The organism is Roseateles sp. GW823-FHT07B05 (genome assembly GCF_058794515.1).
In genome coordinates this window covers 280995-334733 of sequence record NZ_JBXAGX010000004.1, presented here as the reverse complement: position 1 = coordinate 334733, position 53739 = coordinate 280995, and the positions used below count along the sequence as shown (strand labels likewise).

The following is a 53739-nucleotide window of genomic DNA, read 5'->3' as shown; positions in this document are numbered from 1 at the left end:
AGGCGCAGCACGTCGCGGCTCTTGTCGCCCTTCACGCGCAGCAGCGGGGCCTGGCGCGCGGCGCCCTGCGTCTTGGCGACCAGCTTCTCGGCCTCGCGCACGCTGAGCTTCTTCGCGGCGATCTCGCTGGCGGTGGTGATCTGCGAGGCGCCGTCCAGCGGCAGCAGCGCGCGGGCGTGGCCCATGTCCAGATCGCCGGCCATCAGCATGTTCTGCACAGGGGCGGCCAAGTTCAGCAGGCGCAGCAGGTTGCTGGCGGCGCTGCGCGAGCGGCCCACGGCCTGCGCGGCCTGCTCGTGCGTCAGGCCGAACTCGTCGGTCAGGCGCTTCAGGCCTTGCGCCTCTTCCAGCGGGTTCAGGTCTTCACGCTGGATGTTCTCGATCAGCGCCATCGCGGCGGCCGATTCGTCGGGCACCGCCTTCACCAGCACCGGCACCTCGCGCAGGCCGGCCAGCCTGGCGGCACGGAAGCGCCGTTCGCCGGCAATGATTTCGTAGCTGACGCCGCCGCTCGGCGTGATCGGGCGCACGAGGATGGGCTGCATGATGCCCTGGCCCTTGATGCTCTCGGCCAGCTCGTACAGCGAGCCCTCGTCCATGCGCGTGCGCGGCTGGTACTTGCCGGCCTGCAGCTGCTCCAGCTTCAGCGTGCTGGGCGTGCCGTCGCGTTCCGCGGGCGCGGGGGTGTCGCTGACCTTGGGGCCCAGCAGGGCTTCCAGGCCGAGGCCGAGGCCTTTGGGTTTCTTCGTTGCCATGGGCGCGGATTGTCCTTCAGGGCTTCGCGAGGCTTTGCAGCAGTTCCCGACCCTCGGGCCAGTCGCCCAGGCCCGAGTCGGCATTCAGGTGGCCGCGCGGCCCGGCCATGACGACGCTGCTGCCCCAGTCCGCCGCCATCTGCGCGCTGCGCTCGGCGGCGCCGAAGGGGTCGTCGCTGCTGATGACGGCGATGCTCGCGAAGGGCAGGCGCCGGCGGCGGATGGGGCGCCAGTTGTGCAGCTGCGGCGGCGTGTCCTCGCGCTCGGTGTCGGGCGGGGCGACGAGCAGCGCGCCCGCCACGCGTGCCGTGTGCTGCGAGTGCTCGGCCCAGCTTGCCACCAGCTGGCAGCCCAGCGAATGCGCCACCAGCACGGCGGGGGCGTCGTCCTGCAGCAGCACCTCGTCCAGCCGCGCCATCCAGTCGCCGCGACGCGGCCAGTCCCAGTCGTGCTGTTCCACGCGCTGGTCGCCGTGCAGGCGCTCCCAGCGGCTTTGCCAATGCTCGGGGCCGGAGTTCTGCCAGCCCGGCAGAAGCAGTACACGCGATGGATTCATGGTTTGCCCTTATCCTTTGCGGCTCGATTTTCAGCGGTTGGAGCAGCGGCGATGACGTTCAAGGTGTTTGTGGATGGCCAGGAAGGCACGACCGGCTTGCGGATTCACGAGTACCTGGCGGCCCGCACCGACATCGAGGTGCTCAAGATCGACGCCGACAAGCGCAAGGACCCCGCCGAGCGCTCGCGCCTGCTGAACGCCGCCGACGTGGCCTTCCTGTGCCTGCCGGACGCCGCGTCGCGCGAGGCGGCCTTCATGGTCAACAACGACCGCACCTGCCTCATCGACGCCAGCACGGCCCACCGCACGGCGCCGGGCTGGGCCTTCGGCCTGCCGGAGCTTGCCCGCGGCCAGCGCGGCGCCATCCAGGCCAGCAAGCGCATCGCCAACCCGGGCTGCCACGCCAGCGCCTTCATCCTCGCCGTGCGCCCGCTGGTGGACGCGGGCCTGCTGCCGCGCGAGGCGGCCGTCAGCGCCACGTCCATCACCGGCTACTCGGGCGGCGGCAAGAGCATGATCGCCGAGTACGAGCAGCAGCCGCTGCCCGCGCACCTGCAGGCGCCGCGTCCCTACGGCCTGGGCCTGAAGCACAAGCACCTGCCGGAAATGATGGCGCACACCGGGCTGGCCGCGCCGCCGGTGTTCATGCCCATCGTCAGCAGCTTCTACAAGGGACTTGCCGTCAGCGTGCCGCTGCAGCTGAGCCAGCTGAAGGCCGGCGCCACGCCCGAGCAGATCCACGCCGCGCTGGCCGCGCACTACGACGGCGAGCGCTTCATCCGCGTGATGCCGCTGCGCGACGCGGCGACGCTGGAGACCGGCTTCTTCGACGTGCAGGCCTGCAACGACACCAACCGCGTGGACATCTTCGTGTTCGCATCCGACACGCAGGCGCTGGTCATTGCGCGGCTGGACAACCTCGGCAAGGGCGCCAGCGGCGCGGCCGTGCAGAGCATGAACGTGCACCTGGGCGTTGAGGAAACAATGGGGTTGGTCTGACGATTGCAGAGAGGGTCAGTCGGTACTACGGTCCTCTTTGGTACGCCCGTCAAGCGCACGACGGGCCCGAGAGACTTGCTTAAGCAAAGACGGCTCAGTGTGTGAGCCGAATCGTTGGATGGCATCGTAGTAAGCCTGGATTTCTTCATCTCTGCGATTGAGCATTCCCAGGGCAACACCCTTGTTGACTAAGGCCTTGGCGACCGGTTCCAGTAGATACAACTCAGTGCGTGAGCCGAACCGCTTGATGACGTCGTCATAAGCCTGGACTTCCTCCTCGATGCGATCGAGTGTTTCAAGGGCGAAGCCCTTGTTAACCAATGCCTTGGCGACCTGCTCCAACAGAGGCGATTCGGTGCGTGAGCCGAAGCGCTGGATGACGTCGTCATAGACCTGGGTTGCCTCCTCGCTGCGGTTGCCCTTTCTAAGGGCGACACCCTTGTTGATTAAGGCCTTGGCGACCTGCTCCAGTATGGGCAACTCAATGTGTGAACCGAAGCGCTGGACGACGTCGTCATAGACCTGGGTTGCCTCCTCGCTGCGATTGAGTGTTTGAAGGGCGAAGCCCTTGTTAACCAATGCCTTAGCGACCTGCTCCAACAGAGACGATTCGTAGCGTGAGCCGAAGCGCTGGATGACGTCGTCATAGACCTGGGTTGCCTCCTCGCTGCGGTTGCCCTTTCTGAGGGCGACACCCTTGTTGATTAAGGCCTTGGCGACCTGCTCCAGTATGGGCAACTCAGTGTGTGAGCCGAAACGCTTGATGATGTCGTCATAAGCCTGGATTTCCTCCTCATTGCGATTGAGCGTTCCAAGAGCGAAGCCCTTGTTGAACAGAGCCTTTGCGACTAGCTCGAGCAGAGGCAGCTCGGTGCGTGAGCCGAAGCGCTGGATGACGTCGTTATAGACCTGGGTTGCCTCCTCGCTGCGGTTGCCCTTTCTAAGGGCGACGCCCTTGTTGATCAAGGCTTTGGCGACCTGCTCCAGTATGGGCAACTCAGTGCGTGAACCGAAGCGCTGAATGATGTCGTTGTAAGCCTGGATCCCCTCCTCACTGCGGTTCAGGCGCACCAACAGCCAAGCTCTCAAGACCTGCCAACGCGTAAGAGCCACCTCGTCAGTTTCCAGCTGGACTGCTTCATTGAAGAAGTACAGCGCCGCTTCGTAGTTCTGCTCGTTGATCGCCGCATTGCCACGGCTGGCCCAGTCCTTTCCGCTGTACTCGGCCTCGGGCTTTTGGCGCAGGTCGGCAACAGCTATTTGCATGGCGTTCGCCTGTGCTTGCGGTAACGTGACAGTGGAGGAATCGTTGTCGAGCAGGCGCTGCGAGTTGGCGTCGATGGCCTCCTCAAACGCCTTGGCCCGCGCATGGACTTCCGCGTGACGGGCAGCCATACCTTGGCTGGCTTGGTGGGCCTGTGCGTCTAGATCAGCCTGGAGCGCGCGAGCCTGAGAAGTGAGCCGGTCGAGTTCAGCCTGCAACTCGGCCTTATGGCTTTCAAGCCAATCCCGAGCTGTGTCTTCGGCGCGTCGCGTGCCCGTGACGAACGAGAGGAAACCTACGCCAACCGCAATCAGCGTGATCAGGATGCCCAGGCCCGCCATGATGAGACCGGCCTGGGTCAGCCAGGTGTTCACCGTCTCGATGCGCCTGTCGATGCCATCGACCTTCGCCGCGGCGGCCTGAATCTGCCCCTGCATTTCCTGCCGGAGGATCTCCTGCTTGAGCGGCGTGGTTTCTTTGAGCGTGGCGAGGTCTTGCTCGACGGTGTCCAGCCGCTTTGTGTCCTGCGTCGCCGATGCGGGCGGGCAGACGGTCAGCCACAGGGCCAGTGCCAGCATGCCAAGCGGCTTGCTGGTCAACGATGAGCGGGGCGCCGCTGACGAGGATGTAGCGCCTTCGCGCATGGCTCTTCTCCCTTTTCTGTGAGCCGACCCGTTCGGGTGTCCGCACTCTAATGGCTTCACTGCTTCCTCTTGTCAAACCGACCCTCAACCGTTTGATGCTGACAATCGTGGCGTTGCGCGGGAGCGCGGCGTCGCGATACTGCGGGCCGTCTTGATGAAGAGGCCCGACCGTGAGCACCTCCGGCAGAGCGAAGAAGAGCAGCCCACCATCGCCCGCGCATGAGCGGCTGCTCGAAGCCGTGCACATCGCCAGCCCCGGCGACGCGCTGGGCCTGACGCTGGCCAGCGTGGACGCGCGCTCGCGCCAGGGCATGGCCCAGCAGGCGCTGCGCTGGACCTACGTGCTGCGCTCCCGCCAGCGCTGGGTGCGCGAAGCCAAGGTGCGCGAGCAGCACCAGGCCGACGCCGCCGCGACGCTGGCGCAGCTGGGCCTGGGCGCGGATGGGCTGGAGGCGCTGGGCGACGCGGGCATGCTGGTCGTGCGCGTGCCCTACCAGCACGAGGCGCTGTGCTGGGAGGGGCGCGTGTTTCCGTGGGAGTACGTGCTGGCCGCCGCCACGCGCGAGCAGCGTCGCGCCGCCGCCGGGGGGCCGCGGCCGCTGACCGTCATCCGCGAGCTGCAGGTGCAGCACGAGGTGGAGGGCCGCTGGCAGCCGGTGCCGCGCGAGGCGGTCGTGTTCCCCGCCTGGCCAGACTTCCGCGTGCTGTTTGTCAACACGCTGCCCAGTGAGCTGGGCGAGCGCTGGACGGTGGAGGCCGAGCTGGCCAACCTGGCGCGGGCGCTGCCGGCCGGCGTGCCCGCGCCACGCGTGCTCAGCCACCCCAGCCTGGACGAGCTGGTGGCCGAGCTGACGGCGCGGCCGCCGCAGCTGCTGCACTTCGCCGGCATGGACAGCCACCAGGGCCTGCGCGAGCTGGTGGCCGCCCAGGGCGACGCGGCGGTGGTGGAGGTGGCCGGCGTGGTGTGCCGCGCGGCCGACGTGATGGCCGACCGGCAGCGCCTCGTCGACGGGCTGCTGCTGCGCGGCAGCCACGGCGTGCCGCAGCTGGTGCCGGCGCAGCAGCTGGCCCACCGCCTGGCCGCTGCGGGCGTGCCGGTCTACCTGGCCACGTTCAACGTCTGGAACAGCGCGGCGCGGCTGGCGCCCATGCTGGTGGCCGAGGGCGCGGCGCGGGCCGCGCTGGGCTTCCAGGACGCCTTCGACGACTCGCTGGCCGAGTACGTGCTGACGCAGCTGCTGCGCCAGCTGTTCGACGGCGGCTTCGACCTGCCCGACGCCTTCGCCCGCGTGTGGGGCGAGGTGCGGGCGCTGCCCGAGTCGGTGGACGCGACCGGCGTGACGCTGTGGCTGGACGGCCCCGTGTTCGTCGACCCGGCGACGCGCGCGGCCCACGAGGCACAGGGCCGGCGGCTGGCGGCTCAGGCGGCCGAGATCGCGCGGCCGGCGCCGGCCTCGGCCGCGGTGCGCTGCGAGATCGAGCCCTTCGCCGAGCTGAACTATGCGGTGCTGCACAACGCGCAGCCGCTGTTCAGGCGCTTCGTGCTGAGCTGCGAGCGCTTCCAGGAGGCGGCGCCGCTGGACGTCAGCGTGGCCGTGCACATGGGCGCGGAGGTGGCGCGCTTCCAGCGCCGCGTGACGCTGCGCCAGGTGCGCGAGAAGCTGACCGACAAGATCCACGTGCCGCTGACCGCCGAGGTGGCGCGCAGCGTGCACGAGGCCATCAACACCAGCCTGCATGTCTGCGTGCGCCAGGGCGGCGACGTGCTCTACGACGACAGCCACCGGCTGCGCCTGCTGCCGGTGGACCAGTGGCGCGACAACCGCCGCGATGGCCGCTGGCTGCCATCGTTCGTGCTGCCGCGGGACCCGGCCGTCGTGGGCGCCGTGGCCCGGGCGCAGCGCTACAACCGCGTGCTGCGCGACGACCCGTCGGCCGGCTTCGAGGGCTACCAGTGCGTGCCCGAGAACGCCGTCGACGAGGACGCGCTGCGTGGCGTGGACCGGCAGGTCGAGGCGATCTGGGCCACGCTGCTGCACGACTGGCAGCTGGGCTACGTGAACCCGCCGCCCAGCTACAGCGGCGAGCTGGACTCGCAGCGCCTGCGCGTGCCGTCCACCGTGCTGGCCGAGCGCGCCGGCACCTGCATCGACCTGGCGCTGCTGTTCGCGGCCTGCCTGGAGCTGGTGGACATCTACCCCGTCGTCTTCCTGCTCGACGGCCATGCGCTGCCCGGCTGGTGGCGGCACCGCAGCTTCCAGCAGGAGTACCAGCAGATGGGCGCGGCCAGCTATGGCGAGGCGGTGCAGGGCGATGCCGGCGGCAGCGCGGCGGCCAATGCGCAGGCCGTCAGCTGGCATGCCGGCAAGGCCAGTTGGGCCGAGGTGCGGCGGTGGATACGCGAGCGCAAGCTGGTGCCCATCGAGACGGTGCGGCTCACCGAGCATTGCGGCTTCATCGAGGCCATCGAGGCCGGCGTGCAGGCGCTGTCCGAGCGGGCCGACTACGACTCGATGCTGGACATCGTGACGGCGCGCCAGGCGCAGGTCACGCCGCTGCCGTTGCTCCGGGAGGCGCCATGAGTTCGCACACCTTGTGGGCCGAGGCGCGTGAGCTGTTCACCGCGCCGGCCGCGGCGCCTGCCGAGACGGCCAGTGCCTCGCTGCAGCAGCGCCGCCGCCGCGGCTTCGAGTCCGGGGACGGGCGTGCCGCCGTGCGCCTGCTGCGCGACGACGACGGCCTGCTGCACTGGGTCTATGAGCCGCCCGCGGCGCCACGGGGCGGCGGCGCGACGCGGCGCAGCTGGCGCGCCGTCGGCGTGGATGCGAACGACACGGTTGAGCGCATTGCGTTCCCCGAGCTGGGCCGCAACGCCGTCACCGACGCGCTGCAGAAGCTGGACGTGCGGCTGAACCCGACGCTGGCCGGCCTGCGCCCCACCGACGGCCTGCGCCGCTGGGATGGCGCGCAATGGGCGCCGCTTGCTGCCGGGGAACTGGCCGCGCTGCAGGGCCGCGTGCTGGTGCTGGTGCATGGCACCTTCAGCCAGAGCGCGATGTACGCGAAGGAGTTCGCCGCCACGGCCGACGGCCAGGCGCTGTTCGAGCGGCTGACGCGTGCCGGCGGCGCCTATGCCGCGGTGCTGGCGTTCGACCACCCGACGCTGTCCGTCGCACCGTGGCTGAACGCGCTGGCCCTCAGCGACGCGCTGGCCGGCTGCGCGGCCGAGCTGGACTTCGTGGGCCACAGCCGCGGCGGTCTCGTCATCTCGTGGCTGCTGCGGCTGGCGCCCGCGCTGCCGGTGCGCCAGGCGCTGTTCGTCGGCTCGCCGCTGGCCGGCACATCGCTGGCCGCGCCGGACAAGCTGCGCCAGGCGTTGGACCTGCTGGCCAGCTTCGCCGATGCCGTGGCCGAGACCGCATTCCAGGCCGGCAAGGCCGCGCCGCCGGGCCTGCAGCCGCTGGCGCTGGGCGTGAGCGGCCTGGCCTGCGTGCTGGGCAAGGTGCTGGCGCTGGGCGCGCGCACGCCGCTGGCCGATGCCGCCGTGGGCCTGGTGCCCGGGCTGCTGGCACAGGGCCGCGTGGCCAACAACCTGGAGCTGGCCCAGCTGTACCCGCTGCCCTGCGGCGCGGACGTGCGCGCCATCGGCGGCAGCTTCATGCCGGCGGAGGTCAACCAGCCGCTGTGGAAGCTGTGGCAGCGGGTGACGAACCTGAAGGGCCAGGCGATGTACTACGGCGCGGACCTGATCTTCGACCAGCCCAACGACCTCGTCGTCGACAGCGCGTCGATGAACCGGCTGGGTGACGCGACGCTGGCCGCGCCGCAGTGGGAAGACCTGGGCGTCAGCGCCGAGACCCACCACACCAACTACTTCCAGGACCTGCGGGTGTTGACCTGGCTGGACCGGCGGCTGCGGTGAATGGTGACGTCAGGGCGGCGCGGCCGGGCGGGTAAGCTGGCTGGGCGCGGCCGTGTTGCCGCCGATCAAACCTGTATATCCATGCACATCGTCAAGCATCTCGTCGCATCCATCGCCATCGTCGTGCTGTCTGGCGCCACGCTCGCGCAGCCGGCGCCGTCCAGCGAGGTGTTGTTCACCCAGCTGAAGGCGCTGGCGCCCGCCGGCAATGCTGAGGTGCAGTACCACCTGGGCATGTTCCTGAACAACGGCATCGGTACCGCGAAGGACAACGCCGCAGCGTTCCAGCAGTTCTCCGCCGCCGCGGCGGCCGGCCACCCGCTGGCGGCCTACAAGGTGGGCTGCTACCTGGCCGGCCAGTTCCCGGGCGTGGTGCCGCTGGACCCGGACGAGGCGCTGAAGTTCAAGCTGCGCGCCGCCGAGGCCGGCTACGAGCTGGCCCAGCAGGACGTTGGCATCGCGTACGCCAAGCGGGGCGATGCCGCGAATGCCCGGCTGTGGCTGGAGCGCGCGTCCCGGCAGGGCAGCCTGCCGGCCACGGCCTACCTGGCGCGCGATCTGTCTGCCGACCTGTCGGCCGACAAGACCAAGGGCTATGCGCTGCTGCAGCTTTTGAAGGCGCGCATGCCCGCGCCCTCGCCGGAGGTAACCGAGCGCATCGCGAAGCTGGACGCGCAACTCTCCGACGGCGAGAAGGCCGTGGCCGCCACACTGCGCGCCAGCTGGGTGACGGGCGAGACGCCGCTGACGCAGCAGGCCCGCAGCGGGACCCGCGCGCTGCCGGCGCTGATCGCGTCGCTGGAGCGGTGACGCGGGCGGCTACTGCGCCACCAGCTCCACCCTTCGGTTCTTCGCCCGCCCGGCCTCGTCGCCATTGCCCGCCACCGGCGCCAGCGAGGCCAGGCCGCGGGCCGTCAGCCGCCTGGCGTCGACCTTGTACGGCGCCGCGGTCAGCGCCGCGACGACGGCCTGGGCGCGGGCCAGGCTGAGCTTCTCGTTGGCCTCGAAGCCGCCGACGTTGTCGGTGTGGCCGACGATCCAGGCCTTCAGCGCGGGCTGGCTCTTCAGCAGCTCGGCCATCGCGTCGAGCTGGGCCTGGGACTCGGGCTTGAGCTCAGTCCTGCCGGTGTCGAAGAACAGCCCCGTCAGCGTGACGCGGCCCTCCGCCGCCAGGCCGGCCTGCAGTGCGGCGGGGTCGACCGTCACCTGGCCGGTGGCCATGGCCTTGGGCTCGATGACCTGCACGTAGGTGGCGACCAGGCCGGTCGTCGCGTTGGCAGCCAGCGACGTGTAGAGCAGCACGGTGGCTTGCTGGCCCGGCTTGCCCAGCGTGCCGACGAGCATGCGGCCGTCGTCGTGGGCCAGCGCCGAGGTCAGGCTGTAGCGGCTGCCGGTCGGCGTGTCGACGTCGCCCTTGGCCCAGACGAAGCCCTTGGTGGGCTGCAGCTGGCGGGTCCAGGCGAAGTAGAGGTCGCTGCAGTCGCGCTCGCAGACGAAGCGCGGCTTGAAGCCGGCGGCGTTGAGCGCCTGCTGGTAGTTGCGCCAGACCTCCAGCGCCGCCTTGCCGCGCGGCGCGATGTAGACGGTCTGCGTGACCTTGCCTTCGAGCTCGACCAGCTCCTTGAACTTGTACTTGTCGGCCTTCTGGTATTCGGGCGCGGCGGGCACGGCGGCGGCGTCCCAGTCGGCCACGCGCTGGCCGGCCAGCCAGGAGCCGGCGAAGCGCTTGATGAGCGGATGGTCGGCGGCGCCGGGCAGGTCCGTGCCCGGCGCGGCGTGGGCGGTGAAGGCGGCCAGCAGCAGGGCGGCCAGCAGAGAGCGGTGAAGCATGGGCATCCTCGGGGCGACGGGGTTACTGCAGGACCATCTCGACACGGCGGTTCTTCGCACGCCCGTCTTCGGCGGCGTTGGACGCCACCGGCGCGAAGTTGGCGACGCCGCGCGCCTGCAGCCGGGCGGCCGCGATGCCGCGCTGTGTGAGCGCCGCCACCACGGCCTTGGCGCGGCCTTCGCTGAGGGCGAGGTTGGCGTCGATGGCGCCGACGTTGTCGGTGTGGCCGACGATGAGCACCTTGAGCGCCGGCTGGGCCTTCAGCAGCGCGGCCATCTGGTCCAGCTGTGTGGCGCTGTCGGGCTTGACGTCGGTCTTGCCGGTGTCGAAGAACAGGCCGTACAGGGCCACCTTGCCCTCGGCCTGCAGGCCTTGGCCGATGGCCTTGGCGTCCACCGTGACCTGGCCCGTGGGCATGGCCTTGGGCTCGACGATCTCGACGTAGGTGACGGCGCGGTTGGTGTGCTCGTTGGACGCCATGGACGTGAACAGCAGCAGGTGCAGCGTGCGGCCGCCGCTGCTCAGCGTGCCCACCGTCATGCGCGCCTGGTCGTAGGTGATGGACATGGCCAGCGGCCAGGCGCTGCCGCGGTGCTGGCCACCGGCGGCGGGCAGGTCGCCCTCGGCCCACTGCATGCCCTTGGCGCGCTCGTAGCCGTCCAGCGCGAAGTAGGCCTTGGTGCAGCCCTGGGCTTCGTTCTCGCAGCCCCAGGCGGGCTTGAAGCCGGCGGCGGCCAGCGCCTGCTGGTGGTTGCGGTAGACCTCCAGCGGGCTCTTGCCCAGCGGCGACAGGTAGAACAGCCGCGTTACCTTGCCTTCCAGCACGACGGGTCGGTTGAACTTGTCGTTCTCGGTCTTGGACACGCCGCTGGCGTCGGGGAAGCTGCGCTGGTCCCAGTCCTGCTGCGCGTAGCCGACGAGCACGCTGCCGGTGAAGCGCTTGAGGACGGGGTGGTCGGCGCTGCCGGCCACGTCGGCCTTGGGGGCGTCGGCGAAGGCCGGGGTGGCGAGCGTGGCGGCGGCCAGCGTGAGGGCGGCGAGGGCGGTGCGCAGGGGCGTCATGAGCAGCCTTGTGTTCCGAGGAGGGCGATGGTGCCGCCGTCAACGCAGCGCGCTGGCTCGCCGATGGCCTTCAAACAAGGGACGGTGGGCCGCCGGCGGCGCCGTTTTTGTAGCCAGACGTAAGCCGCCGCTGCACGGCCTGACGGCAGGGCAGCGCGTCAACCCGGCCGGGACGCCAGCAGGTAGCGCAGCTCGGTGCAGGGTTCGCCGCGGAACTCGGTGGCCACCGTGGCGATGCGAGTGGCGCCCAGCCGCTCCAGCAGCCGGATACAGGCCGCGTTGCGCGCATCGGTCTGCGCGTGGATGTGCCGGACGGCCGTCTGCTCGAACACCTGCGCGATGGCCGCGCGCACCGCGGCGCTGGCCAGCCCCCGGCCCTGCGCGGCGCGGGCGAGGCTGAAGCCGAACTCGGCCTCGCGGCCGTCGGCGCTGACGTGGATGCCCAGGTCACCGATCAGTTGGCCCGTCAGGTCATCGGTGATGCCCAGCTGCGTCCACGTGCCGGGCTGGAACAGCGGGCCAGCGGCCATCTCTTCGAGGAAGGCCAGCGCCTGCGCGTCGGTCTGCGGCTGCCAGCCCTGCCAGCGGCCCACCTCGGGGTCGTGGCGGTAAGCCTGGAAGTCGGCCAGGTCGGCGGGGCGCAGGCGCCGCAGCATCAGCGGTGCCCGGCCGCCCGTAACCGCTGATCGCCCCCTCGGGGGGCAGCGAGCATCGCGAGCGTGGGGGGCCATGAGCTCATGTCAGCACCGCCTCCGGGCTGCGGTAGTGGTAGCGGTAGACGAACACGAAGCCCAGCCGCGCGTAGAGCCGCTGGGCGACGGCGTTGTCGCTGCCCACCTGCAGGTAGGCCTGGCGGGCGCCTTGCCGGTGGGCGAGGGCCAGCAGCGCGCGGCACAGGCGCTCGCCGTGGCCTTGCCGAGGTGCGGCGGAGGCGATGTCGTACAGGCCGACGAGATCGCCGTCGACGACCATCTGCCCGCAGGCCAGCAGCGCGCCGGCGGCGTCGTTCAGCGCAAAGCCCTGGTACGTCACCGGCGCGGTCGCGATGCGTTCGGCATGCGCGGCGATCGCGGTGTCGGACGACCCGCGCAGCCCGCCGACCAGGGCGGCGTAGGCGGCGGCATCCAGCGGCTGCAGCGCGGCGGGCGTGGAGTCCGGTGTGAGGGTGGCCAGCACCATCACGTCGGCAGCGTCGAACGCGCCCCAGCCCTTGGCAGCCAGGCGGGCATCGAGGTCGTCCGGCTGGCTCCATGGCGTCACGCGCACGGCCAGCGGCAGGCCGGCGGCGTCGTAGGCGCGCTGGCAGCGTGCCAGCAGCTCGTCCAGCGGCAGCGTGCCCTGGCGCAGCGCATTGATGCAGCGCGAGCGCTTGGCCTTGCCGGGTGACAGGCGGATCAGCCAGCCGTCGACGTCGGCTTGCTGCGGCGGGGCGGAGGCGTCCAGGCCGGCGAGTTCGGCGCGCAGGGCGAGGGTGCTGAGCGTTGCGTTCATTGGAACAGCCCGCGGGCCTTGAGGACGCCGCGCTTCTTGGCTTCGAAAAGCTCGGCCAGTGGCGTGCCTTGGCGGCACACGGCGAGGCCTTTGCCGTGAAGCCAGTCCGACGGCGGAAACCATTCGTTGAGCTCGTCTGCCGGCAGATTGGGCAGCGGCTCGATGACGGGCTTCTTGAACGCGATGGGCCGTGCCGTACTCGGGCCGCGGCGCGTCGGATGCTCGAACCGGTCCGCCGAACCGCAGGCCGCCCAGTCGCCGTCCACGGTTTCATAGACCGGGTAGTACTGGTACTTCTCATGCACCCACGTGCCGTCATCCCGGCGCGACGCGAAAAGCAGCACGTGCTCGTAGTTGGCAAAGGCCGGCCAGCCGTAGTGGTCGAAAGCGTCGAAGCGGAGGGTGGCGTTGTCGTACTGGCCGTAGACCATCTTCAGCACCCGATATTCGGCATGGAAGGCCGCGTTCGGGATTTCGAAGCAGACGAGAGCCGTGCCGTCTGTCCGGGTTTCGACCGGCTGCTTGCATTTCGACGGCGGCTTGAATTCCTCCACGCTGATCTTCTGGCCGACGAAGGCGATGAAGCGGTCGGCCGCGGGTTCGCCGGCGTGGGCCATCGAGGCGATGAACGCCAGCGCTGCGCAGAGGCGCCTGCTCCAGGGGTGCATGGTGGTCATGGTTGAAGCAGCAGTGCCGGTTGCCGCCACAGGCAGCGCCATTCCGGCAGCGACACGCCGCCGAACGGGCCGGTCATGCCGGGGTCGATGAACTCTGCGCCCAGCCGGGCGTAGAAGCGCTTGGCGGCTTCGTTCTGGTCCAGCACCCACAGGTGCAGCGGCTGCGTGTGGGCCGGCCCCAGCTCGCGGACGACGGCCTGCAGCAGCCGGCGGCCGAGGCCGCCGCCCTTGAGGTCCGGGTGCACGTGCAGGTTGTCGACCAGCGTGCCGCAGACCGGGTCGTGGCCGGGCAGCACGTAGGCGAAGCCGATCATGTGGCTGGCAGCGTCCTCGGCCACGATGCCGAAGGCGGGTGCCGTTACCGGGCCTTGCAGCCGCTCGCGCCAGACGGCCTGGCGCTCGGCGAAGACGTCGTGGTCCAGGAAGCTGTCCGGCACGATGCCGCGGTAGGCGCTGCGCCAGCTGGTGGCGTGGAGGAGGGCGACCGCGTCGGCGTCGGCCGGGGTCATGGGGCGCAAGGACGAGGCGCTCATGGCGTGGCGTAGGTGCGGTAGGTGATGTCGATGCCCTCGCTGCGGCCAGCGGACCGGATCAGGCGGGAACCCGCAGGGTAGGCGATGTCGAGTTGCTTCTCCGACAGCCATTGAAGGCGGATGAGGCTGTCCCGCATGGACAAGCGGGAATCCACACCCGAGCCCAACGAGACGGCGAAGAATCCGCGCGGAAGATCGTCGCTGTCGACTCGCCGCTCGGGCGTCGGGATGATCGCCACCTGGCGAGAAAAACCGGTCGTTGCGCCGCAGTCGATTTCGTAGACGACGGCCGTGCGCCATCCACGAGGCGATTGCACCTCGGCGAAGACAGCCGTCGTGCAGAGGTCGCCCGGAAGCAGTCGATCCAGCAGCACGGTACAGCCGCCGATCAACACGACGATGGTCAGTGCGGTCCAGCCAAGTACAGGCTTCCAGCGCATCAGGCCGCCGTGTTCACCGCATCGTCTCGATCCGCTTCACCATCTCCTTGGCGAAGTCGACAAACGCCTGGGCGCCCTTGGAGCTGGGGTCGAACACCACGCCGGGCAGGCCGTAGCTGGGCGCCTCGGCCAGCCGCACGTTACGCGGGATGACGGTGTCGAACACCTTGTTGGCGAAGTGGGCCTTGAGCTGGTCGCTGACCTGCTGCTGCAGCGTGATGCGCGGGTCGAACATGACGCGCAGCAGGCCGATGATCTCCAGGTCCGGGTTCAGGTTGGCGTGGATCTGCTTGATGGTGTTGACCAGGTCGGTCAGCCCCTCCAGCGCGAAGTACTCGCACTGCATCGGCACGATGACGCCGTGCGCGCTGCACAGGCCGTTCAGCGTCAGCATGGACAGCGACGGCGGGCAGTCGATGAGGACGAAGTCGTAGTCCTGGCCCACTTCGGCCAGCGCGGCCTTCAGACGCGCCTCGCGGCGCTCCAGCGCCACCAGGTCCACCTCGGCGCCTGCCAGCTCGCGGTTGGCGCCCAGCACGTCGTAGCCGGCCTTCTCGGCATGGGCCTTGGCCTCGGCGATGGAGGCGGACTCCAGCAGCACGTCGTAGACCGTCATCTCCAGCTTGCGCTTATCGATGCCGGAACCCATGGTGGCGTTGCCCTGCGGGTCCAGGTCGACAACCAGCACGCGCTGGCCGATCTGGGCCAGGCCGGCGGCGAGGTTGACGGTGGTGGTGGTCTTGCCGACGCCACCCTTCTGGTTGGCGATGCAGAAAATCTTGGCCATGGCTGGGGTTCCGGGAGCAGCCGGCATCGTACCGGGCGGAGGGTAGGCCCCGCCTCGGGCGCGACCCGTGAAATCAGTTCAGCGGGGGCGCATCCAGACGATGCAGCGCTGCGCGTCCAGGCCCGGGACGGCCAGTTGTTCCACGTGAAACACATCCACGTCCGCGGGCAGGGCGGCGATCTCGTCGGCGGGGTGCTGGCCCTTCATGGCCATCCACACCGCGCCTTCGGCCAGCAGCTGGCGGGTGAGGCTCGTGAAGTCCACCAGCGATGCGAACGCGCGGGACGTGATGACGCCGAACGGCTCGGTCGTCAGTTGCTCGACGCGACTGTGCACGCCGTGCAGGTTGGGCAGCTTCAGCTCGGCGGCGACCTGCTGGATGAAGGTCGCCTTCTTGGCGACGGCGTCTACACAGGTCACGTCGGTACCCGGGCAGCAGATGGCGATGACCACGCCGGGCAACCCGCCGCCGGCGCCCACGTCCATCAGACGGGCCGGCGCGCCGTGGCGCAGCAGCGGCGGCAGGGCCGACAGGCTGTCGATCAGGTGGTGGCTCAGCATCTGCGCCGGGTCGCGCACGGCGGTCAGGTTGTAGACCTTGTTCCACTTCTGCAGCAGGGCCAGGTAGGCCAGCAGCTGGTCGAGTTGGGTGTCGCTGAGTTCGAGACCGAGTTGGGTGGCTGCCGCCTGGAGCGTGTCCCTCATGCCGCTTCCGCCTCGGTGAAGCCCTTGAACTTGCCCTTCTTCAGGTGCACCAGCAGCAGCGAGATCGCGGCCGGCGTGATGCCGGAGATGCGCGAGGCTTGGCCCAGTGTCTCGGGGCGGTGCTTGTTCAGCTTCTGCCGCGCCTCGAAGGAGAGGGCGTGCACGAGGCCGTAGTCAAGCTCCTCGGGCAGTTTCAGGTGCTCGAAGTGCGCGGCGCGGGCGACGTCGTCGACCTGCTTGTTGATGTAGCCGGCGTACTTGGTGCTGATCTCAACCTGCTCGGTGACGAGCGCCGCCAGCTCTTCGCCCAGCTCAGCATTCAACGTTTCACGTGAAACACCGGCCTCGGGGCGGGCGATGGCCGCCACTTCGGCCACCGTGTCGAACACCACGCCGGGCCGGCGCAGCAGGTCGACCAACGTGTACTCGCGCTCAAGCGCCTTGCCGACGAGACGTTCCGCGTCCGCCGCCGGCAGGATGCCCGCGTGGACCCAGGTGCTCTTCAGCTTCTCGGTTTCACGTGAAACAGCATCGCGCTTGCGGTTGAAGGCAGCCCAGCGCTCGTCGTCCACCAGGCCCAGATGGCGGCCCACTTCGGTCAGGCGCGCATCGGCGTTGTCCTCGCGCAGCTGCAGCCGGAACTCGGCGCGGCTGGTGAACATGCGGTAGGGCTCGGTGACGCCCTTGGTGATGAGGTCGTCCACCAGCACGCCCAGGTAGGCCTGGTCGCGCGCCGGCGTCCAGGGGCCGTCGCCGCGGACTTGCAGCGCGGCGTTCAGGCCGGCGAACAGGCCTTGCGCCGCGGCTTCCTCGTAGCCGGTCGTGCCGTTGATCTGGCCGGCGAAGAACAGGCCCTGGATGACCTTGGTCTCGAACGAGGCCTTGAGCCCGCGCGGGTCGAAGTAGTCGTACTCGATGGCGTAGCCCGGGCGCAGGATGTCGGCGTTCTCCAGGCCGGGGATGCTGCGCACCGCGGCCAGCTGGATGTCGAAGGGCAGGGAGGTGGAGATGCCGTTCGGGTAGAACTCATGCGTCGTCAGGCCCTCGGGCTCCAGGAAGATCTGGTGCGAGTCCTTGTCGGCGAAGCGGTTGACCTTGTCTTCGATGCTGGGGCAGTAGCGCGGGCCTACGCCCTCGATGACGCCGGTGAACATCGGGCTGCGGTCGAAGCCGCTGCGGATGATCTCGTGCGTGCGGGCGTTGGTGTGCGTGATCCAGCACGGCACCTGCTGCGGGTGCATCTCGCGGTTGCCGATGAAGCTGAACACCGGCACGGGCGTCAGGTCACCCGGCTGCGCTTCGCACTTGCTGAAGTCGATGGTGCGGCCGTCGATGCGCGGCGGCGTGCCGGTCTTGAGCCGGCCTTGCGGCAGCTTCAGCTCTTTCAGGCGGGCCGACAGCGACACGGCCGGCGGGTCGCCGGCGCGGCCGGCGGCGTAGTTCTGCAGGCCCACGTGAACGCGGCCGTCCAGGAAGGTGCCGGCCGTCAGCACGACGGCGCGGGCGCGGAACTGGATGCCGGCCTGCGTGACGGCGCCCACCACGCGGTCGCCTTCCACCATCAGGTCGTCCACGGCCTGCTGGAACAGCTGCAGGTTGGGCTGGTTCTCCAGCCGGCGGCGGATGGCGGCCTTGTAGAGGATGCGGTCGGCCTGGGCGCGGGTGGCGCGCACGGCCGGGCCCTTGCTGCCGTTCAGGATGCGGAACTGGATGCCGCCCTCGTCGGTGGCCAGCGCCATCGCGCCGCCCAGCGCGTCCACCTCCTTCACGAGGTGGCCCTTGCCGATGCCGCCGATGCTGGGGTTGCAGCTCATCGCGCCCAGGGTCTCGATGTTGTGGGTCAGCAGCAGCGTCTGCGCGCCCATGCGCGCCGCGGCGAGCGCCGCTTCAGTGCCGGCATGGCCGCCGCCGACGACGATGACGTCGAATTCCTTGGGGTAAAGCATCTCTGTTCCATTTCCGCATGTCGGGCCGGGCGCCGGGCCGCTCCCAAGCCGGCCCGCTCAGGCGATGTGCCTGCCGGTCGATCCGGCGGGCATCGCCGTCCCCTCGGGGGACCGGCCAAGGTACTCCTTGGACGAGGAGCGCCACCTTGCCTGGGCGAACCGCGAATTTTACGAAGGGCCTGTGGACAAGTCACCCGGCATCGTGGGTGACCGTGGTGGAATGCCGGGCATGCCGCTGCCCGCCGACCCCGCCCTTGCCGCGCTGGCCGACCTGGCGCGGCGGGCGCCCGCGATGCAGGTGCCTGCCGGCACCCGGCTGTTCGACGCCGGCCAACCCTGCCCTGGCTTCCCGCTGGTGGATGCGGGCAGCGTCAGCGTGTCGCTGCTGGCGCCGGACGGCCGGCGGCTGGAGCTGTACCGCGTGGAGCCGGGCGAGGTCTGCGTCGTGTCCGCCACCTGCCTGTTCGCCCACCGCGCGGCCACGGCCAGCGGCGAGGCCCGCACCGAGACGGCGCTGCGCCTCATCAGCCCGGCGGACTTCGAGGCCTTCTGCGAGCGCGACCCCGTGCTGCGCCGCTATGTGATGGGCCTGATGGCCGAGCGTTTGGCCGACCTGATGGCGCTGGTGGAGGCCGTGGCCTTCCAGCGGCTGGACCAGCGCCTGGCCGCGCTGCTGTGCGCCCGCGGCCCGCGCCTGCTGGCCACGCACCAGCAGCTGGCCGACGACCTGGGCACCGTGCGCGAGATCGTCAGCCGGCTGCTGCGGCGCTTCGAGCGCGATGGCTGGGTGAGCCTGGGGCGTGAGCGCGTCGACGTGACCGACGCGGCGGCGCTGCAGCGGCTTTGCGCGGCGTCAAGCGCTGTGTGACCGTGGTCACCGACAGGCGGGGTGCGCCGGCCGACGATGACGGCATCACCACCCGAAGGAGTGCCTCATGTTCAAGACCAACGTCGGCGGCCTGGACCGCGCCGCCCGCCTCAGTGCCGGCCTCGTGCTGCTGGGCCTCGCGGCCACCGGCGTCATCGGCGCCTGGGGCTGGCTGGGCCTCGTGCCGCTGGCCACCGGTCTGATGAGCAGCTGCCCGCTGTACTCGGTGCTGGGCGTCAGCACCTGTCCGGCCAAGGGCTGACGCATCCGCGGCGGACAATGCCGCCATGGACTGCCGCCCCCACTGCGCCGCCTGCTGCATCGCGCCGTCGATCAGCTCGCCCATCCCCGGCCATCCGCAGGGCAAGCCCGCCGGCGTGCGCTGCGCGCAGCTGGACGACGAGCTGCGCTGCAAGATCTTCGGCCGCCCCGAGCGGCCGGCGGTGTGCGGCTCGCTGCAGCCGCACGAGGACATGTGCGGCGCCAGCCGCGAGCAGGCGATGCGCTGGCTGGGCTGGATGGAGGAGCAGACGGCGCCGGCCGCCAGCCCGCCGGCACACGGCTTGTCACCTTGACTCCCTAGGTCGTTGGGCGCCGCCACCTGGCCGGCCTCCTAGACTGCCGCGCCGCGCCCATGGGCCGGCTTGTCAGACTCAGGGAGCCCCATGAAATTCCATCAAGGCCTGGCCGCCGTCGCCATGCTGCTGGGCGCGGCCGTCGCGCACGCCCAGTCCGTCGAGCTGCGGCCCTATCCGCGCGCCCAGGAGCTGGGCCGCTACGACAACCCGCTGGAGGCCGGCGCGCTGCCGATCTCGCCGCCCGAGCGCGCCAAGGGCGGGAACGAGAGTCGCTGGCGGCTGCCCTACGAGGGCAAGGTTGCCATGCAGCAGTACAAGCATCCGGCCGACGACAGCCCACTGCTCATCGCACGCCATTACGCCGGCCAGCTGCGCGAGCAGGGGTTCGAGCTCGTCACCATCTGCGATATCCCCTGCACCTCGCCTTCCGGCAGCGCGGACGTGTCCATCTATTGGTCCCACGAGCTGGACCCGGCCAAGCGGCTTCAGTACAGCGCCTTTGGCGCCCGCGGCATGTACCTGATGGCCCACCGTGCCGATGCCGTGGTGGCCATCCGCGTGGGTGCCTATGCGGATGGCTATGCGTCCGTCGTCAAGACCGTGACCACCCCGCAGCTGGACCGCGCGCCGCTGTTGGCCTACGTCGAGCAGCAGAAGGCCCCGGCGGTGGCCGATGCCCCGCTGCCGCCCCCGCCCGGTCGCGCGGCCGCCAATGCGCCCGGCGTTCAGAGTGTGGCGCCCGCCGACGTCAGCGCGTGGGTGCGGCAGAGCAAGGGCTGGGTCGTCGTGCAGCTCAGTTCGTACGACCCGGGCTGCGGCTACTGCGTGCGCTCGAATCCTGCCTTCAACGCGTTGGCCGCGGCCGAGGCGCCGCAGGGCACGAGCTTCGCGCGCGTCGCCTTCCAGCCATGGAAGACGGTGGGGCAGAACGACTTCGTCCGGCAGTTCGGCGTCACCGGCATCCCGGCCTACTTCACGTTCAAGGACGGCCAGCTGATGCGCCGCCAGGACGGCATCGCCGACGAGGCCACGCTGCGCCGCACGCTGCTGGACGGGCTGCGCTGACTCAGCTGCCCGCCAGCCGTGGCCGGTTGCCGCCCCAGCGCGCACGGAAGGCCTGCGCGCGCGGGTGGTCCCAGTACTTGTCGAAGAAGTAGTGCAGCACCGTGTTGGCCAGCGGCTCGATGAACGTGACCGCGCCGGCCACGGTGAGGCTGCCGGTCAGCGCGTAGGTCACCGTGAACGAGGTGCCCAGGTGCAGGATGCCGAAGCTGACGGTCTTGGCCATGGTGTCTATCGCCTGATTGAATCGAATAGTCAAATGCTAATGATTCTCATCGGCGCGGGCCAATTGCTTGCGGCTATGCCATCGATCGGCGTCTACGCTGTGCCGTCATGACACCTGCCGACGCCCCCGTGCCCGCCGACAGCCTGCTGGGCCGCCTGGCCACGCAGCGCGGCGCTTTTGCCGACGCCTATGCGCTGCACCTGCCGCGGCCCGTCACGCTGGCCGAGTTTGTCGAAGCGTTCTACACGACGCGGCTGTTCAAGCTGGAGCGGGCGCTGATCGCGCTGCTGGGCAAGCCGTCCAGCGACGCGATGGCCCGCGCCGTGGCGCGGGGGGAGGGCGAGCGCATCGCCGTCTGGACCGTGGAGGCCAGCACGGGCGACGAGCTGCTGATGCACGAGGACAGCGGCGCCACGCGCTCCTGGTTCCAGGTGCAGGCGGGCGAGGGCGGAGGCACGACGCTGTGGTTCGGCTCCGCCGTCGTGCCGCGCCGGCGCGGCCCGGGCGGCGAGCCGCGTTTCAGCTGGGTGTTCCACGCGCTGCTGGGCTTTCACCGCGGGTACTCGCGCGCGTTGCTGGCCGCCGCGGCGCGGCGGCTGGCCTAGCGCTGGGTGCCCGGGCCGGTAACCTTGTCCGTGACCGGCTGGCCGGTGGCGAGGTCTTCGATCCAGACCTCGCAGGCCTGGGCCTCGATGCGGCCCCTGACGGCGTAGCGCACGCCCTCCCTGGGCGTGAAGACCACCTCGCCCACCGTGCGGCAGGTCGGGTTGGACAACGCCACCAGCGGCGATGCGTACTGCGTCGCCGCCTGCAGCTGCACGCGCGCCGGCCGCACGGCCAGCTCGTTGCTCAGCGCCACGGCGGTGACCGTCATGGCGCCCCCCTGGCCGGCTCGCGTGGTGGCCACGCTGCTGCTGGCCAGCCGGCGGCCGTCCACCTGCGTCATCTCGAACACATGCAGCCGCTGCGGGCCGACGGCCACGGCCTGGTCGGCTACGTTGACCGTGGGCCCGGTGTAGTCGGCCGGCGTGGCGGGCTCGAAGGCGGAGAAGCTGCCTGTGCCGGCGCAGCCGGCCAGCAGCCCTGCCGCGGCGAGGCCGGCCGCGGCACGGGCAAGGATGTGGGGCGTTGTCATGGGTGTCAGTGTCAGCGATGCAGGAAATGCAATTCTTCACGGCGCGGCCACGCGGGCTGTGCGTACTGCCCGGGTGCCGGCGTGCCACCTTCCACAATGTGCGGCGTTAGCCATTCTTCGACAGCATTCATGCCCATGCCGACCCTGCGTCTGCCCCGACTGCACCCTCTCCTGTTCTGCGGCCTGATCGGCTGCGTGTCGCCGCCCGCGGTGGCGGGTGTGCCCGAGGGCCTGGAGGCCTACCGCGCCGAGCGCTATGCCGACGCGCTGGCCGAGCTGCGCGGCCCCGCTCAGCAGGGCGATGCGCAGGCCCAGGTGCGCATGGGCTGGATGCTGCTGTGGGGCGAGGGCATCAAGATGGACAAGCCGGCCGGCCTGGCCTGGCTGCGCAAGGCGGCCGACCAGGGATCGTCGGAGGCGCAGAACACGCTGGGTTTCGTCTACGCAGAGGGCAACGGCGTCAAGGCCGACGCCGCGCAGGCCGCCCGCTGGTTCACGCTGGCGGCCGAGCAGGGCATGAGCGTCTCGCAGGCCGAACTGGCGCTGGCGCTGTGGCACGGCAAGGGCGTGGCCCAGGATGCGGCTGCCGCCATCGGCTGGGCCCGCAAGGCGGCCGAGGCGGGCAATGCCACGGCACAGAACCTGATGGGCGTGGCCAGCTTCCGCGGCCAGGGCTTGCCGCAGGATCACAAGGCCGCGGCGGAGTGGTACCGCAAGGCCGCCGACCAGGGGTCCAGCCTCGCTCAGCGCAACCTGGCCTGGCTTTACCGCGACGGCACGGGCGTGCCCAAGAACCTCAAGACCGCCTTCGAATGGTTCAGCAAGTCGGCCGAGCAGGGCGACAGCGGCGCGCAGTTCCGCGCCGCGCTGGCCTATGACATGGGTGAGGGCGTGGCCAAGGACGTCCGCCGCGCCAGCGAGTGGTACCGCAAGGCGGCCGACCAGGGCCTGCCCGAGGCGCAGTTCAACCTTGGCGTGCAGTATGCCGATGGCAGCGGCGTGCCCCAGGACTTCGAGCAGTCCACCGAGTGGTACGCCAAGGCGGCGGCACAGGGCCATGCCGCCGCGACGAACAACCTGGGCGTGGCCTATGGCCGCGGCCGCGGTGTGCCGCGCGACCCGGTCGTGGCCTACGCGCTCTACAACGTGTCCGCCAGCCTCGATGGCTCCGACGACAACAAGGCACCGGGCAACCGCAAGTCGTTGCTGGACGAGCTGAGCCCGGCCGAGGTCGAGCAGGCGCAGGCGCTGACGCGCCGCATGCTGGACCCCAAGATCGGCATCGCCGCCGCCATCGCGCAGCGCCTGCGCAGCCAGCCGGCAGCCAAGCGGCCCGTCGCGGCCGCCGAGCCGGTGCGCCCCGAGCCGGCCGGTGACGGCTTCCCGGCGCGCCCTGCCAAGCGCCCCGGCGTCGTCAGCTGCAACACCAGCTGCATCAACGCGTCCTGCAAGCGCACCTACGACGACGGCCGTAAGGTCAACATCCAGGCGCAGCAGAAGTTCAACTTCGGCAAGTGGGAGTGGGACGCCGGCCCGTGCTGAGCCGGCACCACCCTCAGCGCGCCACCGCCGCGCGCATGGAGCGCGCGACGTAGAACAGCCCCACGGCGCCCAGCGCAAAGCCCGTCAGCACGCCGGGCAACACCTGGCCCCAGCGCAGTGCCTCGCCCTTCAGCACGGCCAGCATCAGCGTGTTCTGCGCCAGGCCCGGCACCCACAGGTACCAGGGCGCATCGCCGCCCGGGTTCAGCAGCGTCACCATCGGCATCAGGCTGACGACGGTGACCACCAGCGTGCTGCCGGCCTGCGCCTCCTTGAAGGTCTTGGAGCGGATGGCCAGCGCCATCAGCAGGCCGGACAGCCCCGCCGCCAGCGGGATCTGCAGCAGCCAGAAGGCCAGCACCTCGCCCATGCCGAACTGGAACATCGCCTGCAGGCTGTCGCTGCGCAGCAGCCACTGCGCCGGCACGAAGCTCAGGGACGACAGCAGCGCCACCACCATGCCCATCAGCGCAACGGCGCCCCACTTGCCCACCACCAGCGCGCCGTGCGGCACCGGGTTCATCAGCAGCGGCTCCAGCGAGCCGCGCTCGCGTTCGCCGGCGGTGCTGTCCAGCGCTGCGGTCAGCGCGCCGTACAGCACGGCCATGATGATGAACATCGGCACCATGGCCGTCAGCCGCGACGCGCGGGCCTGCACGCCCGCCAGGTCGCGCTCCTCGACCTCGATGGGCTTGAGCAGCTCCATGGACACGCCGCGCATCGCCAGGTTCAGCGCGGCGCGCTCCTGGTTGAAGCCGCCCAGCAGCCGGTGGATGCTGCCCACGCCGGCGCCGGCGCGCTGATTGGCGCTGTCGCTGACGATCTCCACTGTCGGCGCCTCGCCGGCCAGCAGCTTGGCCTCGAAGTCCGCCGGCACCACCATCACCGGCTCCAGCAGCGTCGTCGCGCGCAGCCGGGCCTCGTAGTCGGCCGGCGCGGGCTTGATCGTGAAGGTCTGGCGCTCGATGAAATTCTTCAGCGTGGGAGCAGCCTCGATGCCCACCGCCAGCACCTCGCGCTTCTCGGCGCGCTCCTCGAACGACGCGATCAGCGCGGACAGCGCCGTCAGCATCAGCGGCCCCATCAGCAACGCGGGCAGCAGCATACGCAGCAGCGTGCGGCGGTCGCGCAGCGCGTCGGCCAGTTCCTTGGCAAAGACGATGAACGCCTGTTTCATGCAGCCACCTCGGCAGGGAAAGCCAGTTTCACGAACGCATCCTCGAAGCGGGTCTCACCCGCCTGCGCCAGCAGCTCCGGCACGCTGCCGCGCGCGACGCTGCGGCCCTTGGACACGACGACCACCTCGTCGCACAGCTGCTCCACCTCCTGCATGATGTGCGTGGAGAAGACGATGCATTTGGCGCCGCCCTCGGGGCTGCGCAGCCAGCGAAGCGCTTCGCGCAGCGCGCGCGTGGCCAGCACGTCCAGCCCGTTGGTGGGCTCGTCCAGCACGATGTTGGCGGGGTCGTGCACGAGGGCCCGGGCCAGCGCCGTCTTCATGCGCTCACCCTGGCTGAAGCCGTCGGCGCGGCGGTCCAGGATGGACTGCATCTCCAGCAGCCGCGCCAGCTCCTCGGCGCGCGCGTTGGCGGCGTCGGGGTCCATGCCCTGCAGCCGGCCGAAGTAGGCGATGTTCTCGCGCGCCGACAGCCGTGGGTACAGGCCGTGTGCATCGCCGAGGATGCCCATGCGGGCCAAGGCTTTCAGCGGAGCGTCCTGCACGACGATGCCGTCGACCGTGATGCGGCCACTGTCGGGCGCGAACAACCCGGCCAGCATGCGCAGCGTCGTCGTCTTGCCGGCGCCGTTGGCGCCCAGCAGGCCCGTGATGCGGCCATCGGCAGCCGCCACGCTGACGCCTTGCACTGCCTGCACGATGCGCTTGTCGCCCCGCTTGAACAGCCCTGCGCCGGTGCGCGAGACGAAGTGCTTGTGGACGTTGTCGATGTCGATCATTGCGCGGCTCCGTTTGTCGGGGCCTGTATGGGCTGGAAGGCGACGGGCCGCGGGATGCGCGTGGCGCAGCTCGCGTCCTGCGGCAGCGCCGCGGCGTCGGTCTTGGCGTCGATGAAGCGGAACAGCAGGTCGCGCACGCAGCCCACGCCCATGACGCCGTGGCCGGCCTCGGGCACCACCAGGTGCTGCACGCGCTCGGCATGGCCCACGGCAAGCGCCTGGGCCATGCGCTCGCCGTGGCGGGGCGGCGTGGCGGGGTCGGCGCCGCCGCTCATCACCAGCACGGGGCTGGGCGCGGGCGGCACTTTGTAGAAGTCGGCCGGCACGTCGCCGCGGGGCCAGGTCTTGCACACGCGGGCGTACATGTCGGCATCCACGCGCTGGAAGTCGGCGCCCGGCTGGTCGGTCGACTCCGCCAGGCGCGGCATGTCCTCGGCGCAGACGACCGAGAAGTGCATGCCCATCGCCAGCCGCAGGTCCTTGCCGCCGCCGAAGGCCGAGGTCAGGCCGAACAGGCCGTCGAAGCGGCCGTCGCGCGCGGCGGCCTGGATGGCGGCCGGCAGCGCCGCGGCCAGCGCCGGCTGGTACAGCGGCGGGCGCACCGCGCGCAGCAGCAGCTGGCGGTCCACCGTGAAGCGCTCGGGCTGGCCCGTCAGCGGCTGCGCCACCGTCACCTGGCGCGGCAGCGAGGCCAGCAGCTGCTGCCAGTCGGCGCGCAACGTCGGGTAGGTCTTGGCATGCGCGTCCAGCAGCTTGTCCAGCGCCGCCTGCGTGTCGGGCGAGAAGCTGGCCGGCAGCACCATGTCGGGCGGGGCCACGCCGTCGATGACGGTGCGGCGTACCTTGGTCGGGAACTGGCGCAGGTACTCCAGCGCGGCGCGCGTGCCGTAGCTGCCGCCGATGAGGTTCCACTGCGGCACGCCGAGAGCCTCGCGCACGGCGTCCATGTCCTGCATCGCGATCGTCGTCGTGAAGAAGCGCAGGTCGCCGTACGGCAGCTTCTCCAGCTCGGCGCGGCAGGCGTCCAGCCGGCGCAGCTGGGCGGCGCCGTCGAGCTGTTCGGTGATGGGCAGCCGGCTGTCGTCGGGACAGTCCAGCGGCGCGGACTTGCCGGTGCCGCGCTGGTCGATGAAGACCAGGTCGCGCCGGTTGCCCAGCCTCGACAGCCTCGGCAGCATGCGCGCGGCCACGCCGATGGCACTCTGGCCTGGGCCGCCGGCCAGCATCAGCACCGCGTCGGGCTGCTTGTTGCGGGCCATGGCCGGCACCACGAGGTAGTGCACGTCGATCTTCGCGCCGTCCGGCCGTGCCGGGTCCAGCGGGCGTTGCAGGCTGCCGCACTGCAACTCGTTGGGGATGCCGGCGATGCGGCAGGGCTTCAGCGGCGCAGCCGCCGCAGCCGTGCCCAGCCCGGTCATCGTCAGGAGTGCCAGCAGGCACCCACGCCATTCACGCATGCCTTCACTCGGGAAGTTGGGAGTGGGCGGAGTATCCGGGCGCGGCGTGGGCCGTCAGCGCGGCGCCGGGATGAATGGCGGGTGGGGCCGCACCAGCGGCCCGAAATCGCGGTTGGCCGGTGTCAGGCCTTGCGGGGGGCAGCTTGGGCCATCAGCCCCTGGCAGGCGGCACGCGCCTTCGCATCGCTGCCGTCCAGCTTGCCGCAGACGCCGTCCAGCTGCGCCTTGAGCCGGCCGAGGGTGGCGGCCTGGGCGGGGGTCTTGCTCCAGCCCGCCAGCAGCGTCGCGACCTTCTTCAGCGAGCGTTCGCTGCGTTCGTAGAACGCGCCGGGGTCCTTCTCGGCCTCGGCGAACAGCTGGGCGGCGGTCTTCTCGATGCGCGCCGTGTCCTCGGGGCTCAGCTCGACGAGCGCGCCGAGGTAGTTGGACCCCCACTGCAGCCGCGTCGCCGGGCCCTCGCTCTTGTTGAAGGCCTCCTCGTACCAGCGCAGCGCGTCGGCCGTGCGGCCCTGCTTCTTCGCGTTGCCGCCCAGCTGGCTCATCAGGTAGTAGGGCGAGTGGCTGCGCGCCAGCGCGGCCTTCAGCAGCTCGTCGCTGTCCGTCCACAGGCCGGCGCGGCCCAGCAGGTAGGCCGCCTGCGTGATGACGGCCTGGCGCTCGTAGCCATCGGTGATCTCGCGGTGGGCGCGGGTGGCCTGCTCGCGCGCCTCGGCCTGCAGCGCGGCGGGCACGGTCCGGGGATGCGGTTCGTCCTTGGGCGTGTCCAGCCGCGCCAGCTCGATGCGGCCCTGCAGCGCGTTCAGTCGGTCCGCGCGGGACAGCGTCGCGTCCGCATTCAGCCGCTTCAGCGCGGCGTCGAACTCCACCACCAGCTGGCGGCGCGCGTCGCCGGGCGCGGGGGCCAGCGCCTTGACGAGGTCGGGTGCTTCGTTGGCCAGCACGTCCATCTGCGCGCGGGCCTGCGCGGCGTCGGCCAGCACGGCTCGCAGCCGCGGCAGCTGCGCCGGGTCGGCCGCCTGGCCTTCGCTCAGTGCGCCAACGGACTTCAGCCACAGCCGCGTGGCCGTCTCGGCGTCCGCGCCCTCGCTGGCGTGGGCCAGCTGCGCCAGCGTGGCGGGGCGCTCGGCGGCGGGCAGCAGTTGTTGCTCGTCGGTCTCCCAGCCGTAGAAGCCCAGCAGCCGCCATTCGTTGGCATTGAGCTTCCTGCCCGCGCGGGCGTCCGCCAGCACGGCCTTGACCGGCCGGCCGCTGGACAGGCCCAGCTGCAGCACCTTCATCACCTGCGCCGCGTCGGCCTCGCCGGGCAGCCGCGTGATCTCCTGCCCCGCGGGGCTGAACAGGATCAGCGTCGGGTAGCCGCGCACCTTGAAGCGCGTGCCCAGCTTCTGCGCGCCGGGCGCGTCGCCGTCGATGCCCACGGCGACAAAGGCCTTGCTCTGCTCGATGAAGTCGGCGCGGTTGAACAGCGTCGCCTTGAGCTGGTTGCATGGCGGGCACCACTTGGCGCCCCAGTACAGCAGCACCGGCTTCTTCTCCGCCTTGGCTTGGGCAAAGGCGCGGTCGATGTCGGCATCGGCCGCGGCCGCCTGCCAGGACACGCCGGGCCCGGTGGCGGCATGGGCGGGCAGGGAAGGGAGTGCGGCCAGGGTCAGGGCCAGCGCGATCGACGAGAAGAGGGGTGACAGCTTCATGTCCGGCGGTGAGAAAGGGGTGACTGATTGTCCGGGGCTTCGTGGCCTGCCCGGCGCTGCGGGTTTCTCAGTTGCTCATGCGGCGGCCGCATGAGCGCGCAACTCATAGGGAGGGCGCGCGCGGCCGCGGCTGTCTAGACTCGCGCGCGTCATTTCAGGAGACCCCATGAGAACCGCCATCGCCGCCGCCGTGCTGGCCCTGTCCTTGGCCCCCGCGCTGGCGGCCGGCCCCAACCTGGTCGTCAACGGCAGCTTCGAGGCCGATCCGATTGCCGCCAACAGCTGGGACATCCGCGCCAACATCACCGGCTGGACCGGCGCCCCGGACATCGAGCTGCAGAACCACCTGGAAGGCAACCTGCCGCAGGACGGCAACCAGCTCGTCGAGCTGGACACCTTCGCCAACAGCGCGATGAGCCAGACCATCAACGCCACCGGCTGGGTGAGCTTGAGCTTCTGGTACACGCCGCGCATCGGCTGGGGCGCGAACACGCACGGCGTGCAGGTCAGCCTGGGCAGCTTCTCCAGCGTCGTCATGGACAGCGTCGCCGGCGGCTCGGTGCCGAACTGGCAGCGCTTCAGCGCGCTGGTGGACCTGGGCAGCGGCGGCAGCGCGGTGCTGCGCTTCGCGGCAACCGGCACATCGGACATGGCCGGTGGCCTCATCGACAACGTGTCCGTCACCGCCGTGCCCGAGCCGGCCACCGGCTGGCTGGCGCTGGCCGGTGTGGCCGCGCTGGCCGGCTGGGGCCGCCGCCGCGCGGCCCGCTGAGCTGCGCGGCCGTGCCAGTCGCCATCGGCAGCCCGCGGCTCGATGACGCGCTGGCCCGCCTGCGCGCCGCCGCGCGCCCCGAGGCGCTGGCCGACATGGCCCGCTTCGGCCTGACCGGCGCAGGCCGGCTGGGCCTGGCGGTGCCCACACTGCGCGCGCTGGCGCGCGAGTTCAGGCGCGACCACGACCTGGCCCTCGCGCTGTGGGACACCGGCATCCCCGACGCACAGATCCTCGCCGGCATGGTGGCCGAGCCGGCGAAGCTGACCGCGGCGCAGATGGACCACTGGGTGGCCGGCATGCGCGCCTGGGACGTCTGCGACCAGGCCTGCCTGAATGCGTTCGTGAAGAGCCCGCTGGCGTGGGACGCCATCCCGCGCTGGGCGGCGCGTGAGCCCGAGTTCGAGAAGCGCGCCGGCTTCTCGCTGCTGGCCGTGGCGGCCGTGCACCAGAAGCAGCGCCCCGACGCCGATTTCCTCGCCCGCCTGCCCCTCATCGAGCAGGCCGCCGACGACGACCGCAACTTCGTCAAGAAAGCCGTCAACTGGGCGCTGCGCCAGACGGGCAAGCGCAGTGCGGCGCTACGTGAGCCAGCACTTACCGTGGCGGAGCGGCTGTGCGGGCGCGAGGAGAAGTCGGCCCGCTGGATAGGCAGCGATGCGCGGCGGGAGCTGGCTCAGCGGATGGTGTCGTAGTCCCAGCCCGGGCCGTCGATCTGCTGCAGGCGGCGCGGCCGGGGCATCCAGCCGGGCGAGCGCAGGCTGTCCTGCAGTGGGGGCGCATCACGGACGCAAGCCTAGCCGGTCCGCCGCGCCCGGCCGGTGGGCTGGCTAGGCATAAATTGAACCTGACCCCATTTTCTTGTCCCTCTTTGGAGGGGGGCGGGGGGTGTTAGGGGGGAGTCGCCGCGGTGGTATCCCCCCTCGTCCCACCCTCTGGGTGATGTCGGGAAAGAGGCCCGGCGCCGATGCTGACGGTGTGACGTTTTCCACGGCGTCGAACCCCTCAGCACCGGAGACCCACCATGCAATTCTTCAGCTCCTCGCAGTTCCCCGTCGTGAACGCCAAGCTGCCGCACGTCGCCGCAGGCCACGGTGGTGCCGCAGCGGCCGGTGCGCGCAAGCTGGACTGTGGCTGGTACGACTCCAGCTTCGACCTCGCCCGCGGCCTGGAAGTCCTCGAGGACGACGACCACACGCTGTACCAGCTGTGGGAGATGTCGCGCCGCTGAGCCCGGTTGCCCGGCCCCCCAGCGCCCGCTACAGCGAGCAGGCCAGCTTGGTGCCCTGCAGGATGGCCCGCTTCGCGTCCAGCTCGCCGGCCTCCAGCGCGCCGCCGATCAGGTGCACGTTCACACCCGCGGCCCGCAGCGGCGCCTCCAGCTCGCGCAGCGGCTCCTGGCCGGCGCACAGCACGATGGTGTCGGCCTCGATGAGCTGGGCGTCCGCCCGCTTCTCCCCGTAGCTCACCCACAGCCCCTCGGGCGTGATCTGCTCGTAGTTCACGCCGGCCAGCATCTCCACCCGCTTCATCTTCAGCGCCGCGCGGTGGATCCAGCCGGTTGTCTTGCCCAGGCCCGCGCCGGGTTTGCCGGCCTTGCGCTGCAGCAGCGTGATCTGGCGCGTCGGCGCCTCGGGCGCCGGGCGCAGCAGCCCCGCGCGCACGTCGGCCGGGTCGCCCACACCCCAATGCCGGCGCCACGCGGCCGGGTCCAGCGTCAGCGAGTGGCCGGCCTCCAGCAGGTACTCCGCCATGTCGAAGCCGATGCCGCCCGCGCCGACGATGGCCACGCGCTTGCCCACCGGCTTGTCGTGGCGCAGCACGTCGATGTAGCTCAGCACCTGGCCGCGCGCGACGCCCTCGGCCTGGCCCTTGATCTTCGGGTCGCGCGCGCTGACGCCGGTAGCCAGCAGCACGTCGTCGAAGCCCTTGAGGTCGTCGGCGCCCACGCGGCAGTTCAGCTTCAGCTCGATGCCGGTGACCTCGATGCGCCGGCCGAAGTAGCGCAGCGTCTCGCTGAACTCCTCCTTGCCCGGCACCCGTCGGGCCATGTTGAATTGGCCGCCGATCTCGGCCGCCGCGTCGAACAGCGTCACCGCATGGCCGCGCTCGGCCAGCGTCGTCGCCGCGGCCAGCCCGGCCGGGCCGGCGCCGACGACGGCAATGCGCTTCTTCGCGCCGCCGGCCACCGGGTGCAGCACGATCTCCTGCTCGTAGGCCGCCCGCGGGTTCACGAGGCAGGTGGAGATCTTCTGCGCGAAGGTGTGGTCCAGGCAGGCCTGGTTGCAGGCGATGCAGGTGTTGATCTCGTCGGCACGGCCCTGGCGCGCCTTCTGCACGAATGCCGGGTCGGCCAGGAAAGGCCGCGCCATCGACACCATGTCCGCCGAGCCGTCCGCCAGCACGCCTTCGGCCACTTCCGGCGTGTTGATGCGGTTGCTGGTGATCAGCGGCGTGGTGATGCCTTCTTCCCGCAGCTTGGCGCGAAGTTTTGCAGTCACCCACGCGAAGCCCGCCCGCGGCACGCTGGTCGCGATGGTGGGCACGCGCGCCTCGTGCCAGCCGATGCCGGTGTTGATGATGGTGGCGCCGCCGCGCGCCACGCGCCGGCCCAGCTCCACGACCTCTTCCCACGAGCTGCCGTTCGGGATGAGGTCCAGCATCGACAGCCGGTAGATGATGATGAAGTCCGGCCCCACCGCCTCGCGCATGCGCGCCAGGATCTCCAGCGGCAGCCGCATGCGGTTCTCGTACGAGCCGCCCCAGGCGTCGGTGCGCTGGTTGGTGTGTTCGACGAGGAACTGGTTGATGAAATAGCCCTCGCTGCCCATCACCTCCACGCCGTCGTAACCGGCCTCGCGGGCCAGCTTCGCGCAGCGGATGAACGCGCGGATCTGCCGCTCGATGCCGCGCGGCGACAGCTCGCGCGGCGTGAACGGGCTGATGGGCGACTGGATGCGCGACGGCGCCACGCACAGCGGCGAGTAGCCGTAGCGGCCCGTGTGCAGGATCTGCAGCGCGATCTTGCCGCCCTCGGCATGCACGGCGTCCGTGATGAGCTTGTGGCGCCGTGCCGCGCCCGAGGTCGCCAACGTGCCGGCGAACGGCTTGGCCCAGCCCTCGATGTTGGGCGCGAAGCCGCCCGTGACGATCAGCCCCACCTCGCCGCGCGCACGCTCGGCGAAGAACACCGCCATGCGCTCGAAATGCTTGCGGCCGTCCTCCAGCCCGGTGTGCATGCTGCCCATGAGCACGCGGTTCTTCAGCGTCGTGAAGCCCAGGTCCAGCGGGGCCAGCAGGTGCGGATAGTTCATCGCGCCGATGCTAAACAGCGCGGCCCCGGCTGGATTGGAGGCGTCTCACCAATGGCCCCCCGGGTTTTCCAGCAACAGTTCTTCACCCGGTGCTAGACGGCGGAAATGGCGGCACCTCCGGCTTGGGTTCTAATCGCGAGTCCGCGTATTTGGCCGCACCTTTGCCACCAAGGCCCGGCGACCTGGTTTTTTCGGAGATTCTCGATGCGATTCACCCCCTGGGCCACCCGGCTGGCCCTGACGCTGAGCCTGTCGGCAATGGCTGCCCTGACCGCCTGCGGCGGTAGCGGCGGCGGCGGCAGCAGCACCCAAGTGCGCCTGCTCAATGCCACGCGCTCCTACGATCAGCTGGACCTGACGGTCAACGACAAGACCATCAACAGCAAGGTCGCCTACGCTGCCGTCGGCGAGTACGGCAGCGTGGACACCGGTTCCACCGCGTCCAAGGTGCTGAAGAGCGACGTGGGTAGCAGCGTGTCGGCCACGCAGCCCACGCTGAACGCCAACAGCAACTACACCTACATCACCTACGGCTTCTCCGGCGCCGTGCGCACGACGCTGCTGGAAGAGTCCCAGGCCGCACCCGACGCCAACAAGGCCAAGCTGCTGGTGCTGAACCTGGCGCCCGACGCCGGCGCGCTGGACACCTATGTGACCACCGCGGCCACCTGCGGCCTGACCAACGAAACCGCGCTGAGCAGCAACCTGGCCGGCGGCGCCGGCAGCGGCTACATCCAGATCAACTCGGGCACCTTCCGTGTCTGCGTGACCGGCTACAACAAACCCACCGACCTGCGCCTGGCCATCCCGGCCATCACGCTGGACTCCGCCAGCGTCAACACGCTGATCCTGACCGCCACCGACGGCGGCGTGCTGGTCAACGGCATCACGCTGGTGCAAAAGGGCGCGGCCAAGAACTTCGCCAACACCCAAAGCCGCGTGCGCACCGTCGCCGCGCTGGCCAGCGGCGGCTCGGTCACGTCGTCCATCAACGGTCAGGCCATGTTCAGCGCCGCCGCCGTCAGCCCGCTGATCAGCGACTACGTCACCACGAACGCCGGCGCCAGCACGCTGAGCGTCGCCGTCAACGGTGCCAACGTCAGCTTCACCGCGCCGACGCTGGCCGCTGGCAAGGACACCACGCTGATGGTCTGGGGTGACCCGGCCGCGCCGAAGCTGGCCGTCATCGACGACGACAACCGCCTGCCCACCGTCTCCACCGACGTCAAGATCCGCCTCGTCAACGCGCTGCAGATCAACGGCGCGGGCCTGAGCGTCGGTTACGGCACCATCGCCTCCAACATCGCCGCCGGCACGGGCTCGGCGCCGCTGTCCGGCTCGATCACGAACTCGTCCACGGGCGCGCAGGTCGACGTGACGGTGCCGACCTCGGCCCTGTCCATCTACACCAACTCCGCGCTGGTGTTCCCGGCCGGCAGCGTCTGGACCTTCTTCGCCGTGCCCAACACCGCGACGACCGCCACGACCAACCTGCCCGTGCCGGGCATGGCTGCCGTGCCCAAGCGCGAGCGCCCGTAAGCGGCTCGCCGCTTCCGCGCAAAAACCCCCGTGCCTCGGCCGGGGGTTTTTTCTTGGCCGCGCGAAGATGATGGCGCCATGTCCGCCCCCACCCGTTTCCATCTGCAGCGCCTGCGCCAGCTGTGGCGCAGCGCCGGCTGGCCCAGCCAGGATCTCGTCGAGGTGGAACTGCTGGCGGCCGGCTGGGTGGAGCGCCTGGCCGAGCCCGGCGGCCGCGAGCGGCTGCGCGTGACCGATGCCGGCGTCGCGCTGATTGCCGAATCGCTGACCCGCAACCGCGCCGCCCGCGACGCGCACGAGCTGCTGGTCGAGCGCGTCGCCACCGAGATGCAGCGGGCGGGCCGCATCGCCTGGCGCGGGCTGACGCTGCGCGCCGGGCTGCCGCAGGACGACGGCAGGACGCAGTGGGTCAACGCGATGCCCGATGTCTATTCCATCCGCCACAGCACCGTGGAGGACTACCTGGAGCCCGCCATCCACGAGATCAAGGTCAGCCGGGCGGACCTGCTGGGTGAGCTGCGCCGGCCGGCCAAGTCCGCCGCTTACCGCGCGCTCAGCGGCCAGTGCTGGTTCGTCATCAAGGCCGGCATCGCCGAGGCGGAGGAGATCCCGCCCGAGTACGGTGTGCTCATCGGCCACGCCACCCACCTGGAGCTGGCCCGGCCCGCACCGAAGCGCGCCTGCAAGCCCGACTTCGCGACGTGGATGGCGCTGGCCCGCGCAACGCCGCTGCCGCCGCAGGACGACGATCCACAATCGCCGCTCTGACCCGGAGCTGCCATGGGCAACAAGACCGTCCCGACCGAGGCCGACATGCAGGCCACCCGCTGTCCGCGCTGTGGCGGCGGCTTCGAGTGCGGCGCTAATGCAGGCCATTGCGACTGCTTCGGCATCCACCTGACCGACCGGCTGCGCACCGAGCTGGCGGCGCGCTACCCCGACCGCTGCCTGTGCATGCGCTGCCTGCGCGAGCTCGTCGATGCCGGGGCAGCGCCGCACTGAGCGGGTGCTGCCGGTGCAGGCATGATGGCCGGCTCATGACCGCCCTCGACCGCCTCGCCCCGCCGCTGTTCATCTTCATCTGGGCCACCGGCTACATCGTCGCCAAGCTCGCGGCGCCTTATGCCGACCCGCTGACCTTCCTGAGCTGGCGCTATGCCGGTGTCGTCGCGCTGATGCTGGGCCTGGCGCTGGCCGCGCGCGCGCCGTGGCCGTCGCGGCGTGACATGGGCCACCTGGCCGTCGCAGGCCTGGGCATCCAGGCGCTGTACCTGGCGGGCGTGTGGGTGTCCATCCGCCAGGGGCTGCCGGCCGGCACCGCGGCGCTCATCGTCAACCTGCAGCCGGTGCTGGTGGCGGCGGCCGCGCCGCTGATCGGTGAACGCGTCGCGCCGCGGCAGTGGCTGGGCGTGGCGCTGGGCCTCGCGGGCGTCGTGCTCGTCATCTGGCACAAGCTCAACCTGGGTGCCAGCTACGGCCCGCCGCTGGCGCTGTGCCTGATGTCGTTGCTGGCCATCACCGGCGGCACGCTGTACCAGAAGCGCTTCGTGCCGCAGTTCGACCTGCGCACCGGCCAGGTCGTGCAGTTTGCCGCCGCGCTGGCCGTCACGCTGCCGCTGGCCTGGGCGCTGGAGCCCATGCGCATCGAGTGGAACCGCGACGTCTTCCTCGCGATGGGCTGGAGCATCCTCGTGCTGACGGCGGGCGGCATCAGCCTGATGTTCTACATGCTGCGGCATGGCCGCGTGACGGCCGTGTCCAGCACCATGTATCTGGTGCCCTCTGTCACCTCGGTGATGGCGTGGCTGCTGTTCGGCGAGACACTGGGCGCACAAGCCATCGCCGGCATGGGCGTGACGCTGCTGGGCGTCTATCTCGTCGTCGCGAGGAAACCGGAGACGTCTGCATGACCCGAGCCCACCACGCCTTCTGGCCGCCCCGCGTGCCGCACGCGATCACGCCGCCGGCCACGTCGCTGGCCGACAACCTGCTCGTCAGCGCGCGCCGCTTTCCCGACCGGCCGGCGCTGGTGTTCCTGGGCCACGTGACGACCTACGCCCAGTTGCTGGCCCAGGTGCAGCGCCTGGCCGCCTGGCTGGCGCAGCGCGGCGTGAAGCCGGGCGACCGCGTGCTGGTGGACCTGCAGAACTGCCCGCAGCTGGTCGTCGCGCACTACGCGATCTTCAGCGCCAACGCCGTCGTCGTGCCGGTCAACCCGATGAACAAGGCGGCGGAGCTGCGCCACCTCATCGAGGACAGCGGCGCCGTGCTCGCCATCACCAGCGCCGACCTCAGCGCCGAATGGCTGGCCGCCGGCATGGCGGCCAAGGACCTGCTCGTCACGCAGCTGGCCGAGGTGCTGCCTGGCGGCCGGGCCGTGCCTGATGGATTGCCGGCCGGCTGGGCCGACTGGCTGAATGCCGACCTCGCGCTGCCCGCCGGCGCCACGCCCTGGGCCGAGGCGCTGGCCTGCACTGCGCCACCCCCGGCCCTGGCCAGCGGCGCCGACGACCTCGCGCTGCTGGGCTACACCAGTGGCACCACCGGCCACCCCAAGGGCTGCATGCACAAGCACAGCAGCCTGCAGCACAACGTGTTCGCCGGTGCGCTGTGGGCCAACGGCAGCCACGAGGACGTGGTGCTGGGCGTCGTGCCGATGTTCCACATCACCGGCATGGTGGTCGTGCTGCACGGCACGCTGATGGCCGGCGCCAGCCTGGTGCTGATGCCGCGCTGGCAGCGCGAGTACGCGGCGCGGCTCATCAAACACCACCGCATCACGCGATGGACCAACATCCCGACGATGGTCATCGACCTGCTGGCCAGCCCCGAGGTGGACAGCTTCGACCTCTCCAGCCTCGTCTACATCGGCGGCGGCGGCGCGGCCATGCCGCAGGCCATCGCCGAGCGGCTGCGCCAGCGCTGGGGCCTGCGCTATGCCGAGGGCTACGGCCTCACCGAGACCGCCGCGCCCAGCCACAGCAATCCGCACGACGCGCCCAAGCAGCAATGCCTGGGCGTGCCCTACATCAGCTGCGATGCGCGCGTGGTGGACCTCGACACGCAGCAGGAGCTGCCCGTGGGCCAGGCCGGCGAGATCGTCGTGCACGGCCCGATGGTGTTCGACGGCTACTGGCGCCATCCGGATGCGACGGCGGCCGCCTTCTTCGAGCTCGACGGCAAGCGCTTCTTCCGCACGGGCGACATCGGCTTCGTTGACGCCGACGGCTACTTCTTCATGACCGACCGCCTCAAGCGCATGATCAACGCGAGCGGCTTCAAGGTCTGGCCTTCCGAGGTGGAGAACCTGATGCACGGCCACCCCGGCGTTGCCGAGGCCTGCATCGTGTCGGCCCCCGATGCCTACCGCGGCGAGACGGTCAAGGCCTTCGTCGTGAAGCGCGCTGGGCACGAGGCGCTGAGCGCCGAGCAGTTGCGCGACTGGTGCCGCGCGAACATGGCGGCCTACAAGGTGCCGGCGCTCATCGAGTTCGCCGACAGCCTGCCCAAGAGCGGCGCGGGCAAGGTGATGTGGCGCGCGCTGCAGGAGCGCGAGAAGGCGCGGTGAGCGACGTCGAGCGCCTGACGGGGCTGGTGCGCGGCACGCCGTGGTTCATGGCCGCGCTGCGCGCCGGCCGCGAGCTGGGGCTGGCGAGCTGGTGCATCGGCGCTGGCGCGCTGCGCAACCTGGTGTGGGACGCGCTGCACGGCCATGCGCAGGCCAGCGCGCTGGCCGACGTGGACTTCGTCTACTTCGACGCCGACGACCTGGACCCGGCGCGCGACGCCGCGCTGCAGCAGCGGCTGTGCCAGCGCGTGGACCTGCCCTGGGAAGTCACCAACCAGGCCGGCGTGCACCGGTGGTTCGAGCGGCACTTCGGCCATGCCGTGGCGCCGCTGCACTCGCTGACGGAGGCGGTGGCCAGCTGGCCCGAGCCCGCCACCGCGGTGGGCGTGTGGCTGGACGGGGCCGACGCGCTGCACGTCATTGCGCCGCTGGGCCTGGACGACCTGCTGGGCCTGCGCGTGCGGCGCAACCCGGCGCGTGTCAGCGTGCAGACCTATAGGGAGCGCTGCGCCAGCAAGCGCTACGCCGAGCGCTGGCCGCGCGTCGTGGTGGAGCCAGCCTGAGCGGGCCCGCCCGTCACGAGGCCGGCGTCTGCAGCTCGCGCGTGGCCCACTGCGGCTGCCGGGCCAGCTCGGCCGCCGTGGCCTCGTCGGCCGTCACGGCGTATTCGCTGGCGCTGCGCTCCACGAAGTAGGCGGAGCGGAAGCGTTGCAGCAGGCCGCCCAGCGCCTTGCGTGCATCGCCGGGTTGGCCTTGGAAAGTGAGGGTCAGCGTGGTCATGAGGGGCTCGCATCGAGCGGCTGGAGGGCCGTCGGTCTGATTGCAACGCCCGCCGGGCCGGGCCGTTGACGCCGGGATTGCTACAGGCTGTGAACTAAGCCCGGCGCCGCTCGGGCGCGGGCGCGCGGAACGCGGCGAGCTGCCGGGCGTAGGGGTCCAGCGCGTCCTCCGGTCGGTCCAGTGCCAGCCCCGTCACCGCGGCGAAGCGGGCGGGCGTGACCTGGCCCTGCGCCATCAGCTCGTCCACCAGCGCCAGCAGCGCGTCGCGGTGCTCGTCCAGCAGCCGGGTGGCGCGCTCGTGCTCGGCCTGCAGCAGCGCCTCGATGGGCGCGTTGGTGGCCTCCACGTCCGTGACCAGGTGCTCCTCGCTGTCGGCCGACACGTCGCAGCGGCCGATGCGCTCGCCATGGCCCAGGTGGCGCAGCATGCGCGCGGCCGTCTCGGTGGCCTTGCGCAGGTCGCCCTCGGCGCCGCTGGAGGCCATGTCCGCGCCGAACACCATCAGCTCCGCAGCGCGCCCGGCCAGGCTGGTGCAGAGGTTGTCGCGCAGGTTCTGGCGCGACCACACCTTGCGCGACGTGTAGGCGTTGTAGCCCCCCTCGAAGCTGGCCACGTGGATCTTGATCTCGGTGGGCGCGCGGCCAAACAGCAGCGCATGCACCAGCCCGTGGCCGGCCTCGTGCACGGCCAGCAGCGCGCGGAAGTCGGCGTTGTTGCGCTGGCGCAGCCGGCTGATCTCGAACGGCGCGGCGATGGCGTGCGACTGGCCGCGCCAGTGCGCGACGAGGCGGCTGCCGTCGGCCGTCAGGCCCACGCCGTCGCCGGGTGCTGCGCCGCGCTCCAGGGCCCACAGCGCCGCCTTGGCCAGGCCGGCGCCGAGGATGGCATGCAGCGACGAGAACAGCGGCCGCGTGCCTTGCGCCGGGAACACCGCGTTGGCGTAGATCTGCGCGCGCACGCTGGCGTCCAGCTCGAAGTGCAGGCCGCAGCGCGCACCGGTCTCGCGGGCATAGCGCTCGCAGCCCTGCTCGATGAGCTGCTCGTACGCGCGGCGCGGCAGCGATGGGTAGATCACGTGCTCGTTGCCCAGCCGCGCCACCTGCTCGGGCTTGAAGCGGCGGTTCAGTGCCTGCTTCACGTCGATGACGCTGAGCTTGGCGGTGACGGCGTGGAAGGTGTCGGCATCGCTGTCGCAGTCGTCCACGCTGGTGGCGAGGTCTTCGTACATCTCGTCCAGGTTGCCGCAGACGAACACCAGCAGCCGGCTGTAGTCGGTGTCCCACTGCTGCGCGCCGTCTTCGCGGAACGCGCGCAGCCGGGCCTGGATCTGCTCGGGCGTCCAGGCCATGACCTCCAGCAGCGGCAGGTCGAGCTTGAGGCTCTGCCGCAGCGCGCGCGCCTCGTAGCTGCTGAGCTTGAAGCGCAGCCGGGCATCGTCCTCGTCGGCGCGCTCGGCGTCGAAGGCGGCCTCGGCCAGCGTCGACTCGATGTCCCCCAGCAGCGACAGCGCCGGTGGCAGCCGGCCATCGGACAGCAGCGCCCACACATCCTGGTAGCGCTCGACCCGCACATCGTTGCGCTTGGCGTCGATGGTGCGAAAGCGCTGGAACTCGTCCAGCACCAGGATGCCTGGCTCGCCCTCGCGCACGCCGCTCTGCGCCAGCATGCCGGAGATGTTCTGTGCGCCGCGCCAGCTGGCGCCGTTGGAGAAGCCGTCCATCTGCACCTCGACGAAGCGGTCGTAGAAACCCAGCAGCTGGGCCAGGCGGCGCACCAGCTGGGTCTTGCCCGTGCCGGTCAGGCCCCACAGGCAGACGACGACGGGCCGTGACACCAGCCCGGGCAGCACGTACCACGCGCGCACCGAGTCGATGACGCGGTCGATGAGGGCGTCGATGCCGAACAGCTCGGTCTTGAGCTGGGTGGCGATGGTTTGCAGCTGCTGGTTTCTCTGCGCCAGCTGCGCGCGCAGTTCGAGGGAATCATTCATCCCAGTCCTTTCTTCGCAGCAGCGCCTGCAGCGCCATGCGGTCGGCCCGGCGTTGTGCGCCGCGGCTCTGGATGTGTTGGCCGGCGCCGCGCGAGCCGCGTGCGCTGAGGGCGCGGGCGACGGGGTCGCGCGCACCGATGCTCGTTTCGAGCACCAGCGTCATCGGCTGTTTCATGCGGCGCAGGGCCTTGACCCGCCCCTCCTGGAGGGCGCGGGAACGGAGTTGTGCACTCATTCGGTTTCCGAAAAGCAAAAGCCCCGGCTCAAGGGCAGCGGGGCTTTGCTTAGCCAGCGCGGTCTGAGGCCGTATCTGTGAACAGACACGGTTCAGCCGGGGCTCGGGAACCGTGTTCAGTCGATCGTCGAGATGAACAGGGAGGACATAGCAGGGATCTCCGATTTGCGGGCGCTGTCGTGGGCGCCTTCAGCAAGGGCGCGAATGATGAGGGCGTTGGGGATGCTTGCGCAAGCGCAACGCCCCGTCGGCGTTGTGGCGCGCCAACGGGGCGTTAGCGGGGGAGGGGGCTCAGGCGGTGGCTTCGCGGCCCAGCCGGGGAGCTGCTTCGCGCGGGCTCAGCAGCAGGTACAGCAGCGGCCCGAACGAGCCGGCAGCGAGGGTGATGAGCGCGTAGGGCCACACCGTGCGACCCGTGGCCTTTGCGTCCCGTGCGATGAAGCCCAGCAGGATGAACGACGTGATGATGAAGTCCACCAGCAGCTGCCAGGCGCCGATGCTGGCCATGCCGGCCTGCCAGATGCCGACGTAGCCGACGGCCCACATCGCGTACAGCGAGAACGCGCCGAACGCAGCGAAGGCGAGGAAGAGGATGGGGCGCATGACGATCTCCTTGGGGTTGGGGGGCCGCCATGCTCGGCAGCCGGGTGCATGGCCGCAATGACCTGGGAGGTCATGGCGGCGCATCCGGCGCCCCCGCAGAATTCGCCGCATGACCGCCACCCTCGCCACCCTGCGCAAGTCGCGCCGCGTCAGCCAGCTGGAGCTGTCGTTGCGCACCGGCGTGTCGCAACGCCACCTCAGCTGCATCGAGACCGGCCGCTCGCGCGCGGGCCGCGAGACCTTGCTGGCGCTGCTGGATGCGCTGGGCGCCACGCTGGAGGAGCGCAACCAGGCGCTGCTGGCCGCCGGCTACGCGCCCGCCCACGCCGAGCGGGCGCTGGATGCGCCCGAGATGGCGCCGGTGCGTGCGGCGCTGGCGCAGCTCATCCATGCCAACGGCGCGGCGCCTGCGCTGGTGCTGGACGGCGACTACAACGTCGTCATGGCCAACGCCGGACTGGCGCGGCTGATGTCGCTGCTGGGCCTGGACGCCGAGGCCATGCTGACCCAGCCGCTGAACCTGCTGCGCGCCGTCTTCGCGCCTGGCGGCCTGCGCACGCTGTGCGTGGACGAGGCCTGGTTGTGCAACGAGATGTGGGCCCGCGCCAGCCGCGAGGCCGAGCACCTGCCGCGGCTGCGCGCGCTGCTGGACGAGCTGCGGCCGACACTGGCGCCGTGGACCGTCAGCGAGACCAGCAGCCAGCAGCCGGTGCTGGCCTTCCGCCTGCGCGCCGCGGACGGGCGCGTGTTGAGCTTCTTCTCCACCATCACCAGCTTCGGCACGCCGCTGGACATCACGCTGGCATCGCTGAAGGTGGAGCACCTGTTCCCGACGGACGAGGTGACGCGGGAGGCGCTGCTCGCTGGCCCGGGTGGGTGACGACGGGTCAGCCCCGGTGCTTGTCTGACCACCCTTCGTCGGCCCGCACCAGCACGTCCTGCCCGTCCTTGTTCTCCCAGCGGACGACCACCTTGTGCGGCCGCTTGCGGGTGCGTACCGCCTCGCCGTCCTTGGGGTTGCCGAACAGATAGTTCTTGGACTCCTCGAACACCTTGCGGCCGTTGTTGGCTGCCACGTTGGTCCCGTCAAAGCCCTTGATGGCCTTGTTGCCGGCGTAGCAGACGGTGACGAAGGAGTCCCAGCCGGCAATCATGGGCCGCAGGCCGCTCGCCGCCAGGCCGGTGGCCAACTGGCCCATGAACGATGCCTGCGCGTTGAGCTGCGCGTCACTCGCCTGCTTCTCGAGCTGGGTGGACATCTCGGGGTTCTTCGTCTTCATGTGCGCTGCCTGCCCGATCAGCGAGACCTGCTTGTCCAGCCTCTCGCCCGCCGCGAAATCGATTTTTGCGGCCGGTTCGGGCGTGTCTAGCCGGCAGGCCACCAGGCACAGCTTGCGGATGTGCTTGAAGCCGAGATCGATGATGATCTTTGCCACCTCGGCGGGCGTGTGGTTGCCCAGACCGCTGATCTCGCGGCCGTGGTGGCCGAGGATGTAGACGCCGATGTCTTCCTCCGCATCGAGGTTGTCGAGAAGTTCCTTGCCGGTGGCCCCGGGGTGGTCCTTTTTTCCCTGTGGGATGCAGGCCACGTTCTGCCCCTTCGACCCCAGCTTCTGGCACAGCGCCTTGGCCCCGTCCAGCAGCTCGCCGCTCTGGTCGTAGCCCAGCGGGATGACGAATATCCGGTTCGCTTTCAAGACGGTCTCCTTGGCCGCTGTGGTCGGGGCGCCTAACTGCAGTTTCTGTGGAGACCTGCGGCGGCGCAATCGGTTTTGTCTTGCGGGCGCTTCGCTGCCATCGGCGGGATTGAACGTCGGCACGCGGATGCGTTAGCGTGCAGCCTCCACCACCGCTGCTGCCCCCCATGCCCCGCTACGTCGCCCTGCTCCGCGGTGTGAGCCCGATGAACTGCAAGATGCCCGAGCTGCAGCGCAGCCTGGAGGACGCCGGCTTCACCGACGTGAAGACGCTGCTGAGCAGCGGCAACGTCGCGTTCAGCACGCCACGCGCGGCCTCCGCCGCCACGCTGCGCAAGAAGCTGGAGGCGGCCATGCAGGCCGGTCTGGGCCGCAGCTTCGAGACCCATGTGCGCGCCAGCCAGCACCTGCAGCAGCTGATCGCGGCCGACCCGTTCGCTGCCTACCCGCTGCGCGCCGGGTCCAAGCGCGTCATCACCTTTCTGCGCGAGCCGCTGGCGGCCAGCCCCGTCGAGCTGCCGCGCACGCACGGCGAGGCCTGCATCTGGGGCCTGGACGGCGCCGAGGTGTTTTGCAGTTATGTGCCCGAAGCCCAGGGCCCGGTCTTCATGCAGCTGCTGGAGAAGACGTTCGGCAAGGACATCACCACGCGCACCTGGGACACCGTCGCCAAGTGCGCAAGCGCATGAGCCCCTCGCCCGGACTGGCATCGGCTGAACGCCGGCCAGTCCAGTCGGTCCCCCGAGGGGACGGCGATGCGTTCGGCATTGAGCCGAACGCACATCGCCCGCGGGCCGGCTTGGGAGCGGCCCGGCGCTCGGCCCGCGGTTTCTGTGCTGTGAACGTGCAAATCGACAACTGATTCAGGAGGTGCCGTATGCCCACGCTCGACCATCTGCTCGTTCCCGCCCGTGACCGCCGCGCCGCCGCCGAGCGGCTGGCCACCATCCTCGATGTGCCGTGGTCGGCCCAGGCGGCCGTAGGGCCGTTCAGCGCGGTCTATGTGTCCGACGACCTGACGGTGGACTTCGATGAGGTGGCGCCGGGCATGGAGGTGCCGCTGCAGCACTACGCCTTCCGCGTCAGCGACGCCGAGTTCGACGCGCTGATGGGCCGGCTCAAGGCGCTGGGCGTCGCCTGGCGCAGCTCGCCCATCGGGCCGGACGACTACCAGGTCAACACCCACGGCGGCGGCCGCATCGTCTACTGGCGCGAGCCCGACGGCCATGCGTGGGAGGCGCTGACGCGCAGCTACGCGCGCCAGCCCTGATCAGCGCGTCAGCCGGAATTCGGCATGCGCGGTGGCCGCCGAGCTGCCGCCCACCCACACGTCGAAGGCCGCCGGTTCCACGCCCCAGGCGCGCGTGACCGGGCTCCAGAACTTCAGTTCGTCGCGGCCCAGCGTGAAGCTCACCATCTGCGCAGCGCCCGGTGCGAGGTGGATGCGCTGGAAGCCCTTGAGCTCGCGCTGCGGCCGCGCGGCGCTGCCCGAGCGCTGGTGCGTGTAGAGCTGCACCACCTCGTCGCCCGCCACGGCGCCGGTGTTGCGCACGGTGACGCTGACCTTCAACGGCTCGCCCGCACGGGCCGTCGTGCGGTCCAGCGTCACGTCGCCGTAGGCAAAGCTCGTGTAGCTCAGGCCATGGCCGAAGGGGTAGAGCGGCGAGGAGGGCGCGTCCGTTGCGTAGCGCGACGTGAAGGTGCGGCCGGTCTCATCGGCATGCGTGCGGTTGTGGTTGTAGTAGGCCGGCACATGGCCGGTGCTGCGCGGCCAGGTCACGGGCAGCTTGCCGCCCGGGTTGACGGCACCGCTCAGCACGTCGGCCACCGCGTGGCCGCCCTCGCTGCCCGGGAACCACGCCTCCACGATGGCCGGCACGTGCTCGCTGGCCCAGCGGATGTCCAGCGGCCGGCCGTTCAGCAGCACCAGCACCACCGGCTTGCCGGTGGCCACCACGGCCTCCAGCAGCGCCTGCTGGTTGCCCTGCAGTGCCAGCGACGCGACCGACGCCGCCTCGCCGCTCATGTTGGCGCGCTCGCCCAGCACCATCACCACCGCCTCGGCCTGGCGGGCGGCCTCCACGGCCTTCGCCAGCGCGGCCTGCTGGTCGGCCGCGGACATCAGCGCGGGCGCAGCCTTGCCCTGGTCGGCATCCCACGGCAGCGGGTAGGCGCGCTGCATGTCGCCGCCGGCCGAGAAGGTCACCTCGGCCTGCGGCCAGCGGGCCTGGATGCCGGCCAGCACCGACACGCCCGGGCCCTTCTCCACGGTCCAGGAGCCGAGGATGTCCTCGCCGCTGTCGCCCAGCGGGCCGATGACGGCGATGCGCTTCAGCGACGCGGCCAGCGGCAGCGCGCGGCCCTCGTTGCGCAGCAGCACCATCGAGCGCTGCGCTGCCTCGCGCGTGGCGGCGCGGTGGGCGGGGTCGTTGAAGACGGCGGCCTTGCGCTCCGGCGCGCCGTAGGGCTGCTCGAACAGGCCCATGCGCAGCTTCACCGCCAGCACCTCGCGCACCGCGTCGTCCACCACGCGCTGCGGCACGGTGCCGGCCTTCACCAGCGCGGGCAGCTGGCGCATGTAGCTGTTGCTGGCCATGTCCATCGTCACGCCGGCCTGCAGGCCGCGGGCGGCCGCGTCGGCGTTGTCCGCCGCGAAGCCGTGGTTCTCCAGCGACTGCACGGCGAACGCGTCGCTGATGACGAAGCCCTTGAAGCCCATCTCGCCGCGCAGCACGTCGCGCAGCAGCCAGCGGTTGCCCGAGGCCGGCACGTCGTTGAGCGTCATGTAGGCCGACATGACGGTGCCGGCGCCAGCGTCGATGGCCGCCTGGAAGGGCGGGAAATACACGTTGCGCAGCTGCACCTCGGGCACGAAGACCGAGTCGTAGTCGCGCCCGCCGTCGGCCGCGCCGTAGGCAGCGAAGTGCTTCACGCTGGTCAGCACCCGCTCGGGCGTGCCGAGTACCGGACCCTGCAGGCCACGCACCTGGGCGCGCGCCATGGCCACGCCCAGGAAGGTGTCCTCCCCGGCGCCCTCCACGATGCGGCCCCAGCGCGCGTCGCGGGCGATGTCCACCATGGGCGTGAACGTCCAGTTGACGCCGGCCACCCACGACTCCTTCGCGGCGATCGCCTGCGAGCGTTCCACCAGCGCCGGGTCCCAGGTCGCGGCCAGGCCCAGCGGCACGGGGAAGACGTTCTTGTAGCCGTGGATGACGTCGTAGCCGAACAGCAGCGGGATGCCCAGGCGGCTCTCCTTGACGGCCACGCGCTGCAGCCGTGCGATGAGGTCGGAGTCGAAGGTCCACAAAACCGAGCCGGCCTTGCCGGCGCGGATGAGTGCATCCGGCGTCTCCTTGTTCGGGCCCGGCACCTCGGCGCCCAGCTGCGTGAGCTGGCCGATCTTTTCCTCCAGCGTCATGCGGGCGAGCAGCGCGTTGGCGCGCTGGGTGACGGCATCGGCCGCGAGGGCGTTGCCGGCCAGCAGGGTGGCGCAGGCGGCGGCGGCGAGCCGGGACAGTCGTGCCATGGGGAGTCTCCTTGAGCGATGTTGTTGTCGGGCCGGCGGCGACTCTAGGGGCGGCACCGGCACCGCGTGAATCGCCGCACGGGCGATCCACCTATAACATCGGCCGATGCGCGGCGTGATCGGATCGACCGGGCCCATGATGCCCATGACCGGCTACTTCAACAGCCGTGCCGAGCCGCGGCAATGGGTGGAGGGCAACCTCGCGCACTGGAACGGTTACTTCACGCTTCGGGGAAAAGGGGAGGTGTGCTTCCCGCAGCAGGCGGTCACCACCGGCGTGGGTGAGCTGCTGTTGCTGGCGCCGGGCCACGCGCGCTCCTACCGCATCCCCGACCCGCAGACGGGCTGGGAGTTCTACTGGCTACATTTTCGGATGACGCCCCGGCTGGGCGAGCGGCTGGACTGGTTCGACCACGCGCGGCCCTGGCAGGCGCACGCCGTCGGCGACGTGTCGCTGCGCGTGGAGCTGGCCTCGCAGCTGGAGGCGGCGCACCGCTTCAACCTCACCGAGCCCGACCTGCCCGAGCGCGAGCCCATCGTCGAGGCGCTGCTGGAGGCCTTCCTGCTGCGGGTGGCGTCCGCCGCGGCCAGCCCGGCCGGCGCGAGCCCGGTGGACCCGCGCATCGAGCGCGTGCTGGAGCGCTTCCACTGCGACCTGGCCGCGCCGGTCAACGTGGACGAGCTGGCCGCGTTCGCCGGCCTGTCGCGCTCGCAGTTCTGCCTGCTGTTCCGCCGCGGCACCGGCCGCTCGCCGCAGGCCTACATGGAGGAGCGGCGGCTGGAGATGGCCGCGCACTACCTGCGCGCCACGGGCCAGCCCGTGGCCGAGGTGGCGGAGATGGTGGGTTTCGCGAACCCGTTCTACTTCACGCTGCGCTTCCGGCGCCGCCACGGGCTGAGCCCGTCGTCGTACCGCGAGCAGCACCGCCGCGGTACCTGAGGTTCACTCGAACAGGTGCCCCAGGTCGTGGTGCCCCATGGACTCAGCCTTGGTGCGCAGGTACTTCTCGTTGTCCGGGCCCGGGGCTGTCAGCGACGCCTCGCGCACGACGACCTCGATGCCGAACTCGGCCAGCGCGGCCATCTTGAGCGGGTTGTTGGTCAGCAGCCGGATGCGGTGCACGCCGAGGGCGCGCAGCATGCAGGCGGCCGCGTCGTAGCGGCGCGCGTCGATGGGCAGGCCCAGAGCGGCGTTGGCCTCGATGGTGTCGGCGCCGGCGTCCTGTTCGGCATAGGCGCGCAGCTTCTGCACCAGGCCGATGCCCCGGCCCTCGTGGCCGCGCATGTAGATGATGGCGCCGCGGCCCACCTTGGCGATGCGCTCCATCGCGCTTTCCAGCTGCGGCCGGCAGTCGCAGCGCAGCGAGCCGAACACCTCGCCGGTCATGCACTCGGAGTGCACGCGCACCAGCGGCGGCTCGTCGCCGGGCTGGCCGACCAGGTCGCCCATGCTGAGCACGACGTGTTCCTGCCCGCTGTCGCTTTCGCGGAAGCCGTGGATGGCGAACTCGCCGTGGGGCGTCGGCAGGCGGGTGGAAACGATGCGTTCGATCTTCATGGCTGTGGGCATTGTCGCCCCGCACGGGAAAACCCGTGGCGAACAGGGCAGACTGCGGCCTCTAACTTCCGAAAGTCGACCATGCCCCAGACCATCAGCTTCCAGCGTCCCGATGGCGTCAGCGTCAGCGGCTACCTGGCCGAGGCCGCCCGGCCGGTGGGCTCTGTCGTCGTCATCCAGGAGTGGTGGGGCCTGAACGACCAGATCCGCGGTGTCGCGCAGCGCTGGGCCGATGCCGGCTTCACGGCGCTGGTGCCCGACCTGTACCGCGGCAAGAGCACCGTGGAGCAGGAGGAAGCGCACCACCTGATGACGGGCCTGGACTTCGGCGACGCCGCGTCGCAGGACGTGCGCGGCGCCGTGGCCTACCTGAAGGGCTTGAAGCTGGGCGGCGGCAAGGTGGGCGTCACCGGCTACTGCATGGGCGGCGCGCTGACGGTGCTGTCGGCCACCGCGGTGCCCGAGGCCGACGCGGCCGTCGTCTGGTACGGCATGCCGCCGGTGGACTATGTGAAGGCCGAGCAGATCAAGATTCCGCTGCAGGCCCACTGGGCCACGCAGGACGAGTTTTTTCCGCTCGACGGCGTGGACGCACTGGAAGCCCGGCTGGCCGAGGCGGGCGTGCGCTACGAGGGCCACCGCTACCTGGCGCATCACGCCTTCGCGAACGAGGAGGCGCAAGGCCCGGGCCGCCTCGCCAAGACGCAGTACGACGCGGCGTGGGCGCAGCAGGCCTGGGACCGGGCGATGCGCTTCTTCGGGCAGACGCTGGGCTAGGAACCTGCGCGCAGCGCGTCGAGCTGCGCCATGGAGGCCTGCATGAGGTCGTGCACCAGCGCCAGCACGCGGTCCCGCTCCTGCTCGGCCTCGGCGTCCACGGTGCCCGCCAGCAGCAGGTGGAACGGCAGCGCCAGCGGCGCCCCTTCCATCACGCCGCGCGGCCCGTCGGGCAGGCCGCCCTGGGGCGTGGGCGAGCGTTCGGTCAGGTCCAGCATGGTGCCCACCATGCGCAGCGCGCGGCCCTCGGCGTTGCGCTCGATGATGCGGCCGCGCGAGTGCATCAGCCGGTAGCCCGAGCCGTTGCTGCGCAGCCGGAAACGCGCCTCGTAGCTGGCCTGGGCGTCGCGTGCGTGCTCGCGCATCGCGGTCAGCATGGGCTGCAGGTCTTCGGGGTGCACGCGGCAGCGCCAGAAGTGGGTGCTGTCGGCGGCATGCGGGTCGGGGTAGCCCAGCTGCTGCTTCCAGCGGGGCGAGTAATGGACGGTCTCCAGCTCCAGGCGCAGGTCCCACACGCCCAGGTCGCCCGCGTCGATGGCCTGGCGCCAGTGCATCCAGGCCGGTTGATGCCGCATGTCCATGCGGCGCATTGTGAGATCAGATCGGCAGCGCGTTTGTCGCCTTCACTTCCTCCATGACGGCATAAGTTCGCGTTTCCCGCACGCCGGGCAGCGTCCAGATGACGCTGCCGATGAACTCGCGGTAGGCGCTCATGTCGCGCACGCGGGTCTTCAGCAGGTAGTCGAAGCCGCCGGCCACGAGGTGGCACTCCAGGATCTCGGGCCGGGCCTGCACGGCAGCCTTGAAGGTGTCCATCACGTCCATCACCGTGCGGTCCAGGTGCACCTCGATGAACACCAGCATCGCCGCGCCCAGCTTGGCCGGGTTCAGCCGCGCCTCGTAGCCCAGGATGTAGCCGTCGCGCGTCAGCCGCTTCACGCGCTCCAGCACGGCGGTGGGCGACAGGTGCACCTCCTCGGCCAGCTTCAGGTTGGAAATGCGCCCGTCGGCCTGCAGCACGCGCAAGATGCGGGCGTCGATCTTGTCGAGCCGGTTGTCGTCGCTCATCTGGATTTTTCTCTGGCTATCAAGCAATCGTCGGAATTTAATTCAAGAGCGCTCTGAATACATTGCTGATCTCACCAGGAGAAAGCCATGCCCACCTTTGCTGCCCCGCCCGAACAGCCCCGCCTGCCAGACGCCTACCGCGCGGAGGCCGGCGTCGTGCAGGCGCTGGCCGACCGCGTCGGTGCGGCGCTGGACTGGCCCGGAGTCATCGCCATGGCCGGCCCGTGGGTGGAGCAGGTGCGCAAGAACCCGGCGCCGTTCTGGGCCATGGAGTCGCTGCTGCGCGAGTACCCCATCACCAGCGCCGAGGGCCTGGCGCTGATGCGGCTGGCCGAGGCGCTGCTGCGCGTGCCGGACGCGCCCACCGCCATCGCGCTGACGGCCGACCAGTTGGGCCGCGCCGACTTCGACGGCGCCAGCGAGGGCAGCCCGCACAAGATGCTGGCGGCGTTGTCGGCATCGGCCATCTCGATGTCCAAGCGCTTCCTGCCCGGCGCCGACGACGACGGCGGCCTGTTCAAGCGCCTGGGCGCGCAGACCGTGGTTGCCGCCACCGTGCGCGCCATCCAGCTGCTGGGCCGGCAGTTCGTGCTGGGCCGCAACATCCGCGAGGCGATGAGCGAGGCGGACGAAGCCCGCAAGCAGCAGAAACAACTCAGGTTCAGCTACGACATGCTGGGCGAGGGCGCCCGCACCGAGGACGACGCGCGCCGCTACCAGGCGGCCTATGTCGGCGCGATCAAGGCGATTGCCGCCGGCCAGCGAGCGGACAGCCCGGAAGCCTCCGACGGCATCTCCATCAAGCTCAGCGCGCTGTTCAGCCGCTACGAGGTGCTGCAGCGCGAGCGCGTCTTCGCCGAGCTGCTGCCGCGCGTGTGGCAGCTCATCGAGCTGGCTGCTGACGCCAACATCAACCTGACCATCGACGCTGAAGAGGTCGATCGCCTGGAGCTGTCGCTGGACGTGCTGGACGCGCTGGCCGCGCGCATCGCGCAGGTCTACCCGCAGTGGCGCGGCTTTGGCCTCGCGGTGCAGGCCTACCAGACCCGCGCGCTGGCCGTCGTCGACGAAGTCGCCGCCATCGCCCGCAAACACGGCCTGCGCTTCATGGTGCGGCTGGTCAAGGGCGCGTACTGGGACGGCGAGATCAAGCGTGCGCAGGAGCTGGGCCTGGCGGAGTACCCCGTCTTCACGCACAAGCAGCACACCGACGTCTCCTACCTCGCCTGCGCCCGCGCGCTGATCCAGCACGCCGACGTCATCTACCCGCAGTTCGCCAGCCACAACGCCGGCACCATCGCCGCCATCGTGCAGATGGCGCGCTCGGCCGGCGCCGCCTTCGAGATGCAGCGCCTGCACGGCATGGGCGAGGGCGTGTACCGCGAGGTGCTGAAGGACGGCACCATCCCTTGTCGCGTCTACGCGCCCGTGGGCGAGCACCGCGACCTGCTGGCCTACCTCGTGCGCCGGCTGCTGGAGAACGGTGCCAACTCGTCGTTCGTGCACCAGCTGGCCGACCCGACCGTGCAGGTGCCCGAGCTGCTGGGCTCGCCGCTGGCCGACGTGCGCCCCACCGGCGCGCTGCCGCTGCCGCCGGCGCTGTACCTGGACGCGCAAGGCTGCGGCCGCGCCAACTCCACCGGCGCCGACCTGACCGCGCCCGCGCAGCGCCAGCCGCTGCAGGCCGCGCTGGCGGCCCATGCCGTGGGCCCCGTGCCCGAGGCCACGGGCCCGGAAGTGGACGCCGCGATGCAGCGCCTGCACGCCGGCTTCCCCGCGTGGAACGCCACGCCCGTCGCCCAGCGCGCCGCCACGCTGCGTCGCGCCGCCGATGCGCTGGACGCGCGCCTGGCCGAGTTCTGCGCGCTGCTCGTCAAGGAGGCGTTCAAGACCCAGGCCGACTGCGTCGCCGAAGTCCGCGAGGCCGTCGACTTCCTGCGCTACTACGCCGACCAGGCCGAAGCCGATGAGGCCGGCATGCGCGGCCGCGGCGTGTTCGTCTGCATCAGCCCGTGGAACTTCCCGCTGGCCATCTTCGCGGGCCAGGTCGTCGCCGCGCTGGTGGCAGGCAACACCGTGGCCGCCAAGCCCGCCGAGCAGACGCCGTTCGTCGCGCTGAAGTTCGTCGAGCTGCTGCACGGCGCCGGCGTGCCGGCCGATGCGCTGGCGCTGCTGCACGGCGCGGGCGAGACCGTCGGCGCCGGCCTCGTGGCCCATGCGCACACCGCCGGCGTCTGCTTCACCGGCTCCACGGCCGTCGCGCAGATCATCAACAAGGCGCTGGCCGCCAAGGCCAACTCGCCGATCCCGCTGATCGCCGAGACCGGCGGCCTGAACGCGATGGTGGTGGACTCCACCGCGCTGCCCGAGCAGGTCATCGACGCCGTCGTGCAGAGCGCCTTCCGCTCCGCCGGCCAGCGCTGCTCGGCGCTGCGGCTGCTGTGCGTGCAGGCGAGCATCGCCGACGGTGTCGTCGAGATGCTCAAGGGCGCGCTCGAACAGCTGCACGTGGGCCAGCCCGCTGACCTCGCCACCGATGTCGGCCCCGTCATCGACGACGAGGCCCACGCCAACATCACCCGCCACGTCGAGCGCCTCAAGCGCGAGGCGCGCCTCATCGCCAAGGCACCCGTCGCGCAGCCCATGCCGCGCCAGATCCGCCCGGTGGCCTTCGAGCTCAAGCGCATCGCCGACCTCGGCGAGGAGATCTTCGGCCCCGTGCTGCACGTGGTGCGCTTTGACGGCGCGGTGGACGACGTCATCGCCGAGATCAACGCGCTGGGCTACGGCCTGACGCTGGGCATCCAGACCCGCATCGACAGCCGCGCCCAGCGCCTGGCCGACGCCGCGCGCATCGGCAACGTCTACGTCAACCGCAACATCATCGGCGCCGTGGTGGGCGTGCAGCCGTTCGGCGGCGAAGGCCTGTCCGGCACCGGCCCCAAGGCCGGCGGCCCCGACTACCTGCGCCGCTTCTGCGCCGAGCCGCAGCTGGCTGCCCCGGCGCCGCTGCTGGCGCTGGACGGTCGCAGCGAGCCCCTGGCCGTGGCCGCCGATGCCACCTGGCGCGACACGCCGCTGGCCGACCGCATCGCCACGCTGCGCCGTGCCGCCGACACGTTGGACGCCGCCACCGCGCTGGCGCTGCGCGGCCTGTTCACGGCGGCCCAGTCGCAGTTCGCCGATGTGGACCTGCCCGGCCCCACCGGCGAGAGCAACACGCTGCGCCACCATGCCCGCGGCGCGTTCGTCGTGCTGGGTCGAGGCGACGCTGGCCTGGCCGCTGCCGTCAGCGCGCTGCTGGCCGGCAACAGCGTGCTCTGGCTGGGCGGCGACGAGCGCGCCCGCCAGGCCCTGCTGCGTGCCGGCCTGCCCACCAACGCGCTGACGCTGCCGCCCGACACGGCGCTGCCCGGCCTGCTGGCCGCGCCGCAGCTGGCCGGCGTGGCGCTGGCCTCGTCCGACGACGCCGCCGCCCACACGCTGGCGCAGGCGCTGGCTGGGCGCGCCGGCGCCATCCTGCCGCTGGTGACGGCGGCGGGCCACGTGCGCCAGCTCTACCGCTTCACGGCCGAGCAGACGCTGACCGTCAACACGGCGGCGGCCGGCGGCAACGCGGCGCTGCTGGCGGGCATGCCCTGACAAGACCTGAAGACGCGCGGCCGTATCCTCGGCGGCCGATTGAACCGCCGAGAGTCCTGCCGTTGAACGCCGCTTCCGCCCCACTGCCGCCTGACGCCGCCCGCCTCGGGCGGCGCAGCCTGCTGGGGCTGGCCGGCGCCAGCCTGCTGCCCGGCCTGGCCGCTGGCCAGCCACCGCTGCCGGCGTTGATCCCGGACGACGTGCTGGGTGACTACCAGCGCTTCCTCGCCGGTCGCGAGCCGGCCGCCATCGCCGACTACGGCGGCCCGGCCTCGCGGCGCGACGTCGTCGAGGTCGTCCTCATCCACCAGGCGCTGGCCCGGCAGGACCGCACGCTGCGACTGAGCATGGCACCCATGCCCAGCAGCCAGCGCCTGCAGGCCGAACTGCGCATGGGCCACTCGGCCTGCAGCGCCACCAGCTACTGGCGCGACGACTTCCCCCAGCCCGAGGGCCTGCTGTTCAGCGACCCGCTGCTGCTGGAGGGCGAGTTCGAGGCCGGCCTGTACACGACGCCTGACAACACCCGTGCGCTGGCCG

At 70.9% G+C, this 53739-nt stretch carries 55 protein-coding genes (2 of these 55 running past the window's edge); 26 read left to right on the top strand and 29 right to left on the bottom strand.

From position 1 onward, the window contains the following. Both AC1Q7O_RS11780 and AC1Q7O_RS11775 read right to left on the bottom strand, forming a co-directional pair. Positions 1-755 carry the 5' portion of a ParB/RepB/Spo0J family partition protein gene (locus AC1Q7O_RS11780; protein WP_492659967.1) on the bottom strand. Its footprint begins 154 nt before the window's first position, so 755 of the gene's 909 nt are visible here — the first part of the coding sequence; the start codon lies at positions 753-755; the stop codon falls past the left edge of the window. A gap of 16 nt (positions 756-771) precedes the next feature. Continuing rightward, entirely contained in the window at positions 772-1311 is a 540-nt protein-coding gene (locus AC1Q7O_RS11775) for an RBBP9/YdeN family alpha/beta hydrolase (protein ID WP_492659968.1), read from the bottom strand. A gap of 51 nt (positions 1312-1362) precedes the next feature. Here AC1Q7O_RS11775 and argC point away from each other — a divergent pair, with 51 nt between their 5' ends. Further along, positions 1363-2310 carry an N-acetyl-gamma-glutamyl-phosphate reductase gene (argC, locus tag AC1Q7O_RS11770; RefSeq protein ID WP_492659969.1) on the top strand — a complete coding sequence of 316 codons (948 nt, stop codon included), beginning with the start codon at positions 1363-1365 and terminating at the stop codon, positions 2308-2310. Between the two features lie 15 nt (positions 2311-2325). On the opposite strand, the gene AC1Q7O_RS11765 is transcribed toward argC, so the two are convergent. After that, complete coding sequence (locus AC1Q7O_RS11765; RefSeq protein ID WP_492659970.1) at positions 2326-4218, bottom strand: tetratricopeptide repeat protein; 1893 nt, start codon at positions 4216-4218, stop codon at positions 2326-2328. Positions 4219-4388: 170 nt separating this feature from the next. Between AC1Q7O_RS11765 and AC1Q7O_RS11760 the strand changes: the two genes are divergently transcribed. From AC1Q7O_RS11760 to AC1Q7O_RS11750, 3 genes are all read left to right on the top strand, one after another. Then, positions 4389-6800 (top strand): hypothetical protein, encoded by a 2412-nt coding sequence (locus tag AC1Q7O_RS11760; protein WP_492659971.1) that lies wholly within the window; start codon positions 4389-4391, stop codon positions 6798-6800. Then, on the top strand, positions 6797-8140 hold the full coding sequence (locus AC1Q7O_RS11755) for an esterase/lipase family protein (RefSeq protein WP_492659972.1): 1344 nt from the start codon (positions 6797-6799) through the stop codon (positions 8138-8140). The genes AC1Q7O_RS11760 and AC1Q7O_RS11755 overlap by 4 nt, the downstream gene beginning before the upstream one ends. A gap of 81 nt (positions 8141-8221) precedes the next feature. Continuing rightward, positions 8222-8950: an SEL1-like repeat protein gene (locus AC1Q7O_RS11750; protein ID WP_492659973.1), complete on the top strand. Its 729-nt coding sequence runs from the start codon at positions 8222-8224 to the stop codon at positions 8948-8950. A 9-nt stretch (positions 8951-8959) separates the two neighbouring features. Here the strand turns inward: AC1Q7O_RS11750 and AC1Q7O_RS11745 are convergent, their stop codons facing one another. The 10 genes from AC1Q7O_RS11745 to mnmG all read right to left on the bottom strand — a co-directional run bounded on the left by AC1Q7O_RS11745 (position 8960) and on the right by mnmG (position 17612). Continuing rightward, positions 8960-9970, bottom strand: a complete 1011-nt coding sequence (locus AC1Q7O_RS11745) for an OmpA family protein (RefSeq protein ID WP_492659974.1) — start codon at positions 9968-9970, stop codon at positions 8960-8962. A 22-nt stretch (positions 9971-9992) separates the two neighbouring features. After that, entirely contained in the window at positions 9993-11033 is a 1041-nt protein-coding gene (locus AC1Q7O_RS11740; RefSeq protein WP_492659975.1) for an OmpA family protein, read from the bottom strand. A gap of 158 nt (positions 11034-11191) precedes the next feature. Further along, positions 11192-11689: a GNAT family N-acetyltransferase gene (locus AC1Q7O_RS11735; RefSeq protein WP_492659976.1), complete on the bottom strand. Its 498-nt coding sequence runs from the start codon at positions 11687-11689 to the stop codon at positions 11192-11194. A 79-nt stretch (positions 11690-11768) separates the two neighbouring features. Further along, complete coding sequence (locus AC1Q7O_RS11730) at positions 11769-12524, bottom strand: GNAT family N-acetyltransferase (protein WP_492659977.1); 756 nt, start codon at positions 12522-12524, stop codon at positions 11769-11771. After that, positions 12521-13201: a hypothetical protein gene (locus AC1Q7O_RS11725; protein ID WP_492659978.1), complete on the bottom strand. Its 681-nt coding sequence runs from the start codon at positions 13199-13201 to the stop codon at positions 12521-12523. Before AC1Q7O_RS11725 ends, AC1Q7O_RS11730 begins: the two co-directional genes overlap by 4 nt. Continuing rightward, on the bottom strand, positions 13198-13734 hold the full coding sequence (locus tag AC1Q7O_RS11720; RefSeq protein WP_492659979.1) for a GNAT family N-acetyltransferase: 537 nt from the start codon (positions 13732-13734) through the stop codon (positions 13198-13200). The genes AC1Q7O_RS11725 and AC1Q7O_RS11720 overlap by 4 nt, the downstream gene beginning before the upstream one ends. Next, on the bottom strand, positions 13731-14174 hold the full coding sequence (locus AC1Q7O_RS11715) for a hypothetical protein (protein WP_492659980.1): 444 nt from the start codon (positions 14172-14174) through the stop codon (positions 13731-13733). Before AC1Q7O_RS11715 ends, AC1Q7O_RS11720 begins: the two co-directional genes overlap by 4 nt. A 13-nt stretch (positions 14175-14187) precedes the next feature. After that, a complete protein-coding gene (locus tag AC1Q7O_RS11710) occupies positions 14188-14961 on the bottom strand; it encodes a ParA family protein (RefSeq protein ID WP_492659981.1) in 774 nt (257 codons plus the stop codon). Between the two features lie 78 nt (positions 14962-15039). Then, positions 15040-15666, bottom strand: a complete 627-nt coding sequence (rsmG, locus tag AC1Q7O_RS11705) for a 16S rRNA (guanine(527)-N(7))-methyltransferase RsmG (protein ID WP_492659982.1) — start codon at positions 15664-15666, stop codon at positions 15040-15042. Beyond that, positions 15663-17612 carry a tRNA uridine-5-carboxymethylaminomethyl(34) synthesis enzyme MnmG gene (mnmG, locus tag AC1Q7O_RS11700; protein WP_492659983.1) on the bottom strand — a complete coding sequence of 650 codons (1950 nt, stop codon included), beginning with the start codon at positions 17610-17612 and terminating at the stop codon, positions 15663-15665. The genes rsmG and mnmG overlap by 4 nt, the downstream gene beginning before the upstream one ends. 229 nt (positions 17613-17841) lie before the next feature. Here mnmG and AC1Q7O_RS11695 point away from each other — a divergent pair, with 229 nt between their 5' ends. The 4 genes from AC1Q7O_RS11695 (at position 17842) to AC1Q7O_RS11680 (ending at position 20123) form a co-directional block, all read left to right on the top strand. Then, on the top strand, positions 17842-18480 hold the full coding sequence (locus tag AC1Q7O_RS11695; RefSeq protein ID WP_492659984.1) for a Crp/Fnr family transcriptional regulator: 639 nt from the start codon (positions 17842-17844) through the stop codon (positions 18478-18480). A 67-nt stretch (positions 18481-18547) separates the two neighbouring features. Continuing rightward, entirely contained in the window at positions 18548-18742 is a 195-nt protein-coding gene (locus AC1Q7O_RS11690) for a YgaP family membrane protein (protein WP_492659985.1), read from the top strand. A gap of 25 nt (positions 18743-18767) precedes the next feature. Next, positions 18768-19055, top strand: a complete 288-nt coding sequence (locus tag AC1Q7O_RS11685; RefSeq protein ID WP_492659986.1) for a YkgJ family cysteine cluster protein — start codon at positions 18768-18770, stop codon at positions 19053-19055. Between the two features lie 90 nt (positions 19056-19145). Then, positions 19146-20123 (top strand): thioredoxin domain-containing protein, encoded by a 978-nt coding sequence (locus AC1Q7O_RS11680; RefSeq protein ID WP_492659987.1) that lies wholly within the window; start codon positions 19146-19148, stop codon positions 20121-20123. Position 20124: 1 nt separating this feature from the next. Here the strand turns inward: AC1Q7O_RS11680 and AC1Q7O_RS11675 are convergent, their stop codons facing one another. Beyond that, complete coding sequence (locus AC1Q7O_RS11675; RefSeq protein WP_492659988.1) at positions 20125-20346, bottom strand: DUF2061 domain-containing protein; 222 nt, start codon at positions 20344-20346, stop codon at positions 20125-20127. A 107-nt stretch (positions 20347-20453) separates the two neighbouring features. On the opposite strand from AC1Q7O_RS11675, the gene AC1Q7O_RS11670 reads away from it, so the two are divergent. Then, a complete protein-coding gene (locus AC1Q7O_RS11670) occupies positions 20454-20951 on the top strand; it encodes a hypothetical protein (RefSeq protein ID WP_492659989.1) in 498 nt (165 codons plus the stop codon). Here AC1Q7O_RS11670 and AC1Q7O_RS11665 read toward each other — a convergent pair. Then, on the bottom strand, positions 20948-21481 hold the full coding sequence (locus AC1Q7O_RS11665) for a hypothetical protein (RefSeq protein WP_492659990.1): 534 nt from the start codon (positions 21479-21481) through the stop codon (positions 20948-20950). The two genes, AC1Q7O_RS11670 and AC1Q7O_RS11665, sit on opposite strands and share 4 nt — an antisense overlap. Before the next feature lie 135 nt (positions 21482-21616). On the opposite strand from AC1Q7O_RS11665, the gene AC1Q7O_RS11660 reads away from it, so the two are divergent. After that, a complete protein-coding gene (locus tag AC1Q7O_RS11660; protein ID WP_492659991.1) occupies positions 21617-23023 on the top strand; it encodes an SEL1-like repeat protein in 1407 nt (468 codons plus the stop codon). 13 nt (positions 23024-23036) lie between these two features. Here the strand turns inward: AC1Q7O_RS11660 and AC1Q7O_RS11655 are convergent, their stop codons facing one another. The 4 genes from AC1Q7O_RS11655 to AC1Q7O_RS11640 form a co-directional block, all read right to left on the bottom strand. Further along, the gene (locus AC1Q7O_RS11655) at positions 23037-24200 is read right to left on the bottom strand and encodes an ABC transporter permease (protein ID WP_492659992.1); all 1164 of its coding nucleotides are present in this window, start codon (positions 24198-24200) and stop codon (positions 23037-23039) included. Continuing rightward, complete coding sequence (locus AC1Q7O_RS11650) at positions 24197-24979, bottom strand: ABC transporter ATP-binding protein (protein WP_492659993.1); 783 nt, start codon at positions 24977-24979, stop codon at positions 24197-24199. Before AC1Q7O_RS11650 ends, AC1Q7O_RS11655 begins: the two co-directional genes overlap by 4 nt. Next, complete coding sequence (locus tag AC1Q7O_RS11645; protein ID WP_492659994.1) at positions 24976-26436, bottom strand: alpha/beta hydrolase; 1461 nt, start codon at positions 26434-26436, stop codon at positions 24976-24978. The genes AC1Q7O_RS11650 and AC1Q7O_RS11645 overlap by 4 nt, the downstream gene beginning before the upstream one ends. A gap of 122 nt (positions 26437-26558) precedes the next feature. Next, positions 26559-28127, bottom strand: coding sequence for a thioredoxin family protein (locus AC1Q7O_RS11640; RefSeq protein ID WP_492659995.1), 1569 nt, complete (start codon positions 28125-28127; stop codon positions 26559-26561). 166 nt (positions 28128-28293) lie between these two features. Between AC1Q7O_RS11640 and AC1Q7O_RS11635 the strand changes: the two genes are divergently transcribed. From AC1Q7O_RS11635 to AC1Q7O_RS11625, 3 genes are all read left to right on the top strand, one after another. Next, complete coding sequence (locus AC1Q7O_RS11635; RefSeq protein WP_492659996.1) at positions 28294-28899, top strand: PEP-CTERM sorting domain-containing protein; 606 nt, start codon at positions 28294-28296, stop codon at positions 28897-28899. 11 nt (positions 28900-28910) lie between these two features. Next, entirely contained in the window at positions 28911-29594 is a 684-nt protein-coding gene (locus AC1Q7O_RS11630; RefSeq protein ID WP_492659997.1) for a DNA alkylation repair protein, read from the top strand. A gap of 329 nt (positions 29595-29923) precedes the next feature. Further along, positions 29924-30130: a hypothetical protein gene (locus AC1Q7O_RS11625; RefSeq protein ID WP_492659998.1), complete on the top strand. Its 207-nt coding sequence runs from the start codon at positions 29924-29926 to the stop codon at positions 30128-30130. A 28-nt stretch (positions 30131-30158) separates the two neighbouring features. On the opposite strand, the gene AC1Q7O_RS11620 is transcribed toward AC1Q7O_RS11625, so the two are convergent. Continuing rightward, entirely contained in the window at positions 30159-32213 is a 2055-nt protein-coding gene (locus AC1Q7O_RS11620; RefSeq protein WP_492659999.1) for an oxidoreductase, read from the bottom strand. A 204-nt stretch (positions 32214-32417) separates the two neighbouring features. Between AC1Q7O_RS11620 and AC1Q7O_RS11615 the strand changes: the two genes are divergently transcribed. The 6 genes from AC1Q7O_RS11615 (at position 32418) to AC1Q7O_RS11590 (ending at position 37883) form a co-directional block, all read left to right on the top strand. Continuing rightward, positions 32418-33752 carry a DUF4397 domain-containing protein gene (locus tag AC1Q7O_RS11615; RefSeq protein WP_492660000.1) on the top strand — a complete coding sequence of 445 codons (1335 nt, stop codon included), beginning with the start codon at positions 32418-32420 and terminating at the stop codon, positions 33750-33752. Positions 33753-33830: 78 nt separating this feature from the next. Next, positions 33831-34520, top strand: a complete 690-nt coding sequence (locus tag AC1Q7O_RS11610; protein WP_492660001.1) for a hypothetical protein — start codon at positions 33831-33833, stop codon at positions 34518-34520. Between the two features lie 12 nt (positions 34521-34532). Then, complete coding sequence (locus AC1Q7O_RS11605) at positions 34533-34754, top strand: cysteine-rich CWC family protein (protein WP_492660002.1); 222 nt, start codon at positions 34533-34535, stop codon at positions 34752-34754. 35 nt (positions 34755-34789) lie between these two features. Continuing rightward, positions 34790-35662 (top strand): DMT family transporter, encoded by an 873-nt coding sequence (locus tag AC1Q7O_RS11600; RefSeq protein WP_492660003.1) that lies wholly within the window; start codon positions 34790-34792, stop codon positions 35660-35662. Continuing rightward, positions 35659-37320 carry a long-chain-fatty-acid--CoA ligase gene (locus AC1Q7O_RS11595; RefSeq protein ID WP_492660004.1) on the top strand — a complete coding sequence of 554 codons (1662 nt, stop codon included), beginning with the start codon at positions 35659-35661 and terminating at the stop codon, positions 37318-37320. Before AC1Q7O_RS11600 ends, AC1Q7O_RS11595 begins: the two co-directional genes overlap by 4 nt. Positions 37321-37367: 47 nt before the next feature. Further along, a complete protein-coding gene (locus AC1Q7O_RS11590) occupies positions 37368-37883 on the top strand; it encodes a nucleotidyltransferase family protein (RefSeq protein WP_492660038.1) in 516 nt (171 codons plus the stop codon). Between the two features lie 13 nt (positions 37884-37896). On the opposite strand, the gene AC1Q7O_RS11585 is transcribed toward AC1Q7O_RS11590, so the two are convergent. From AC1Q7O_RS11585 to AC1Q7O_RS11570, 4 genes are all read right to left on the bottom strand, one after another. Then, a complete protein-coding gene (locus AC1Q7O_RS11585) occupies positions 37897-38100 on the bottom strand; it encodes a hypothetical protein (RefSeq protein WP_394512407.1) in 204 nt (67 codons plus the stop codon). 94 nt (positions 38101-38194) lie between these two features. Next, entirely contained in the window at positions 38195-40090 is a 1896-nt protein-coding gene (locus tag AC1Q7O_RS11580; protein ID WP_492660005.1) for an AAA family ATPase, read from the bottom strand. Continuing rightward, positions 40083-40265 (bottom strand): hypothetical protein, encoded by a 183-nt coding sequence (locus tag AC1Q7O_RS11575; RefSeq protein ID WP_492662703.1) that lies wholly within the window; start codon positions 40263-40265, stop codon positions 40083-40085. Before AC1Q7O_RS11575 ends, AC1Q7O_RS11580 begins: the two co-directional genes overlap by 8 nt. Before the next feature lie 351 nt (positions 40266-40616). Next, positions 40617-40928: a DUF2834 domain-containing protein gene (locus AC1Q7O_RS11570; protein ID WP_492660007.1), complete on the bottom strand. Its 312-nt coding sequence runs from the start codon at positions 40926-40928 to the stop codon at positions 40617-40619. Positions 40929-41037: 109 nt separating this feature from the next. Between AC1Q7O_RS11570 and AC1Q7O_RS11565 the strand changes: the two genes are divergently transcribed. Continuing rightward, complete coding sequence (locus AC1Q7O_RS11565) at positions 41038-41808, top strand: helix-turn-helix domain-containing protein (RefSeq protein ID WP_492660008.1); 771 nt, start codon at positions 41038-41040, stop codon at positions 41806-41808. 7 nt (positions 41809-41815) lie between these two features. Here AC1Q7O_RS11565 and AC1Q7O_RS11560 read toward each other — a convergent pair whose 3' ends face one another. Next, positions 41816-42748, bottom strand: coding sequence for a hypothetical protein (locus AC1Q7O_RS11560; RefSeq protein WP_492660009.1), 933 nt, complete (start codon positions 42746-42748; stop codon positions 41816-41818). 44 nt (positions 42749-42792) lie between these two features. On the opposite strand from AC1Q7O_RS11560, the gene AC1Q7O_RS11555 reads away from it, so the two are divergent. Together AC1Q7O_RS11555 and AC1Q7O_RS11550 are read left to right on the top strand one after the other, a co-directional pair. Further along, complete coding sequence (locus AC1Q7O_RS11555; protein WP_492660010.1) at positions 42793-43314, top strand: DUF1697 domain-containing protein; 522 nt, start codon at positions 42793-42795, stop codon at positions 43312-43314. 188 nt (positions 43315-43502) lie between these two features. Continuing rightward, positions 43503-43895, top strand: a complete 393-nt coding sequence (locus AC1Q7O_RS11550; RefSeq protein ID WP_492660011.1) for a VOC family protein — start codon at positions 43503-43505, stop codon at positions 43893-43895. Here AC1Q7O_RS11550 and bglX read toward each other — a convergent pair whose 3' ends face one another. Then, positions 43896-46154, bottom strand: coding sequence for a beta-glucosidase BglX (bglX, locus tag AC1Q7O_RS11545; protein ID WP_492660012.1), 2259 nt, complete (start codon positions 46152-46154; stop codon positions 43896-43898). 136 nt (positions 46155-46290) lie between these two features. Between bglX and AC1Q7O_RS11540 the strand changes: the two genes are divergently transcribed. After that, positions 46291-47094: a helix-turn-helix domain-containing protein gene (locus AC1Q7O_RS11540; RefSeq protein WP_492660013.1), complete on the top strand. Its 804-nt coding sequence runs from the start codon at positions 46291-46293 to the stop codon at positions 47092-47094. A 3-nt stretch (positions 47095-47097) separates the two neighbouring features. Here the strand turns inward: AC1Q7O_RS11540 and ribA are convergent, their stop codons facing one another. Continuing rightward, complete coding sequence (ribA, locus tag AC1Q7O_RS11535; RefSeq protein ID WP_492660014.1) at positions 47098-47712, bottom strand: GTP cyclohydrolase II; 615 nt, start codon at positions 47710-47712, stop codon at positions 47098-47100. A gap of 81 nt (positions 47713-47793) precedes the next feature. Between ribA and AC1Q7O_RS11530 the strand changes: the two genes are divergently transcribed. After that, the gene (locus AC1Q7O_RS11530) at positions 47794-48489 is read left to right on the top strand and encodes a dienelactone hydrolase family protein (RefSeq protein ID WP_492660015.1); all 696 of its coding nucleotides are present in this window, start codon (positions 47794-47796) and stop codon (positions 48487-48489) included. Here AC1Q7O_RS11530 and AC1Q7O_RS11525 read toward each other — a convergent pair. Continuing rightward, positions 48486-49070: a PAS domain-containing protein gene (locus AC1Q7O_RS11525; protein WP_492660016.1), complete on the bottom strand. Its 585-nt coding sequence runs from the start codon at positions 49068-49070 to the stop codon at positions 48486-48488. The two genes, AC1Q7O_RS11530 and AC1Q7O_RS11525, sit on opposite strands and share 4 nt — an antisense overlap. 16 nt (positions 49071-49086) lie before the next feature. Next, positions 49087-49557 (bottom strand): Lrp/AsnC ligand binding domain-containing protein, encoded by a 471-nt coding sequence (locus AC1Q7O_RS11520; RefSeq protein ID WP_492660017.1) that lies wholly within the window; start codon positions 49555-49557, stop codon positions 49087-49089. 87 nt (positions 49558-49644) lie between these two features. On the opposite strand from AC1Q7O_RS11520, the gene AC1Q7O_RS11515 reads away from it, so the two are divergent. After that, positions 49645-53199, top strand: a complete 3555-nt coding sequence (locus tag AC1Q7O_RS11515) for an L-glutamate gamma-semialdehyde dehydrogenase (RefSeq protein WP_492660018.1) — start codon at positions 49645-49647, stop codon at positions 53197-53199. A gap of 62 nt (positions 53200-53261) precedes the next feature. After that, positions 53262-53739 carry the 5' portion of a hypothetical protein gene (locus tag AC1Q7O_RS11510; protein ID WP_492660019.1) on the top strand. It continues 416 nt past the right edge of the window, so only the first 478 of its 894 coding nucleotides appear in the window; it begins with the start codon at positions 53262-53264; its stop codon lies off the right edge, out of view.

Excerpts from the sequence above, each read along its gene's own strand:
- AC1Q7O_RS11775 (WP_492659968.1), bottom strand. The coding sequence starts at position 1,311 with ATGAATCCATCGCGTGTACTGCTTCTGCCGGGCTGGCAGAACTCCGGC.
- argC (WP_492659969.1), top strand. The coding sequence starts at position 1,363 with ATGACGTTCAAGGTGTTTGTGGATGGCCAGGAAGGCACGACCGGCTTG.
- AC1Q7O_RS11765 (WP_492659970.1), bottom strand. The coding sequence starts at position 4,218 with ATGCGCGAAGGCGCTACATCCTCGTCAGCGGCGCCCCGCTCATCGTTG.
- AC1Q7O_RS11755 (WP_492659972.1), top strand. The coding sequence starts at position 6,797 with ATGAGTTCGCACACCTTGTGGGCCGAGGCGCGTGAGCTGTTCACCGCG.
- AC1Q7O_RS11750 (WP_492659973.1), top strand. The coding sequence starts at position 8,222 with ATGCACATCGTCAAGCATCTCGTCGCATCCATCGCCATCGTCGTGCTG.
- AC1Q7O_RS11745 (WP_492659974.1), bottom strand. The coding sequence starts at position 9,970 with ATGCTTCACCGCTCTCTGCTGGCCGCCCTGCTGCTGGCCGCCTTCACC.
- AC1Q7O_RS11740 (WP_492659975.1), bottom strand. The coding sequence starts at position 11,033 with ATGACGCCCCTGCGCACCGCCCTCGCCGCCCTCACGCTGGCCGCCGCC.
- AC1Q7O_RS11735 (WP_492659976.1), bottom strand. The coding sequence starts at position 11,689 with ATGCTGCGGCGCCTGCGCCCCGCCGACCTGGCCGACTTCCAGGCTTAC.
- AC1Q7O_RS11730 (WP_492659977.1), bottom strand. The coding sequence starts at position 12,524 with ATGAACGCAACGCTCAGCACCCTCGCCCTGCGCGCCGAACTCGCCGGC.
- AC1Q7O_RS11725 (WP_492659978.1), bottom strand. The coding sequence starts at position 13,201 with ATGACCACCATGCACCCCTGGAGCAGGCGCCTCTGCGCAGCGCTGGCG.
- AC1Q7O_RS11720 (WP_492659979.1), bottom strand. The coding sequence starts at position 13,734 with ATGAGCGCCTCGTCCTTGCGCCCCATGACCCCGGCCGACGCCGACGCG.
- AC1Q7O_RS11715 (WP_492659980.1), bottom strand. The coding sequence starts at position 14,174 with ATGCGCTGGAAGCCTGTACTTGGCTGGACCGCACTGACCATCGTCGTG.
- AC1Q7O_RS11710 (WP_492659981.1), bottom strand. The coding sequence starts at position 14,961 with ATGGCCAAGATTTTCTGCATCGCCAACCAGAAGGGTGGCGTCGGCAAG.
- rsmG (WP_492659982.1), bottom strand. The coding sequence starts at position 15,666 with ATGAGGGACACGCTCCAGGCGGCAGCCACCCAACTCGGTCTCGAACTC.
- mnmG (WP_492659983.1), bottom strand. The coding sequence starts at position 17,612 with ATGCTTTACCCCAAGGAATTCGACGTCATCGTCGTCGGCGGCGGCCAT.
- AC1Q7O_RS11695 (WP_492659984.1), top strand. The coding sequence starts at position 17,842 with ATGCCGCTGCCCGCCGACCCCGCCCTTGCCGCGCTGGCCGACCTGGCG.
- AC1Q7O_RS11690 (WP_492659985.1), top strand. The coding sequence starts at position 18,548 with ATGTTCAAGACCAACGTCGGCGGCCTGGACCGCGCCGCCCGCCTCAGT.
- AC1Q7O_RS11685 (WP_492659986.1), top strand. The coding sequence starts at position 18,768 with ATGGACTGCCGCCCCCACTGCGCCGCCTGCTGCATCGCGCCGTCGATC.
- AC1Q7O_RS11680 (WP_492659987.1), top strand. The coding sequence starts at position 19,146 with ATGAAATTCCATCAAGGCCTGGCCGCCGTCGCCATGCTGCTGGGCGCG.
- AC1Q7O_RS11675 (WP_492659988.1), bottom strand. The coding sequence starts at position 20,346 with ATGGCCAAGACCGTCAGCTTCGGCATCCTGCACCTGGGCACCTCGTTC.
- AC1Q7O_RS11670 (WP_492659989.1), top strand. The coding sequence starts at position 20,454 with ATGACACCTGCCGACGCCCCCGTGCCCGCCGACAGCCTGCTGGGCCGC.
- AC1Q7O_RS11665 (WP_492659990.1), bottom strand. The coding sequence starts at position 21,481 with ATGACAACGCCCCACATCCTTGCCCGTGCCGCGGCCGGCCTCGCCGCG.
- AC1Q7O_RS11660 (WP_492659991.1), top strand. The coding sequence starts at position 21,617 with ATGCCGACCCTGCGTCTGCCCCGACTGCACCCTCTCCTGTTCTGCGGC.
- AC1Q7O_RS11655 (WP_492659992.1), bottom strand. The coding sequence starts at position 24,200 with ATGAAACAGGCGTTCATCGTCTTTGCCAAGGAACTGGCCGACGCGCTG.
- AC1Q7O_RS11650 (WP_492659993.1), bottom strand. The coding sequence starts at position 24,979 with ATGATCGACATCGACAACGTCCACAAGCACTTCGTCTCGCGCACCGGC.
- AC1Q7O_RS11645 (WP_492659994.1), bottom strand. The coding sequence starts at position 26,436 with ATGCGTGAATGGCGTGGGTGCCTGCTGGCACTCCTGACGATGACCGGG.
- AC1Q7O_RS11640 (WP_492659995.1), bottom strand. The coding sequence starts at position 28,127 with ATGAAGCTGTCACCCCTCTTCTCGTCGATCGCGCTGGCCCTGACCCTG.
- AC1Q7O_RS11635 (WP_492659996.1), top strand. The coding sequence starts at position 28,294 with ATGAGAACCGCCATCGCCGCCGCCGTGCTGGCCCTGTCCTTGGCCCCC.
- AC1Q7O_RS11625 (WP_492659998.1), top strand. The coding sequence starts at position 29,924 with ATGCAATTCTTCAGCTCCTCGCAGTTCCCCGTCGTGAACGCCAAGCTG.
- AC1Q7O_RS11620 (WP_492659999.1), bottom strand. The coding sequence starts at position 32,213 with ATGAACTATCCGCACCTGCTGGCCCCGCTGGACCTGGGCTTCACGACG.
- AC1Q7O_RS11615 (WP_492660000.1), top strand. The coding sequence starts at position 32,418 with ATGCGATTCACCCCCTGGGCCACCCGGCTGGCCCTGACGCTGAGCCTG.
- AC1Q7O_RS11610 (WP_492660001.1), top strand. The coding sequence starts at position 33,831 with ATGTCCGCCCCCACCCGTTTCCATCTGCAGCGCCTGCGCCAGCTGTGG.
- AC1Q7O_RS11605 (WP_492660002.1), top strand. The coding sequence starts at position 34,533 with ATGGGCAACAAGACCGTCCCGACCGAGGCCGACATGCAGGCCACCCGC.
- AC1Q7O_RS11600 (WP_492660003.1), top strand. The coding sequence starts at position 34,790 with ATGACCGCCCTCGACCGCCTCGCCCCGCCGCTGTTCATCTTCATCTGG.
- AC1Q7O_RS11595 (WP_492660004.1), top strand. The coding sequence starts at position 35,659 with ATGACCCGAGCCCACCACGCCTTCTGGCCGCCCCGCGTGCCGCACGCG.
- AC1Q7O_RS11590 (WP_492660038.1), top strand. The coding sequence starts at position 37,368 with ATGGCCGCGCTGCGCGCCGGCCGCGAGCTGGGGCTGGCGAGCTGGTGC.
- AC1Q7O_RS11585 (WP_394512407.1), bottom strand. The coding sequence starts at position 38,100 with ATGACCACGCTGACCCTCACTTTCCAAGGCCAACCCGGCGATGCACGC.
- AC1Q7O_RS11580 (WP_492660005.1), bottom strand. The coding sequence starts at position 40,090 with ATGAATGATTCCCTCGAACTGCGCGCGCAGCTGGCGCAGAGAAACCAG.
- AC1Q7O_RS11575 (WP_492662703.1), bottom strand. The coding sequence starts at position 40,265 with ATGAAACAGCCGATGACGCTGGTGCTCGAAACGAGCATCGGTGCGCGC.
- AC1Q7O_RS11570 (WP_492660007.1), bottom strand. The coding sequence starts at position 40,928 with ATGCGCCCCATCCTCTTCCTCGCCTTCGCTGCGTTCGGCGCGTTCTCG.
- AC1Q7O_RS11565 (WP_492660008.1), top strand. The coding sequence starts at position 41,038 with ATGACCGCCACCCTCGCCACCCTGCGCAAGTCGCGCCGCGTCAGCCAG.
- AC1Q7O_RS11555 (WP_492660010.1), top strand. The coding sequence starts at position 42,793 with ATGCCCCGCTACGTCGCCCTGCTCCGCGGTGTGAGCCCGATGAACTGC.
- AC1Q7O_RS11550 (WP_492660011.1), top strand. The coding sequence starts at position 43,503 with ATGCCCACGCTCGACCATCTGCTCGTTCCCGCCCGTGACCGCCGCGCC.
- bglX (WP_492660012.1), bottom strand. The coding sequence starts at position 46,154 with ATGGCACGACTGTCCCGGCTCGCCGCCGCCGCCTGCGCCACCCTGCTG.
- AC1Q7O_RS11540 (WP_492660013.1), top strand. The coding sequence starts at position 46,291 with ATGATGCCCATGACCGGCTACTTCAACAGCCGTGCCGAGCCGCGGCAA.
- ribA (WP_492660014.1), bottom strand. The coding sequence starts at position 47,712 with ATGAAGATCGAACGCATCGTTTCCACCCGCCTGCCGACGCCCCACGGC.
- AC1Q7O_RS11530 (WP_492660015.1), top strand. The coding sequence starts at position 47,794 with ATGCCCCAGACCATCAGCTTCCAGCGTCCCGATGGCGTCAGCGTCAGC.
- AC1Q7O_RS11525 (WP_492660016.1), bottom strand. The coding sequence starts at position 49,070 with ATGGACATGCGGCATCAACCGGCCTGGATGCACTGGCGCCAGGCCATC.
- AC1Q7O_RS11520 (WP_492660017.1), bottom strand. The coding sequence starts at position 49,557 with ATGAGCGACGACAACCGGCTCGACAAGATCGACGCCCGCATCTTGCGC.
- AC1Q7O_RS11515 (WP_492660018.1), top strand. The coding sequence starts at position 49,645 with ATGCCCACCTTTGCTGCCCCGCCCGAACAGCCCCGCCTGCCAGACGCC.